Here is a 57,671-nt window from a genome sequence, read left to right as displayed (position 1 = left end):
GCGCTGGGCATGGGCTTCGACAAGCCGGACCTGGGTTTTGTGGTTCACCTTGGCGCGCCGTCATCCCCGGTGGCGTACTACCAGCAGGTGGGCCGTGCAGGCCGTGGCGCGGCGAACGCCGACGTGCTCCTGCTGCCCGGCTCGGAAGACCGCGACATCTGGCAGTACTTCGCGACGGCGTCCATGCCCTCGGAGGAGAAGGCCACGGCGGTGCTGACCGCTCTTGCCGAGGCTGGCACCGCCGTTTCCACGGTTGCTTTGGAGGCCAGGGTTGACCTCCGCCGCACGCCTCTGGAGTTGCTGCTGAAGGTGTTGGCCGTGGATGGCGCGGTGGAACGCGTCGGGGGCGGATGGCGTTCCACGGGCATGCCGTGGGTCTATGACGCTGAGCGCTACAGCCGGATCGCGGAGGCCCGGGTGGATGAGCAGGACTCCATGGTGATCTACCAGGACACCGCGGGGTGCCGGATGGAGTACATCACGTCGGTCCTTGACGACGAGACGGCGCACGCCTGCGGGCGGTGCGACAACTGCGCGGGCCGTTGGTTCCCGGCGGATATCGCCGCGGACGCCACGGCAGCAGCGGGCCAGACACTGAGCCGGGCCGGAGGCGTCCTGGAGGCGCGGCTGCAGTGGCCCAGCGGCATGGACCGCCTGGGCGTGCCAGTGAAGGGCAAGATCAAGGCGGACGAAGGACTGGCCAACGGCCGCATCCTGGCGAGGCTCACGGACCTGGGGTGGGGCGGTGCGCTGCGGGAACTTTTCGCAGCCGGGGCCACGGACCGTCCGGTGGATCCAGCCATGCTGCAGGCATGTGTCCAGGTCCTGCGCGAATGGGCAACGGGCGATGCCCGCAACCCGGGCTGGAGCGGTGCGGGCAGGCCGGCGGCGATTGTCAGCATGCCCTCCCGGAGTAAGCCCGAACTGGTCCGGTCCCTGGCGCAGGGGATCTCGGAAATCGGCCGGATGCCGTACCTGGGCGAGCTGTCCCTTGGCCACGGCGGACCTACGGGAAGCCGGGGCGGCAACAGTGCCTACCGGCTGGCAGGGGTCTGGGACCGTCTGGTGGTGGGACCCGAGCTGGAGGCGGCCATGGCGTCATTGCGTGGCCAGGGCGTGATGCTGATCGACGATCTGGTGGACAGCCGGTGGAGTGTCACCGTGGCCGGACGTGCCCTGCGGCAGGCGGGGGCGGGGGCTGTTCTCCCGCTAGTGCTTGGTCAGGCGGGCTGACAGCGGGACTGCTGATTTTCGGGCTGCTGACTTACCCGCCGGCGGGGCTGGTGGCTTCTGCGCCCGCGGGACGGCTGACTTCTGCGCCGGCGTGCCGGTGCAGGGATAAGCTGTCCGCGGTGCTGAAGAGCATAAGGACCGCCATGGTCAGGAACGCGCCACGGAACGGGCCGGCCGCATCCGCCTCAAAGACCGTCACACCGTCAAAGACACGGATCAGCAGCGCGCCGACGGCGATGCCCGAGCCGGCGGCCAGCTGAACCAGCGTCGCGGACACTGAGTTTGCCGACGTGAGCTGGGCGGGCACGATGTCCGCATACTGCACCGAGGCGTACGCAGAGAACCCGATGGAACGGAAAGCGCCGCTGCAGACCAGCAGGGCGAAGATCAGGGCCTGTGGGGTGTCCGGGGTGAGCAGGGCGCACAGTGCGAAAGTCATGGCGGACGCCAGGGAGCCCAGGACCAGCATGGCCCGGAAACCAAAGCGGCGAATCAGCGGCGTGGTGGCCGGTTTGATGCCGATATTGCCGATGAACACAGCGGCCACCATGATCCCGGCATGCAGTGGGGACCAGCCGAAGCCGGTCTGGAACATCAGCGGCAGCAGGAAAGGCACGGAACTGATGGTCAGGCGGTAAACAAACCCGCCGGTGGCCATCGCCCGAAAAGTCCGGGTACGAAATACCGACAGATCAAAGAGCGGGTGTTTGGCTCGTCGCATCCACAACACCGCGCACGCGAGGGCAGCCAGCCCGGCCACAGCGGAGATGGTGGCCCACGGCCCGTCGGGATGTGCCGTTGCCAGCTCCAAGCCAACCACCAGGGCTCCCACTCCCGCGGTGGTCAGGACCAGCCCCAGCCAGTCCAGTCTGCGGTGTGGATCGCCGGAAACGGCTGGCACAATCTTCAGCGCGGTGATGAAGGCGGCTGCCCCCAGCGGCAGGTTGATGAGGAAGATCCAGTGCCAGGACAGATAGGTGGTCAGGGCGCCGCCCACGAGCGGAGCGAGCACCGGAGCCAGCAGTGCAGGCCACACCAGGAAGGCTGTCGCCCGCAGCAGTTCCGATTTGGGTGTGCCTCGAAGCACCAGGAGCGTGCCCACCGGAACCATCATGGCCCCACCGGCGCCCTGCACGATCCGGCTGATGGTCAGGACGGTCAGGTCCGGGCTCAGCGCGCAGGCCAGGGACGCGAGGGTGAAGAGGGTGATCGCCAGGCAGAAGACCTTCCGGGCACCGACCCGTTCGGCTAGCCAACCGCTCAAAGGAATCCCCATCGCCACGGTCATGAGGTAAGCGGTCATGGTGATATTCACGTCCGCGGCTGGCACCCCAAAGTCGCTTGCGATGTTGGGGATGGCAGTGGTGAGGATGGTGCCGTCGAGGAATTCCATAAAGAACGTGGCGGCAACCAACAGCGCCAGCCGGGGATTCCACGCGGGGCTTGTGCCGGTCTCGGCGGTTGGGGTGCTGCTTAATGCCATCCCACCATCCTGCCATTGCCGGCCCCCACGTCGCCCATGTAGGTAGCAGCACATGTCGTGATGACGGCTCATAAGAGCATGTGCTGCTACCTACATGGGGAGAGGCGGCGAAGGCGCACGAGTCACGGTACGCAAAAGGCCCCGGTCAAGGACCGGGGCCAAACGCGGAGACGGGGGGATTTGAACCCCCGGTGGAGTTGTGCCCCACACTTCATTAGCAGTGAAGCCCATTCGGCCGCTCTGGCACGTCTCCAATTGCTATTCCTAGCCCACCAAGGATACGCAGAACCGGCCACCGAGCGCAAAACGACCAACGCGGGGTCACTCCACGCCAGTGAAAGGCTGGTTATTGGGCGGAATGTGACCCCGCGTTGCTGTGTGCCGTGAAGGGGCAGGGACTGGCCGGCGCACCGACACCCCGGACATCAGCCGCCGGCCAGGGCACGCCACAGGAAGTGCTGGCTCCGGGCCTGGAGCGCGGCGGCCTGCCGGTTATCCGACGCCCCGGCGTGGCCGCCCTCCAGCGCCTCGTGGAACCAGACGTTCCGGATGCCCATGGCTTCCATGCGGGCGGCCATCTTCCGGGCCTGGACGGGGCCTACCCTATCGTCGGACGTGGCAGTCCAGATGAACGTTTCGGGGTACTCCACGCCGTCCTTGAGCAAGTGGTACGGCGAAAATGTCCTGATGTACTCCCATTCCGACGGCACGTCCGGGTCACCGTATTCGGCGATCCACGAGTGCCCGGCGGAGAGCTTGGTGTAGCGCCGCATGTCCAACAGCGGAACGCCACAGGAAACGGCCCCGAACAGTTCGGGGTAACTCGTGAGCATGTTGCCCACCAGCAGCCCGCCGTTGGACCCACCCACACAGCCAAGCCGCTCCCGGGAGGTAACGCCGCGGGAAACGAGGTGGCGGGCTACGGCCGCGAAGTCCTCGAAGGCCCGGTGCCGGTTTTCCTTCAAGGCGGCCCGGTGCCAGCCCGGTCCGTATTCGCCGCCGCCGCGGATGTTGGCCACAACGTAGACACCGCCGCGGGAGTGCTGCATCTCGCCTGAGGAGCCGGTTGCGTTGGTCCGCCGCTCCAGCCACGCCCTGCCCACGGTCCCGCTGTAGGCCGGGGTGCGGGAGACTTCGAAGCCGCCGTAGCCGGAGAGCTGCGTGGGATTCTGGCCATCCAGCACCAGTCCGCGGGCGGCCACCTGGAAGTAGGGCACGCGCGTGCCGTCCGCGGACACGGCGAAGTGCTGCTGCACTTCGTAGCTGGCGTCATCAAAGAACGACGGCGACGCTTTCACTTCCGCGTGCCGGCTCGCCACGCCGGCGCTCACCACATCGGCGCCCACCACACCGGCGCCCGCCTCGCTGCCGCTCCCGGAAGCAGCCCGCTCCAGCGTTCCGCGCATCAGCGTGCTGGGGGTGGTGAAGCCGGTCGCGACCAGCCAAAAGTCGTCGCCCGCACCGCCGTCGGCCGGGCTTTCATCTTCATCGTCCACCGCGTAGGCGTTGACGTCGTGCAGAGGCGGACAGGCGTCCAGCAGCGAGGAAGCCCAGGCGCCGGACGTGGAACCGGCCGGCGCGGCAGGATCCAGCACCCGGATTTCGGACGAGACGTCGCGCAGGAGGTTCAGCAGCAGGAAATTGCGCGTCCAGCTCCAGGACTGCAGCGACGTGTGCGCGTCGGGCGTAAAGAGCACCAACAGGTCCCGCGACCCTGCGAGGTAGTCATCGAACCGGGCCGCCAGCAGGGAACCGGCGGGGTAAGTCGCACCGTCGAGGGCCCAGTCCTGCTGCGGCCTGAACAGGAGCCAATCGCGGTGGGCGCTGAGGTTCACGTCGGTCGGGGCATCGATCCGGATCCACGCGTCGCCGGACCGGACAAACGTGCTGCGGTTGTAGAAGTCGACGTAGTCCACGGCGAAGGTGCGCTCGAACCCGGGCGTGGAATCGTGCGCCACCACGGCCATCATGTGGTCTTCGGGTACCTCAAAGAGGCGCGGCGCAGTGCCGAGGGTTTCGCCGCGCCGCAGCGTGACGCCCGTCCGGGCGTAGGAGGACGCCGTTCGGGGCAGCCCCTCGGCGGTGGAGGCGACCAGCAGCGTGTCCGCGTCCAGCCACGAGACGTTGCCCTTCGCCGTCGGGAGGTCAAAACCGCCGGCAGCCGGGTCCACGAAGGTGCGGGTGTCGACGTCGAACTCGCGGTAGCGGTTGGCGTCGCCGCCGTCGGGGGACAGCGCCACCAGCGCCTGACGGTACGTTTCCCCGTCAGCCGGGCGCAGGAACGTTGCCCCGTGGAACACCCACTCCACCTCTTCCGCGGTGGCCAGCGCGTCCACATCCAGCAGGACATCCCACTCGGGGGAGTCGGTCAGATAGCTCTCCCACGTGGTGCGGCGCCACAGCCCCTTCGGGTTCGCCTGGTCCTTCCAGAAGTTGTAGTACCAGTCGCCCCGCTTGCCCACCATGGCGATCCGGTCCGTGGAGTCCAGCACTTCGAGGATGCTTCCCTCCAAGGCCGCGTAGTCAGCATCCTCCAGGAGGTCCTCCGTGCGGGCATTCTGCTCCCGGACCCAGGCCAGTGGCTCCTCGCCGTAGATTTCCTCCAGCCAGACGTTCTCATCAGGCGGCTCCGGGGCAACCGCCGGGGAGTCAGTCCCGGGGTGTCCGGGGTTGGAAGCGGACGATGAACCGGGCGCTTGATCAGCTGCAGTGGTGGTCATGCGCCCATCCAAACAACCCTTCGCCCAGCAATCAAGTCAAGGGCCCCGGGCTCAGGCGGATACTCTGGATGCCGTGGGTAAATCGACGAGCATCCGGGTAGCCATCATCGGCGCAGGTCCCCGGGGTACCAGCGTTCTGGAGCGCCTGCTCGCCCACGTTGCCACCAGGGCAGACTCCATGTCGGTCCACATCGACGTCATCGACCCCTACCCGGCAGGCCCGGGGCACGTCTGGCAGCCCGGACAGTCCCGGCTGTACCTCATGAACACCCAGTCCTTCTACCCGACCGTGATTCCCGAGGAACCCGGGCTCGCCGCGCCCCTGGCCGGCACCACGTTCGACCGCTGGCGTGTGCGCCAGCAGAAGGATCCGTCGCCCGCCCTGACGCCGGACGAGCTGGCGGAGCTGGCCACCCTCGGCTCCCGTGACTTTCCGAGCCGCGCACTGTACGGCCGCTACCTTCGCTGCACCGTGGAGGATCTCCTCGAAAGGCTGCCCGACGGCGTCAGCATCGGCTTCCACGAAACGGCGGCCGTGTCGGTGCGCCCCGCAGCGAACGCGAAGGGACCGGCGGGCGGGGTCACGGCAGACGCCGGACCGGCGGGCAGTGGCCCGTTCGACGTCGGACTCGCCGGCGGCGGTTCGCTCACCGTCGACTCCGTGGTCCTCGCCCTCGGGCATATCCCTTCAAGGCTCAACCCGGAGCAGCGCGAACTCCAGTCGTCCGCCGGGCAGCTGGGCCTGCGCTACTTCCCGCCGGCCGTGCCCGCCGATGTTGACTGGTCCGCGATCCCGGCCGGTGAACCCGTCCTGGTCCGCGGCATGGGCCTGAACTTCTTCGACGCCATGGGCCAGCTCACCGAAGGCAGGGGCGGTAAGTTCATCGACGCCGGCGCACGGCTTGAGTACCAGCCCTCGGGCCAGGAACCCCTCATCGTTGCCGCCTCCCGCAGGGGTACCCCCTACCGCGCCAAGGCTGCCTTGGACGGCTACTATCCGTCGTCCGTCACGTTGCGGTACCTCACGGCGGCTGCGCTGGAGCGGTTCACGGCCGCCGGAATCCGGCCGGGATTCGACCACGACCTGTGGCCGCTCCTGCACCGCGACACCCTCTGGGCCTATTACTCCACCCTGGTGCGCTCGCAGCCCGGCGCCGTCCCGGACGGGCCGGCGTTCCTGGCTGCCCTGGATGAGGCCATGCGCCCGCACGCCCACAGCTCAACCAACTGGGAAGACGCCGTGGAAAGCGTGCTGGCCGTCCACGTCGGGCCGCGGCACCGGCTGGACCTGCTGGGCCTTGCCTCCCCCCTGGCAGGCCGTTCGTTCGCATCCCGCGCGGAACTGGACGCCGCCGTCGTCGATTACCTCCTGGATGACGCCCGCCGCTCCGCGCTCGGTGAGCAGGACCCGGTCAAGATGGCCATTGGGGCGCTGCACCGCGGGCGTGCGGTGCTGAAGACGGCAGTGGCCGACGGCGGCATCACCGACGAGTCCTGGGTCGCCGGCCTTCGGGGCTGGTTTGAGTCGTTCGTCGAGGGCCTGGCCAGCGGGCCGCCTGCCCTGCGTGCCGGGCAGCTGGCCGCGCTGGCGCGCGCGGGAGTGGTCAGCTTTGTGGGCCCCGACCCCCGGTTCAGCGTGGACCGCCGGGCAGGCCGGTTCACCGCCGTCTCGCCGTGGGTGGGCGGTCCGCCGGTAGCGGCCACAACGATGGTCGAGGCGCTGGCGCCCGCAAACCGGGTTGCTGCCAACGACTCACCGCTCCTGCAGCAGCTCCTCGACGACGGCATGGTGCGTCCCCGGCTGATGATGACGGCGGAGGGTGCGCCCGTGGCGGCGACCGGCCTGGACGTCAGGCCGCATCCCTACCGTCCCGTTGCGGCCAACGGATCCGTAACTGACGGGCTGTACGTCCTGGGCCTGCAGCTTTCCGCCGCCCAGTGGGGCACGGCCATTGCCGCAGAAGCGGCGCAGCCCGGCGGACCCGCCTATGCCAGCGGGCAGCGGACCCTCCGCGATGCCGATGAAATCGCGCAGGCCATCCTGGACGGGTAGAACTTAAAACAACGCGGAAACCTTAAACCAAAGCGGGGTCACATTACGCCCGAATTCCTCCCCGGAATGGGCGCGATGTGACCCCGCGTTGGTTCTCAGTGCGAAAGGCTAGCCTTTCAAGCCTTTCAGGCAGTGGCGGTAGGCGGACATCGCCTGGCCATAGTTCGTCTGGCCTACGAGGTCGCCGGGCCGCTGGGGCTTGACCGGTGCCGTGCAGACCGGCTGGGCCGGGACGCTGGCAGCAACCCTGACATCAGTCCTGACCACGGTGCCGGATTCCACGGCGGTGAGCACCAGGGTGCCCGCTCCCGCGGCCGCGCCTGCCGGAACCTTCAGGTCCACGGTGGCCGCGCCGGAGGTCACCGGCACGCTGCCGAGCACTGTCACCGTTCCGGCGGCGTCGGTGAACTGGGCGCGCAGCGAGGTGTTGACCGGGCTGCCCAGCGACGTCAGGTCCAGTTTGGAGACCGTCAGGGAGATGGCGTCCCCGGACTTGACCTCGGCGGCGGTGGTGTTGACCACGGCTACGGAGCGGCGGGCGAAGTCCGGGGAAACCGGGCTGTGCGCCTGCAGGTACTTGATCCATGCGTCGCGGTCGATCAGGCCGGAGTCCTTGGTGTTGGCGCCTTCCTTGAAAATTCGGAAGTTGTCACCACCCTGGGCAAGGAAGCTGAACGTGCCCACGCGGTAGGACTTCGCGGGATCGACCAGGGCGTCGCCCACCCGGATCGAGGTGATCCGGTCACCGGCGGCGCGGGATGCGTCGTAGGTGTAGTTGACGTTCTTTGACAGGCCCAGCTGCAGGTAGGCGCGGCTGGGGACCGTGCCGTCGGCGTTGGTCTGCCACTGCTGCTCCAGCAGGTTTTTGAACTGCGCACCCGTCAGGGACGTGGTCCACAGGTTGTTCACGAACGGCAGTACTGCATTCGCCTCGGCATAGGTGAGGGTGCCGTCCGGGGCGTAGTAAAGCTCGTTGCGGAGGCCACCGGCGTTGACGACGCCGATTTCGGCGCCCCCGAGGTTCGTGTCCTTGAGGGCATCCACGAGCGAGTCCGCCACGAGGTTGCCGAGCGTGGATTCGCTGCCGCGGTCATCGCGCTTGGCCGGACCGCCCGCGGGATCGGGCGTGAAGGCCGTGGTGATGTCCTTGGTTACCGAACCGACCGGCTGGTTGCCGACCTCGGCTGCGGCCGACAGGGCCTTTTGCACGATCGCATCAACTGCCGCGACCCGCGGGTAGGCGGCAACAAGGGCGGCAGCGGCATCAGTGGTGCGCTTGACGTTGCCGGCCTTGTAGGCGGTGACGTGCTTGGTAGCGGTGTCCACTGTCAGCTGGATCTGGCCGACATTTTCGCCGTAGTTTCCGGTCTGGACGATCGGGCGGGTCTTGCCTGCCTGGCCCGGAACCGGGGCGTCCCAGACGTATTCCTTGTGGGTGTGGCCGGTGAAGATGGCATCCACATCCGCGGAGGTTTCGTTGACCAATTTGGCGAAGGGGCCGCCGGCAGCGACTTCCTGCGTCAAAGTGGCACCGTCCTGGGTACCGGAACCGGCGCCGTCGTGGTTTTCAACAATGATCACATCGGCGAGGTGCTCCGCCGTGATCTTGGCCGCTGCCCGGTTGATGGCCTCGACCGGGTCGCCAAAGTCCAGGGCGGCGATTCCCCCGGGGCTCACCAGGGTGGGGACCTCCTGGGTGACGGTGCCGATGACCGCAACCTTGACGCCGTCCATCTCCAGCACCGTGTACTCGGGCAGGACCGGCTCGGTGGTGCCCTTCTTGTAGACGTTCGCGCCCAGGGACGGGAACTTGGCGTTGGCGCCGCCCGCGATGACGCGGTCGCGCAGGTCTGCCCAGCCGCCGTCGAACTCGTGGTTGCCCACGGCGGAGGCTTTCAGCTCCAGGGCGTTGAGGACGTCGATAGTGGGCTGGTCCTTGGCAACTGCCGAGGCGAACAGCGAGGCGCCGATGTTGTCCCCGGCGGAGAGGAGGGCCGTTGCGCCAGGGGCGGCAGCGCGCAGCTTCTCGATGGTTCCCGCGAACTGCACGGTGTTCGAGTCGATGCGGCCGTGGAAGTCGTTGATGCCCAGGAAGTTCAGGTCAACGCTGGCCGGCGTGGTGGGCAGGTTCAGGCCCACCACTACGGGGTCGTGGTCGCTGGCACGGAACTGGTCCGGCGTGTAGTAGTTGGTGACGTTGTTGTTGAAGCGGCTGTACTCCAGCGCCACGGACTCAACCGAGTTGATGTTCCAGATGTCAGCGCCTGTGACGACGGCGTTGGCCGACGGTGAGGCGAGGATGTGGTCCAGGGAGCCCACCAGGCCGCCGAAGAGGTAGGAGTGCTTCGCCGAGCCGTCGGCATTTTTGGCTTTCTCGTCCTGGTTGACGTATCCGGCAGCCGTGAGGACGTTCATGGGGTCCTCCTTGGCGTAGGAGTTGAAGTCGCCGATCAGGAACACCTTGTCGGTGGCCTTGGACTTCTGCAGTTCGTCGGAGAATGCCACCAGGGACTGTGCCTGGGCGGTGCGGGCGAGGTTTGAAGCACCCTGGCCCTTGTCCGTGTCAGCCGGAGTTGCTGCCGAGCCTTTGGACTTGAAGTGGTTGGCGATGGCGATGAACTTCTTATCGTCGGCGGCACCGACGGGCTTGAAGACCTGGGCGAGCGGCTTGCGGGCGCTGGCGAAGGCGGTGGTGTCGTTCAGGATGATTGACTCGCCCACCGGCTCTGCGCTGGATTTCTTGAAGATGAAGGCGGTACGGATCATGTCTTCATCGGCCAGCGGGGGAGCGTTCGCGGGTGTGCGGACGTAGTCCCAGATGCCGKGTGTTTCAACGTTAAGGGCGTCCACCAGTTTGGCGAGGGCGTCATCACGGTTCTTGCCGAACTGCGCGGAGTTTTCAACCTCCATCAGCGTGACGACGTCGGCGCCGGACTTGGAGATGGCGGCGACAATTTTGTCCTGCTGGCGCTTGAGGTTCCCGGCGTTGGCCGCACCCCGGGCGTCGCAGCCGCTCTGGACGGTGATCGGATTGCCCGCGCGGTCGGTGTAGAACTTGCAGCCCGTGAGCGTATCCCCGGTGGTGGGGAAGTAGTTCAGGACGTTGAAGGACGCGATCTTCAGGTTGCCGCCCACGTTGGCCGGAGCCTCGGTGCGGGTGGCGCCGAAGCTGGCCGGCTGGACTACGTCCTTGTTGGCGTCCGTGAGGTGGGTCAGCGGCTGGAACTTCCAGGCGTTGTTGGTGTAGCTGAGCACCACGTTGGTCTTGAACGTCACCGGAGAACCAACCCGGACGGGGTCCGTGGCGGTCAGGTACGGGAGCACCTCGGCTTTGGTAGTGGCGTCCTTGAGGAAGTTGGTGCTGGATCCGTCGTCGAGCTTGATGCCGCGGGCGGCGTTGTCCGCCACGGCGGCATCGTACTCGGCCGAACCGTAAGGCGCGACGGCGGTGGGCTGGACCAGGGCGGTGGTCCCGCCGGCCAGGCCGATCTCGCCGTACTGGCTGAGGCTGTAGTTGTCCGCCACGGTCAGGGGGCCCTGCGGTGCCAGCAGCATTCCTTCGAGCGACTCCCGGAAGGTCTCGTTGGCCGGCAGCACGAAGGTAGTGGGCTTGACCTCGGGGGCGGCCTCGGTGAGCTTGGTGAGTCCTGCGGCGGCGGATACGTTGAGCTGTGTCATGCCGAAGTACTCACTGACGGTGCCGGTGACCTGGACGTAGTCTCCGGTCTGGACGGCGGCCGCAGTGGCGGGGGAGTACACAAAGATGCCGTCCGAGGCGGCGTGGTTGGTGGCCGTCAGGTCCCCGCCGGTGCCGGCGGTCTGGAGGTAGTAGCCGTTCAGGCCGCCGGTGGGGAAGACCGCCGTGACCTTGCCCGTGGTGGTGGCGGTGGCTCCGGTCAGCGGGCTTTCGGCGCCGGTGCCCTGGATCTCTGCGATGGTCTTCAGGCTGGGGGTGCCCGGGTCTACAGGAGGGTCCACCGGGGGATCGACGGGGGGAGTTGCCGGCCCGGAGCCCTGCGGGGTGATGGTGGCGCTGAGCGTGAAGTCCGCGGAGTTGTTGTTGCTGTCCGCGAAGTTGGTGCGGTTCAGGCTCTTGACGTCCGTGTTGCTCGACGGGGCGGTGGCCGGCTTGGTCTCGAAGGTGTTCGAGGCTCCATACCCGAGGAGGTCTGCAACGCCGGCCGTCTCGATGATGGATCCGGTGGCCAAGCCAGTAAGGGCGGTGGCCTGCTTAGCCAGGACAATCGTGCCGCTGGTGCCTGCGGGGTTGAAGTTGCTGGCATCGACGTCGGCGGCGGGCAGGTCAGCGGCCGTTGAGGTGCCGCTGTTGGTGCCGCCCTTGACCAGGAAGTGGCCTTTCGCCGGAATGGAGCCGGCCAGGGGAGATACTCCGCTGGGCGCCGCAGCGCTGGTGGCGGACCGGTACTGGACCGACCAGCCGTCCAGGGAAACGGGTGCGTCGGAGGTGTTGTACAGCTCGACGAACTTGTTTTTGAAGGCCGCGCCGTTACTTCCGCCGCTGAGATAGGCCTCGTTGATGATGATGGGCGAGGTGCCCGCTGCAGCAGGTGCTGCGTCGACGGCGAAGGCGGTGCCGGCTGACAGCGGGGCTGCGATGAGCCCTGCTGCCAGTGCTGTGCCGAGCGCCGCCCTGAGGGTGGAGTGATTCATTCGCTCTTACTTTCGTTGTGGTGCCCATGGGTGGCGGGCGTCTATTTGTACCGACGGTTTCCCCTCCGTCGGCGAGCAGGTCAAGGCAATTAGGCGTAACTGACCATCGAATAGCCAAACAGAAGCGGGTTAACGCAAGGTGGCCGACGGATAGGTTTCGAGCGTCGACTTCCAGCGCAGCACGCAAACAAAAAACCGGCCCCGCTTGCCAGCAAACGCTGACAGGCGGGACCGGTTCCGTTGACTACTTAAGGTCAGCGCTGCATGAGTTTGAACATGGCACCGGTGGGATCCGTCAGGGTGGCCAGGCGGCCGTAGGGGGTGTCCTGCGGAGGGTCGATCACGGCGGCTCCCATGGCCACGGCCTTTTCGACGGCGGCATCGGTATTTTCCACAGCGAAGTACGTGTGCCAGCTGGAGGGCACCTCTTCGGGCAGGTAGCCGGAGGCGTCCATGATGCCCGCCTTGGCGGCGTCACCCGCACCCAGGGTGGTGTAGCGGAACTCCGGCGTATCGCTCATGACATCCGTTTCCCACTTGAAGACGTCTTGGTAGAACTTCACGGCGGCGTCGTAGTTCTTGGTGTGCAGTTCGTGCCATGCGGCCGCGCCCGGCTCGTCCACGAGTTCAAATCCGCGCATTTCGCGGGGCTGCCAGATTCCGATTGCAGCTCCGGACGGGTCGCCGAATATGGCCATGAAACCCTGTTCTGGGACATCCATGGGCGGCATGTAAACCTGGCCGCCGTTGGCCGTGACTGCGGCTGCAGTGGCTTCGGCGTCATCTGAGCGGAGGTAGGTGGACCAGACGTCGGGCATGCCGGCCTGGGATTCATCCTTTTGCATCAGCCCGGCCACGGTCTTGCCGTTTTTCAGCGCGGTGGTGTAGCCGCCGTACTTCTCCTCGTCTCCGGTCTGGTACTCCCAGCCGAAGAGCTCGCCGTAGAACTGGCGGGCTTTGGCGATGTCTGAGGTCATCAGGTCAATCCAGCAAGGTGCGCCGGGGGTGGTTTCGGGTGCAGGCATAGTGGACTCTTTCGTTGAAGGGGTGGCAACAGAAATGACCCTATGCCGGGGCACTGACAGTTTCAATGGGTGGGCGCTGCCATGGCGGAGATCCCGGAAACGACGGAACCCCGGTCCGCCATCGCTGGCAGACCGGGGTTCCTTTCGCGGAAGGTAAGAGATTCGAACTCTTGGTACGGGGTTACCGCACACTAGTTTTCAAGACTAGCTCCTTCGGCCGCTCGGACAACCTTCCCTAACGAGTAGTGTTTCATAGGCAGTTGGCTGCAACAAAACAGAGTCTGCCGCGCGTCCGGTGCAGACTGGTTCCGGGGCACGAATCAGCTAGAAAACGGGAGTGGCCATGAAAGCCGTCTACATTGCAGAACCTGGTGGTCCGGAGGTGCTGGAAGTCCGCGAAGTGGACGATCCGGTCCCGGGGCAAGGCGAAGTGCTGATCGACGTCGTCGCTGCGGGCTTGAACCGGGCAGACGTGCAGCAGCGCAGGGGCTTTTATCCGCCGCCCCCCGGCGCGTCCGAGATCCCGGGGCTCGAAGTTTCCGGCAGGATCGCGGGTTTCGGCCCGGGCGTCACCAAGGCATTCTCGGTGGGGGACAAGGTGGTGGCCCTGCTGGCAGGCGGGGGTTACGCGGAAAAGGTTGCCGTGCCTGCGGAGCAGGTACTGCGGATTCCCGACGGCGTCGATCTGGTCACTGCTGCCTCCCTGCCGGAGACCGCAGCCACGGTGTACTCAAACCTGATCATGACGGCACAGCTGCAGGCGGGCGAGACCGTCCTGATCCACGGCGCAACCGGGGGGATTGGCACCATGGCCATCCAGCTGGCCAAGGCCTTCGGCGCCAAGGTGGCCACCACCGCAGGCACGGACGAGAAAGTGGGCACGGCCAAGGCCTTCCTGGGCGCGGACATCGCCATCAATTACACCGAGGAAGAGTTTCCGGACAGCCTGCGCCGCCAGAACGGCGGCAAGGGGGCCGATGTCATCCTCGACGTGGTGGGGGCCAAGTACCTGGCGCAAAACGTTGATGCGCTCGCTGACTACGGCCGGCTCGTCGTCATTGGACTGCAGGGCGGGGTGAAGGGGGAGCTCGATCTCGGCCAGCTCCTGCGGAAGCGTGCTGCTGTTGTGGCGACCGCGTTGCGGCCGCGCCCGGTCGAGGAGAAGGGCGCCATCATGAATGCAGTGCGCGAGTCCGTGTGGCCGCTGATCGCCGATGGCAGGATTCGCCCGCTGGTGGCCAAGACCTTTGCCCTGGACCAGGTCAGCGAGGCGCACCGGTACTTCGATAGCGGCGAGCACGTGGGCAAGATCCTGCTGGTGATGTAGCAACCCGGGTCTCGAGGGTGTAAATACTGAGTATTGCCTTTGGGTGTACGTCCGGCTAGGCTCAAGCCATACGCGGTATGCACGGCGCTTGGGGGTCTGTGCCTGCCGATGCTGATGACCCCGCCAGGAGAAACATGTCCATCCGCCACAGCCTCCTCGCCCTGCTGCAGGACCAGCCGCGTTATGGCTACCAGCTCAGGGTTGAGTTCGAGAACCGCACCGGCGCCACCTGGCCGCTGAACATCGGGCAGGTTTACACCACGTTGGATCGCCTGGAACGTGACGGCCTGGTCAGCAATGACGGCGGCGACGGCGAAGGGCACGTGGTCTACAGCATCACCGATGCCGGAAAGGCCGAGGTGCAGGGCTGGTTCGCCGCCCCCGTGGAGCGCGCCAATCCACCGCGCAACGAACTCGCCATCAAACTCGCGCTCGCGGTGACTCTTCCCGGCGTCGATGTGCAGGCAGTCATCCAAGCCCAGCGGGTGGCCTCCATCCGGGCGCTGCAGGACTACACCAAGTCCAGGCGGGACACCGCCGCCACCCAGCGGGCGGCGGACACCGCCTGGCTACTGGTCCTCGATTCGCTCATCTTTCAAACGGAAGCGGAGGTTCGCTGGCTGGACCTGTGCGAAGCCCGGATGGTGCAGCAGGCGCAGGCCGCAGCCCACGGTGCCTCCGGCCAGGGAAGTTCACGCAAATCGTCCAACGGGGTCACCACGGAAGAGGCTGCCCCGCTCACCGCGGAGACGCGGCGATGAGCGTCCGGGGGCCGCAGCAGGTCCTGGAACTGGCCAAGGTCAGCAGGACATTCGGGGAAGGTGCGACGGCGGTCGCCGCGTTGCGCGAGGTGGACCTCACCATCGGCGCGGGGGAGTTCGTCGCCGTCATGGGACCGTCCGGTTCCGGAAAATCCTCCCTCCTGGCGCTGGCCGGGGGACTGGACCGGCCGACGTCGGGCGGCGTCTTTGTCGAGTCCACGCCCCTGGGCGGGTTGGGACTTAACGAACTCGCGCGGCTGCGCCGCCGTGCCGTCGGGTACGTTTTCCAGGACTTCAACCTGGTGCCCACCCTGACCGCGGCGGAAAACGTGGCATTGCCGCTGGAGCTGGACGGGACTGCCGCCCGGAAGGCGCAACGCCAGGCACTGGACGCGCTGCGGCAGGTGGGCATTCCGGAACTTGCAGACCGGTTTATGGACCAGATGTCCGGCGGCCAACAGCAGCGGGTGGCTATCGCCCGGGCGATCGTGGGCGACCGCCGGCTGATCCTGGCCGATGAACCCACCGGAGCCCTGGATTCCACCACCGGTCACGGCGTGATGGAGGTGCTCCGCGGACGCGCGGATGCCGGGGCGGCCGTGATGCTGGTGACCCATGAGGCCCGGCACGCAGCCTGGGCCGACCGGGTGGTTTTCCTCAGGGATGGCCGGATCGTGGACCAGGCAGCTGCCATGCACGATCCCGCCATGTTGCTCGCGCAGGCCGGTTCCTGACGTGGCGCTCAGTCTCACCCCGGCGCCCGGCGGGCGCCGGCAGGCTTTCCGTGTCGCGGTGCGGATGGCGCGGCGCGATATCCGCCGTCACAAAGGGCGCTCACTGCTGATCATCCTGCTCATCATGCTGCCCGTTGCCGCCATGACCGGCGCGCTGACACTGGTCCAGAGCACTCAGGAGACTGCCGCTGAACGTGTGCAGTACCAGCTCGGTAGCACCCAGGCGCGGTACCGAGCCATGCCCATGCCCATGCCTAACGGCTCCATGGTCCAGGATCCTGTTGACGAGACCCGGATGAACGCGGCGAACTGGGACAGTGACCCTGACTTCACGCCCAGTGATCCTCAGGAGGCGCTTCCGGCCGGATATGAGGTGCTCACCGAAGCCACTCTCGACCTCACCGCCGGGCACGGTGCGGCGGACTTGCACGTGATGGGCCGGGCGGTGGACGCCCTGGCGCCGGCTTTCGAAGGAAAGTACACCCTTCTGCAGGGCAGGGCGCCCGGGAACGATGCCGAGATGCTCGTCTCGCCGGGGCTGCTGGACCGCTTCGGGCTCGAACTGGGAGAGGAGCTGCAGACGTCGGCCGGGACGTTCGCTGCGGTCGGAACGCTGCGGGATGCCGGGTATTCGGACAACAACCCCATCGTCTACCTCAAGCCCGGCCAGGGCCGTGCGGCCATCCAGGGCCGGTCAGGCCCCACGAATCCGCGACAGGCTGTCCCGGCTGCTGATTCCACGATGTATTACCTGGTGGGTTCGGAACCGGTGACCTGGAACCAGGTCCTGGCGGCCAACGCCGTGGGTGTCACTGTGCTGTCCCGGTCCGTCGTGGTGAACCCACCGCCCCAGGACCAGCTCCCACCGGAGAGCCAGGGTGCGCAGTCCAGCACGTCCATCCCGCTGGCCGCCTATGGCGGCGGGGCCCTCCTGGGTGCGCTGGCGCTGCTGGAGGTGGGATTACTGGCCGGTGCGGCCTTCGCCGTCGGCGCCAAGGGGCAGGTCCGGGAGTTGGCGCTCCTGGCAGCGACGGGCGCCGAAACCCCTACCATTCGCTCGGTGGTGATGGCTGCCGGCCTGTGGCTTGGCGGCCTCGGTGTGGCGGCCGGCGCTGCCGTGGGACTGGCTGCGGCCGCCGTGGTGGTCGGTGTGGCGCGCCTTAACGGGTTGGTCCGCTTCCCGGGCTTCCATCCTGACGCGCTGCTGACCGGACTGGTCATGGCCATGGGCTTCGCCGCCTGCCTGCTGGCCGCGTTGGCTCCGGCGCGGCAGGTGGCACGCCAGGCTGTCCTGGGCGCGCTGAAATCCGGCCGGGCCCCGGCCCCGGCGGGCAAAGGATCCACGGTAGCAGGCGTTGTCCTGCTAGGCGTGGCCGCTGCGGCGCTCGCGGGCGGCACGTGGCTTGCCGTGACCAGTGAAGACCCTGACGTTTTCGCTTCAAGGACGCCGCTCATCGCCTGGCTCCTGGTGGGAGGCGCCTTACTGGCGGTAACGTCCCTGGCCCTGCTGACCGGCAAGCTGGTGGTCCTTCTGGCGGGGAGGGCCGGACGGCTCCCGCTGGCTGCGCGCATGGCGGCCCGGGACTCATCGCGTAACCGCAGCCGGACGGCGCCGGCGGTTGCCGCCGTCCTCGCGGCAGCCACCCTCGCCAGCGCCGGAATGGTCCTGGCAGCCAGCCAGCAAGCGAACGACGAGCAGAACCACCAGTGGTCCGCCTTGAAGAACCAGGCGGTCCTGCCGCTGTCCGTGTGGCGGCCTCCTTTGGCTGACGGAACCGAGCAGGATTCCGGTCGGATTGACCCGGCCGCCGTGGTGTCCGCCCTGGACAACGCAGTGGACACCGTCGAATGGACCCGGGTGCTGCGCACCGCTGCAATGCGGAACTGCGACATGCGTCCCGAAGTGGCTGACGCGGGACCTGCCCAGACGCCGACGTCGAGCTGCCTGCAGTACTCACTGGCCACTCCTGAAGGCAATCAGTGCCCCGTGACCGCCGGCCAGCGCGTCCTCGATCCGGATGACTGGCGCTGCCATGGACCGATGCGCCCGTACGAGTACCAGGGAAGCATGGACTCCATCGTTGTCGGAACGGCGGAGGACGTGGAAAGGCTGTTCGGCACGTCGCCCACCGCAGAAGCCCGCGATGTGCTGGCAGCCGGTGGGATGGTGGTGAGCAACCCGGTGTTCGTCCGCGACGGGCGCGCGTCCGTGGTGGCGCAGGATGTGCGCAAGCCCGTGCCCGGCAACCCCGCTACCGGAGCCTTCCAGGGCTATCAGGAGACAGGACGGACGGAGGTGGCTGCGGCGGTGCTGGCACCTGAGGTCAATGTTCCGTACTACGGGGTACTGTCTCCGGAAGCCGCTGCTGCGGCCGGCATGCGGGTCGACGACGGCGCCCTGCTGGTCCAGCTCAGCGCCTACCCTGATGCTGCCCGGACCGATAAGGCCTCCGCGGCTATCGCAGGCGTCTATGCGGACAGGTTCGGGTCGATGAATGTCGAGCGCGGCGCCGAACGGGACGCCTCGCTGGTCCTCTGGTCCATCGTGGGCCTGGGGGCGCTGATCACCCTCAGCGCCGCAGGCATCACCACAGGGCTGTCCATGGCCGACTCGCGGAAAGACCATGTGACGCTGGCCGGCGTGGGTGCAGCCCCCCGGTTGCGGAAGGCCCTCGCGGGTTCCCAGGCGCTCATGACCGCAGGGCTCGGAACCGTGCTGGGAAGCCTTGCCGGGACCATCCCGGCCCTCCTGCTGGTGACTGCCACGGGGATGGCGCGTACCGCCGTCGTGCCTTGGCTTCAACTGGCGGCACTGCTGGTGGCGGTGCCGCTGACCGGCGCCGCCCTGGCTTGGCTGTTTACCCGCGCGAAGCTGCCCACGTCGCGCCGGGAAACGCGGACCTGACTGGTTGAGTCGAGAGGCGGCAGCCGCGTTCCGTTACAGAGTTGGGTCTTTTCCAAAGGCAGGGGCAGGCCTACGGTAAGAGGCAAGCGAGCTGTCACTGAGCGCCTCCAGCCTGCCGTTCACCGCACGGACACACGGCGCCGGCATGGGGCCGCCTTCGCGGTGATGCCGCGTTGGTAGGGTGCCTTGGAGCAACCGACTGAAGCAGGAATTTTCAAGGAGGAGACATGGCCAACAGGCCTGAGGAACCGGAAGGTTCAGCACAACGGGGCGGCCCGCTGACCGCCAGTCCGGACCTGCCGCCCACTGCGGTGGATGAGGATGTCCGGGAGGCCGAAGACAACAAATGGACGCCGGCCAAGATTGCACTCTGGGCAGCCATTGCACTGCTCGGTGGTGTGGCCTGGTTCATGGTGGCGATCATCCGTGGCGAGACCGTCAACGCCATCTGGTTCGTCTTCGCCTCGGTCTGCACCTATCTGATCGGTTACCGCTTCTACTCCAAGGTCATCGAGCGGTACATCACCAAACCCGATGACCGCCGCGCCACACCGGCTGAGTACAAAGCCGACGGAAAAGACTATGTCCGGACGGACCGCAACGTCCTGTTCGGCCACCACTTTGCCGCCATTGCAGGTGCCGGACCCCTGGTCGGGCCTATCCTCGCCGCCCAGATGGGCTACCTGCCGGGAACCATCTGGATCATCATCGGCGTTGTCCTGGCCGGTGCGGTGCAGGACTATGTCGTCCTGTTCTTCTCCATGCGCCGCGGCGGCCGTTCCCTGGGCCAGATGGCCCGCGAAGAGCTCGGCGTCATCGGCGGCACGGCGGCGCTGATAGCCACACTGCTGATCATGGTCATCATCGTCGCGATCCTGGCCCTTGTGGTGGTCAATGCGCTGGCAGAAAGCCCCTGGGGTGTCTTCTCGGTGGGCATGACCATCCCGATCGCCCTTTTTATGGGCGTTTACCTCCGATTCCTGCGCCCCGGCAAGATCATGGAAGTATCCCTGATCGGCTTCGTGCTGCTGATGGCTGCCATCATTGGAGGTGGCCTGGTGGCCAATACCGAATGGGGTGCCGCGTTCTTCACCCTGGACAAGGTCACCATTGCCTGGGGCCTCATCGTTTACGGTTTCATCGCCGCCATCCTTCCGGTCTGGCTGCTGCTGGCACCGCGTGACTACCTGTCCACGTTCATGAAGATCGGCGTGATCGTGATGCTCGCGCTGGCCATCATTGTGGTCCGCCCGGAGATCACTGTTCCGGCCTTCAGCGAGTTCGCAAGCAGGGACAACGGGCCCGTCTTCCCTGGCGCGTTGTTCCCCTTCCTGTTTGTCACCATCGCCTGCGGTGCCCTGTCCGGTTTCCATGCCCTGATCTCCTCCGGCACCACGCCGAAGTTGGTGGAGAAGGAACGCCAGACGCGCTACATCGGCTACGGCGGCATGCTCATGGAATCCTTTGTGGCCATCATGGCGCTGGTTGCGGCCATCTCCATTGACCGCGGGCTCTACTTCGCGATGAACTCCCCGGCTGCCCTCACCGGCGGAACGGTGGAAACCGCGGCCGCGTGGGTCAACAGCCTGGGATTGTCCGGCGTTAACATCGGCCCGGATTTGCTGGCCGAGACGGCACGGAACGTCGGCGAAGAAAGCATCGTATCCCGCACCGGTGGCGCACCCACCCTCGCGGTGGGGCTCGCCCACATCATGCAGCAGTTCGTCGGCGGTACGGCCATGATGGCGTTCTGGTACCACTTCGCCATCATGTTCGAGGCGCTGTTCATTCTGACCGCAGTGGACGCCGGAACGCGCGTGGCGCGCTTTATGCTGCAGGATTCCATCGGTAACTTTGCCCCGAAGTTCAAGGAACATTCGTGGCGTCCCGGCGCGTGGCTGTGCACCGCCATCATGGTGGCCGCCTGGGGGCTGGTGCTCCTGATGGGCGTGACGGACCCACTCGGTGGAATCAATACGCTCTTCCCGCTGTTCGGCATCGCCAACCAGTTGCTGGCGGCCATTGCGCTGTCCGTGTGCCTGGCCATTGTGGCCAAGCGCGGATCGTTCAAGTACCTGTGGATCGTTGCGGTTCCGCTGGCGTTTACGGCCGTGGTGACCATCACCGCGAGCTACCAGAAGATCTTCTCGTCCACGCCCGCCGTCGGCTATTTTGCCAACAACGCGGCGTTCAGCAAGGCACTCGCTGACGGCAAGACCGAGTTCGGCACAGCGAAGAGCGTCGCCGCCATGGAAGCCGTGGTTCGCAACACCGCTATCCAGGGCTGGCTGTCAGTGATCTTTGTGGTGCTGAGCATCATCGTGATCGCCATGGCTGTTGTGTCAACCATCCAGGCCTTCCGGAACCAGCAGGCCGGCATCCCCAACGAGGACAACGAGGACCAGGCCCGTCCGTCCCGTGTCTTCGCTCCCGCCGGCGTGATTCCCACGCCGGCCGAGAAGGAACTGGTCGCCGAATGGAACAAGTTGCCGGCCGAGCTCCGGTTTGAGCGGGCGGGTCACAACTGATGAACGCCGGCCTGGCCGCAGTCGCCACCGGGTTCCGGGGCTTTGCCCGGTACCTGGGTGGCGTGCTCGGGGCGGATGCATACGCCAAATACCTCGAGCATTATCAGGTCGCCGGACACCAGGAGCCGCCCCTGACGGAGCGGGAGTTTTGGCGGGACCACACGGACCGGCAGGACGCCAACCCGCAGGGTCGGTGCTGCTGAACGCCCTGCGGCGTCATCGACTGGACCCGGCGTCGCCAGCGCGTGAGAGTATGAACGCATGAGCGATCCGAACGACACTCAGCCTGACGACATCCCGGTTGAGGGCACCACCCTCGACAACGGCGGCCCGGCGGGGCCAGGCGCTGCCGGGCCGGTCCCAACCGGTCCGGCTGCTGCCGGCGCGAAGGCTGGTACAGCCAAGGGCAGTAACCTGCAGGACCTGGTGGACGAGCCTGCGAAAGTCATGCGGATCGGCACCATGATCCGGCAACTCCTGGAAGAGGTTAAGTCAGCCCCGCTGGACGACGCCGCCCGGGGACGTCTGGCGGAGATCCACGAGCGGTCCATCAAGGAACTGGAGGACGGCCTGGCCCCGGAGCTGGTGGCGGAACTGGAACGGATCAACCTCCCCTTCCCGGACAATGCCACGCCGTCGGACGCCGAGCTCCGGATCGCCCAGGCGCAGCTGGTGGGGTGGCTGGAGGGCCTCTTCCATGGCATTCAGACAGCCATCGCTGCCCAGCACGCCGCGCGTGAGCATGCCGTCGCGCAGATGCAGCTCAAGCAGTTGCCGCCCGGCACCATGATTGCCCCGGGTGTAGTCATCGGGGAGAACGGGGAGCCGCAGCGGGCCGCGGCAGGGCATCGCCCCGGCGCAGCCACGCCAGGCCAGCCGGAGGACCCGGACCACGGCCCCGGACAGTACCTCTAGGTCTCTTTGTGGGATTCTTTACTGCCGCCCGCCAAGGGCGCAAGGATGACGCCGAGCTCGGCAAGGGCCTGTGGCGCCGCGCTCACGACCGGTTCCACCGGGGCCTGGACCGTTATCACCAGGTGCTTGAGGGTGTGGAAGACGATCAGCTTTACGCCGAACTCGTGGAGATCGCCAATGAGCTGACCGGGCTCCTGGAGCGTGTCCGCCTGGTGTGTGTGGAGGCCCAGCGGCGGTCGCCCAGCGACGGGCTCGATATTCCGGGGGCGTTGGCCGGTGTGCACCGGTCGCTGTCCAAAGCCGGCAACTCGCTGGCCACCACTGCCGAAGCTGCTGCCATGCTGCGGCTGGCAGTCGGGCCGGTTCCGGTAGGGGCAGCTTCGGTGCGCCGCCGCGCTGAATCCGTTTTTGAGCAGGTGTCCGACGCCGAGCGCCGCCTCGCCGAGGACGCCGCCGGTGGCCGGCCGGAGACTCTTTCCGGCTGAAGCGGTCAGGGAACCCTCAAGCGGCGATGCGCGCCTGCTCAACGCCGATTTCGTCGATGACTGCCCAGGCTTCCTCGCCGGGGCACTGCCGGCTGGCGAAACGTTCGGCTTCCATCCGGGAGTCGAAGCTTTCATTGCGGATCCGGCCACAGCCGGCGTCGAAGTACGTGACGTGGAATTCGTGAGCGAGTTTGTTTTCCATAAATCCAGTGTGCAACCGGGGTCTGACAATCACCGGTCATCAGTCCCGCGTGTTGCCCAGCCTGAGGACCCGCTCCTGCGCGAGCACGGCTGAGCGCTGCGCTTTTTCATCTGCCCTTACCGCCTGCTTTGCTTCGGCTGCTGCCGTGGACAGCCCCCTCCGTGCGCTGTCCAGTTGTTCCTCGGCGGTCTTCAGCCGTGCCCGCAGGTCCCGGGTTTCGCGAGTCAGCCCGGCTACTTCTTCCTCTGCCTCCGCCAGCTGCTCCCGCCGTTCCGTCGCCAGCCTGGCAGCCTCCTTCTCCGCTGACTTGGCGTCGGCTAAAACCTCCTTGGCCTTCTCCAAAGCGGACGGCGATGCCCGCCGCGGAGTCTCCCGGACAGCCTTGAGGAGCGGCTGGTCCGCGGGCGGACGGGCGGTACCGGCCGCCGTCGGGCGCTGTTTTTGTTCCTGCTCCGGGGCCGCGGCCGGTGTAGGGGAGCTGCGCGGTACTGTCACGGCGCCGGGAACTGCTACGGCACTGGGAACCGCTACGGCACCGTCGAGGTCCACGGTGTCCACGCCGTCGGAGGACAGTGTCTGGATCAGTAACCCGCTTTGGACGGCGGCCGCCGCACCTTCGTCCGTGATCAACGCACCAAGGGTCCGCTCGACGTCGGTTGCGATAGTGGCGCTGATGGCCCGTCCGTGGCGGTCCGCGACGGAACGGGCAGTATCGACGGCGGCACTGAGCAGGGCGCGGCGCTCCCGCGCCAGTTCCCGGAGGGTGCCGGCATCAAAAGATGACTGGGCGGCGCGCATCCGCCGGCCGAGGTCGGCGAGCTGCGCGAGTACTGCGGACTCGTGCACCGCCATCATGTTGACGGCCCAAGCCGCCACTGAGGGTTTCGGCAGCGCCTTGACGGCGGCGGGGAGTTCCTTCCCGGAACCCGTGGCGGCCTTGGCTGCGGCTGTCCTGGCTGCCATGAACTCATCAAACGGAAGCGCGTACAGCTCCAGCGCGATGGCCGTGAGCGCCTTGTCATCCATGCACGCCATCATAGGTGGAACATGCGGCGCTCCCGGGTATGCGCACCGCCTAGACTGACCGCATGAGAAGAGTGTGGGGGCTCCTTATCCGGCCGGCGGTCCTGTTGTTGGGGGTTTGTCTTCCGGTGGCCAGTTGCTCAAACGCCTGTCCGGCGATCGGGTGGGTCAACTCCGTCACCGTCGAACTGGCAGGGGGCGTCTCGCGTGTGGGCAGTGTGCAGCTGTGCGCCGACGGGGCGTGTTCAGAGCTGCGCCCGGTGCCCGGGACGGCCACGCCCCGTGTTGTCTCCACCCTTCCATTGGACCCCACAGCTCCTGTTACGGCTGAAGCACCGCCGTCCATGGCACCGTTCTACGCTGAACAGGTCGACGCCGATACTTGGCGGTTCACCGTCACCATGAGTTCCCCGGACCACGTGACGGCCAGGGTCCTGTCGACTACGGGAGAGGTGCTGATCGAGAAGGAATCCGACCTTGAGTGGAAGCGCGTGGGCGGCTCGGCGCAATGCGGCGGCCCGTCGGAGACCCCGCCGTTAGAGCTGGTGGTCCCTGGCGGCTAAGGCTCTCTGGGAAGCGTGGGCGGGTCCTCTGGTTCCGGACCGCATGGTCAGGTTCTGCCGGTAGTTTTGAGCCAGTGGTTGAGGGATGTGTTGAACAGCTCGGACTGGGCCAAAGACATCCCGTGACCCACACCCTTGTGGATCTGGAGGGAGCTGTTCCGGAATTTCGACTGGAAGTACTCCATCCCGCGAAGGAGCGGCGTCGCTTCCATGTTTCCCGCCATGAGCAATACCGGCCGTGTGGAATCCAGCACTCGGTCAGGCACCGCGAACGAGAAATTGGCCTGAATCAAGCGCCGTAGCGTTGGGATGGAGATGGACCTGGAAAGGGCGTAATAGTCCTCAAACCTTGCAGCGGGGACTGAGAGCTGAGCCGCCTGGGCGCGTGCGAAGCGGCGGTTTCGGGACAATGGAGCGGCGGCTGCCGCGATGAGGCCAAGGGCGCCTGCTCCGGGCCAAGGCCGCAGGAGGGAACTGACCACCACCAGTCGTTCCACCCGGTCAGGATAGGACGCTGCCAACTGGATCGCCGTCTGTCCGCCCAGCGAAAAGCCAATCACCGTCACAGGACCGAGCTCCGGGAGGCCGACCTCGTGCGCAACGGCCTCCGCTGCCTCGGCGTGCGAGGTAAAGGAGCTTCGGCCGTGCAGGTGATGCCCGGGAAGGGTAGGGGTAAAGACGGTGTAATCATGCGAGAAGTAGGCTGTCTGCGCATCCCACATCGAGGGTCCCACTCCGCCGCCGTGGATGAAGACGAGGCTGGAGCGTTCCCCGGGAGACGCTGGGTTCATACCGCCACTCTTCCACAGGCGCCGGCGCCTACTTGTGCCTGACCATCGCTTTTGTGCCTGACCAGCGCTCCGCTTCAGGGGCGCGCCGGTACCCGCCGAGACCTTCGTCGGCGTACTTTCAGCATCCCCGGGCTTCTGGGCGCGCTCCTCCTGCCGGCGCCATGGGCGCTCCTGCGTGGGGCCCTCAGCCCTGACCGGCGTTCAGCACGGCCGAGCAGGCTAAGCATGCTCCAAATAATGACCACCCAGAGCACTGCCGCAGCGAGGACGACACAGATCAATGCCAGAGGATGCATGTGGCGCCCTTAAGGAGTAGCTCGAAACCGTGCCCGGTTGGTTCTCCGCTGCGACAGCGCCGGCCCCGCGCGGCGGTTCGTCGCCGGGTTACGCAACGTATTTCTGCAGCAGGTCCGTGGTCTGTCGGCCGCATTTGGTGATCCGTGCGATGTTGGCGGCCGCCAATTGTGGCAGGAGCCTGGCGGGCTCTGCGTGACGCGTGTCAACGCGGAGGGAGTGCTCCAGATCGGTCGCAAACTCTGCAAGGCGTTCCGCGCCAACCATCTGGCTCGAAGACTTCAGGCTGAGGACCGCATCCAGCGCACCTCTCAAATCCCCCGTGGTCAGTGTGAGGCGCACTTTCTCAGCCCTGTCGGGCAGCAGCGCAATAAAGTTCAGGACGAAGACCTTGCAGACATCTTCGTCGTCGAGCCCGTCCCGCAGCTTTTGCAGGACTCCCCGATCCAGTAGCGGTAAAGCATTGGCGTCCATAATTTCCCCCGAGCGTCGACACACCTATCAACGTCCCCCAGGACTTGTAATGGACGCTACTGGCTGACAAGGGTGAACACACGAGTAGGTGGTACTCGATTTTCGCCATGGGGACACCCGAATGCTTCATCGTTCGGCAGCGGTGTCGCCATGGTGCAGTGCCAGTCCCGTTCTGCCAAATTCCCGTCGTCGCGTATTCGCCATCACCGGCGCGGCCGTTGCCCTGGCCGGCGGAGCCACTTGGTGGACGATAGCCGCAAACGGGGCCTCGACCGCCCCCGCAGGGTCCGTTCTGGGCACCAGCACCCGGAAGAGGTTCTCACCATCGCTGAGGATCCGGACGGCGCCCGGGACAGCCCCGGCCAGGCGGGCCTCTACCACTCTGCGTTCCTCTACGAGGACAGGGCCTCACTCGCCGCCGTCCTCGCCAAGGTCGCTCACGCCGCGCCGGGCAGCTTCCAGGGGAGCGCGGACCATGCCGTCAGCCTGGCCTTCTACCTGGGCGACCCGGACGGGAACGGCATTGAAGTCTACATCGACCGGCCCGCCCGTGAGTGGACGTGGAAGGACGGCAAGGTCACCATGGGCTCAGCACCATTGGACCCGAACGCATTCATCCGCGAACACCTTGGCGCAGGAACAGCTTCGGACCCAAAGGTGGGACACGTGCATCTGCGCGTCGGCGACCTCGACCGGGCGCGGGCCTTCTACTCGGATACCCTGGGATTCGCCGTCACCGCCGAAACGAACGGGGCGGTGTTCTTCGCCGCAGGCGGCTACCATCACCACATCGGCACCAACACGTGGACGAGTAAGGACGCCGGGCCGCGCACCAACGAACTCGGCCTTGGATCCTTCACGGTGCGGGTTGGCAGCACGGAAGAACTCGCTGCCGTCGAATCCCGCCTGGACGCGGCCGGGATCGACCATCAGCGGGTTGAGGGAAGTACCGTCACCGAGGACCCGTGGGGAAACGCCGTCACCCTGGCAGTCCGATAGGTGGGTGCCGGTCACCCCTGTTATCGACGCATAATCTGCGCGCTAACCACCACCCCGGGCCGGGCCGCCCCGTCAGGAATGCCTCCCGCAGGGGGGTAATGATGCGCACCACGGTTCTGCGGGCCTCGTTCCGTCCTACTGGAACATGATGGTGACGCGGATGGGGAGGTTATCCCCCCAGTCCACATGACCCCTGACCAGAACGCGGTCATTTTCCGGAACGACGTTCTGAATTATCATGGTCGCATCGCCAAGCTTCGGGTTGGCATTCTCGTCGAGCTCGGTGACGGAAGCGACCACGTTGTTGTCGGGCGTTATTCCAGGTGCATCAATTGCGACCAGGAACCGACCGTAAGCTTCCAGGTTGACGCGGCGTGACCCTGTGGCTGCTGCAGTTACTGGCATTGCTGCTCGTTTCAACGTAGGCCCGGTTACTGGCCTGTTTCGTTCTTGAGCGGTTGCCCAAGGGTTGAAGCAGACCAGCTGACACGTTACGGGGCCGTTACTGCCCGGACCTTATCCCCATGACTTCCTGGGCGCCGTGCTCGAAGTCCTCGGGTCCTCAGGCCTCACCGGGATGTTGCGCCGACTGAAAGCCGGGTAGCGCAGGCAGGAGTGTCGCCCAGGATAGTGCTGAAAAGTGTCAGACACGTTGGGAATTAAAGGAAAAAGCGGGGAATGCCTAAGATTCCCCGCTTGTCCATAAGCCAGCGAAAAACCCCCTAAAAACCGTGGTTTCTAGGGGGTTTGTCCCGAGCTTCCTATCAGAATCGAACTGATGACCTTTTCATTACGAGTGAAACGCTCTACCGACTGAGCTAAGGAAGCACCGCATGGAATCTCCCGGCGTAACCGGGCGGTTCATGCAAGAGTCAACTGTAATAGAGTCGCGCCGTCCGGGTCAAAATGGGACCCGGCGCGCGGCTCAGCAGACCGTGTTGTCGGCAGGAACCTTGCCCTCCACGAGGTAGCTGTCCACCGCATTCTCAAGGCAGCTGTTCGCCCGCCCGTACGCAGTATGGCCCTCACCCCGCCACGTCATCAGCGAAGCGTTGCCCAGCTGTTTGCGGAGGGATGCCGCCCATTCCACCGGGGTTGCCGGGTCTCCGGTGGTCCCGATGACAACGATGGGGGACCCGCCGGTGTATTCGACCTGGGCGGGGGTCCGCACGTTCTTGTATGGCCAGTCCGCGCAGTTGGTGCCGCCATAGGCGAAGAAATAGCCGAGGGTCGGTGAAGCCTGCCGCAGCCGCTGGTCTTCGGCACGCATGGACGCCGTGTCGGAGACCATGGGGTAGTCCAGGCAGTTGATGGCGCTGAAGGCGAAGGTGGAGTTGGAGGTGTATTTCCCGTTGGAGCCGCGGTCTGCGCCAAGATCCGCCAGCCGCAGCATCAGGCTCACGTCACCCGTCGCAGCGGCTGCCAGCGCCTGGGTCAAGGCGGGCCAGCTCTGGTCGTTGTAGAGAGGCGTGATCAGGCCACTGACGAACATTGTGGCGTTGACGGTGCGGCCGTCCTTCGCCTGCCGCGGACTCTCCTGGACAGAGTTGATAAGGCCGCGGATCTGCTGGACACCGCTGTCCACGCCGCCGCTGAGGGGGCAGCCGTCTTTGCGGAGGCAATCGGCCACGTAGGACCTGATGGCCTTCTCGAAGGCAACGGCCTGGCCCATCGTCAGTTCCTCATTGCTGATGGACGGATCCAGGGCTCCGTCCAGAACCATCCGGCCCACGTTGTTCGGGAACAGCGACGCGTAGGTGGAGCCGAGGAAGGTGCCGTAGGAGTAGCCGAGGTAATTAAGCTTGGTGTCGTTCACCACAGCCCGGAGGATGTCCAGGTCCTTGGCCGCGCTGATGGTGTCGATGTGGCCGAGGGAGGGTCCGGTTTGTGCGGCGCACTGCTCGGCGATGGCTTTGTTGTCCGCCAGCACAGTGGCCAGTCCGGCGTCTGTTTCCAGGTCATAAATCTTGGCCCTCTCCGCGTCCCGCTCTTCATCCGTCATGCACGTCACGGGGGAGGAGCGTTTGACGCCCCGCGGATCGAAGCCAACGAGGTCGTAGTTCGCCCGAACGGACTGGGAAAAGTGCGTCCCGGCGGCGTCTTTGACGAAGTCGTAGCCGGAGCCGCCCGGGCCGCCCGGATTGACCAGTAGGCTGCCGGTCTTCTTGCCGGTGCTGGGAGCCCGCAGGGCAGCGAGCTGGATCTTGTCTCCGCCGGGATTCGCGTAGTCCATCGGCACGGATACCTTGGCGCACTGGAAGCCGTTTTCACACGGTTCCCACACGACTTCCTGCGAATAGAAGGAATCGAGCCCGGCGGGGGCGGAAGCCACAATGGCGGGATCCGCCTTGCCCGTGGCGGGCGCTTCCTCGGCCTTGTTACCGCCGATGAGGCTGCACGATGCCAGTGTCAGGGCCAGAACCAGGGCGCCGGCAGCCCGCAGTCCACTCCCCAGGGATCGGGAGCGTGCGGGCAGGGGGCGAGCAGTCATTCGAGAGGTCTCCTTGGAAGGGCTAGATCAGGCTGGCTGCCATGGACTCAATGGTCAACAGCGGAGCAACGTTGGTGGTGGTGATGCGTTGGCGGGCTTTGTTGATGGCGTCCATGCGGGCAAGCGTGGTCTCCGGAGCGGACCTGCCGGCGAATTCTTCCAGTTCGCTCCTGAGTTCAACGTTCACCAGCTCCACACTGTTCCCCAGTTGAATAATCAGCACGTCCCGGTAAAAGGAAAGCAGGTCCGTGAGGGTCCGGTCCAGTGAATCGGTGATGGACCGCTTGGCCCTGCGTTTTTGGTCCTCTTCCAACTGCCTGATCTGGCTCCGCATGGCCGGGGGCATCGTCCCGGACTCCGGGGCACCCAAGGTGGCAAGCAGCGCAGCCTTCTCGGCGGCGTCGCGCTCCTCATTGGAACTGTTGGCTTCGGCGGTGGCGATCTTCACGAGCTTGTCCGCCATCATGACCGCCGCGGTGACGCCGCGCAGCCCCAGCGGAAACCTTACGGTTTCCAGCCTGCGTTCCCGCGCCTCGGGATCCCGTGCCAGGCGGCGGGCAATCCCCACATGGCTTTGCGCGGCGCGGGCCGCGCGTTCGGCGAGGGCCGGTTCCACGCCGTCGCGCTTCACCAGCAAAGCCGCGACGTCGGCGGCCGGCGGTAAGCGCAAGGCCACGGCACGGCAGCGGGACCGGATGGTCACCAGCACGTCGGCGGGCGATGGCGCGCACAGCATCCAGATGGTCCGCGGAGTGGGTTCCTCGATGGCCTTCAGCAGGACGTTGGTGGTGCGTTCGGCCATCCGGTCCGCGTCTTCGACCACGATGATCCGCCAACGCCCTGAGGACGGACGGTTGCCCGCCGTGGACACCAGATCGCGCGCCTCGTCGATGGTGATGGTGACCTTCTCAGTCCGGACGAACGTCACGTCCGAATGCGTCTCGCCGAGGATGGTCTGGCAGGCGTGGCACTCGCCACAGCCGCGCCGGGTCACATCCTCCTGGTCGCAGTTGAGGGCCGCGGCGAACGCCTTAGCGGCGTTGGAACGCCCGGAACCGGGCGGGCCGGTAAACAGCCAGGCATGGGTCAGGCCCTCGCCCAGGGTCGCCTGCCGCAACTGTTCGACGACGGCGGGCTGGCCCTGGAGATCGTCCCATACCGTCACGCGGCACCCCGCGAAGTCGCGAGCAGCGAGTCGATGCTGGCCAGGATCTGCGCCGCGAGGTCGGGGACGGGCAGGTGGGCAGGCAGGACAAGGTACGTGTCCGGGCGGCTGGCGGCCAGCTCGAGGAAGGCGTCACGGATGGTGGAGTGGAACTCATCAGCTTCGGATTCCAGCCGGTCTTCCGCGGCGGCGCCGGCAGTCCGCCTGCGCCGGCCAACAGCCGGATCCACGTCCAACAACACCGTGAGATCAGGCTGCAGCCCCGAGGTGGCCCATTCATTGAGCGAACGGACTGCATCAGCACCCAGATCCCGCCCGGCTCCCTGATAGGCCACGGACGAGTCGATGTAGCGGTCAGTCAGGACAACTTCACCGCGCTTCAGTGCCGGCCGAATCACCTGGCTGGCGTGGGCGGCACGTGAGGCTGCAAAAATGAGGGCCTCGGTGTGGGCATCAATATGGCCATGGCCGTGGTCCAGGACCAAGGAACGCAGCTTTTCGCCGATGGGTGTCCCGCCCGGTTCCCGGGTCCGCAGGACGGTCAGGCCGCGGGATTCCAGGGCCTCGGCGAGCAAAGCCGCCTGCGTTGACTTCCCGGCGCCGTCACCGCCCTCAAAGGCGATGAAAAGTCCGGGGCTGTTGGTGGTGGTCACTGCTCCAGCCTACCGACTTCAGCGGTCCGCGCGCGTCAAAGTACGCTTTGACCATGAGCCTCACGGAACAGTACGCAGCGTCCCTCTCCGCCGAAACCGTGGTGGTCGCCGCCGGCCGGCCGCCGCGTGAGCACGACGAACCGGTCAACGCACCCATCGTGCTGTCCTCGACGTATTTCGGCACGGGATCGCTGGGCGCCGGCGACCGCGGCTACGGGCGCTACGCCAACCCCACCTGGGATCCCTTCGAACAGGCTCTTGGCCAGCTGGAAGGCTCCGCACTGCCCGGCCTGCTCTACGCATCGGGTCTGGCAGCCGTGAGTTCCGCCCTGTCGCTGCTGCCGGCCGGCGGGGTTCTGGTGATGCCCTCGCACAGCTACGCGGGTTCCCTGGTGATGGCCAGCGAGTTGGCGCAAAAAGGGTTCCTTGAGCTCCGGACCGTGGACATCGCGGACACGGACGCGGTCAAAGAACAGCTGGCCCCGCAGGGACCGGGCGCCAAAGCCGCGAGGATGCTGTGGCTGGAAAGCCCCACCAACCCGATGCTGGGAATCGCCGATATCCGCGAACTGACCGCCGCAGCCCACGCGGCTGGTGCCATTGTGGTTACGGACAACACCTTCTCCACCCCCTTGGTCCAGCAGCCACTGGCCCTCGGCTCTGACGTGGTGTTGCATTCGGTGACCAAATACCTGGCCGGCCATTCCGACGTCGTGCTCGGCGCCCTGGTGACCTCAAACCCGGACATCCGGGCGGCGCTGCTGCATAACCGCACCATCCACGGCGGGATCGCCGGCCCCTTCGAGGCCTGGCTGGCGCTGCGCGGACTCCGGACCCTGGCACTGCGCGTGGAACGGTCCCAGGCGTCAGCGGCAGTCCTGGCCGAACGCCTCAACGAGCATCCCTTGGTCGAATGCATCCGGTTCCCCGGGCTTTCCGCCGACCCCGGGCACGAACGTGCGAAGTCCCAGATGAAGGGCTTCGGATCGGTCGTGTGCGTGCAGATCGCGCCGGTTGGCGGCCTGGACGGAGCCGGCGCTGCGGACAAGCTGGTGCGGGCCCTGCAGCTCTGGCTGCCTGCGACCTCCTTGGGCGGCGTCGAGTCACTGATCGAGCGGCGCCGCCGGCACGCCGCGGAGCCGCTCAGCGTTCCGGAGAACCTGGTGCGCCTGAGCGTGGGCATCGAGAATGTTGAGGACCTCTGGGCTGATTTGAAGCAGGCGCTGGACTCGCTGGACCGTTAGGCTTGGACGGTGGACGGTGAACTGATTATTCGGCCTGTAGAGCAGGCAGTGTTTTTTATCCTTGCCCTGGTGGCACTGGGACTTGAGGCGTGGGCGCTGCTGGACTGTGTTCGCCACAAGTCCGCCGCCTTTGAAGCCACCGGCAAACGGACCAAGACGTTTTGGCTGGCTCTGACCGGCGGGGCCACTCTCATCGGAGTCATCTCCCTCCTCAGCAGCGGCGGCATCTTCGGCACCCTCGGCCTGTTCGGGCTGGCTGCCGTGGTGGCCGCTTCCGTCTACCTCGCCGACGTCCGCCCCGCCGTCAAGGACGCGGGCCGCGGCGGCAGCCGCAACACCGGACCCTACGGCTGGTGAGTGGCTGGCGCCACTGCTTCCCAGTCCACGGTCAGTTCACCCAGGCGCCACCGCGACGGGCCGTCCTGAACCGGCCACCCGCCGTCGCGCAGTGCCTTGCACATCGCCTGCCAGCGCTGCCTGTTGCCGAACGAGGCCAGCGGCGCTGATTCCAGCCAAGCACGGTCCATGGCCTGCATCAGCCGGTGCACCGGTTCGCCGGGGACGTTGCGGTGGATGAGGGCCTTCGGCAGGCGCTCGGCAATGTCCGAGGGCAGGTCGAAGCTGCCGAACCGCACGGACATGCTCAGGGACAGCGGCCGTTTAGCGTCGAGGGCAATCCAGGTCACCCGGCGGCCGATCTCATCGCACGTACCGTCAACAAATAGGCCGCCGGGGGAGAGCCTGCCCTGGACCAGCCGCCAGATTCCCGCAACGTCAGCCTCTTCGTACTGCCGCAGGACGTTGAAGGCACGGACCAGGACAGGCTGCCCGGGCACGGGCAGTTCAAAGCCGCCCACCTGGAAGCTAAGTCCCGGCCGTTCCAGCGCCTTGGCTGCACGGACCCGTTCCGGTTCGATCTCGATCCCGCAGACCCGCACGTCCGGCCGGGCGGCGCGGAGCCGGTCAAAAAGTTCGACGGCGGTGGCTGGCGTTGCGCCGTAGCCCAGGTCGATCACCAAAGGGTCTTCGGCGGCGCGCAGCCGCCAGGCCTGAGGTCCCGTGAGCCAGCGGTCCACCCGGCGCATCCGATTCGGGTTGGTGGTGCCGCGGGTGACGTTTCCCACCGGCTTGCCGCCCCGGTTTGGGGAACCGCTCACCCGTTCAGCTTTTTGCACCACGGCCCAACCCTATCTTCGTAACGCAAAACCGGCTGCAGCGCGCCTCGGCTAGGATGAAAATCATGACTTACAAGCTGATTCTGCTGCGCCACGGCCACAGCGAATGGAACGCCAAGAACCTGTTCACCGGCTGGGTGGACGTTGACCTTAACGACCAGGGGCGCGAGGAAGCGGCCCGCGGCGGTGAGCTCCTGGTGGAGAACAACATCCTCCCCGACGTCCTCTACACGTCGCTGCTCAAGCGCGCCATCAACACGGCGAACATCACGTTGGACAAGGCGGACCGCGGGTGGATCCCCGTCAAGCGCGACTGGCGCCTGAACGAACGCCACTACGGCGCACTGCAGGGCAAGGACAAGGCCCAGACCCTGGCCGAGTTCGGCGAAGAGCAGTTCATGGAATGGCGCCGCAGCTATGACACTCCGCCGCCGCCCCTGTCGGATGACAGCGAGTTTTCCCAGGCCCACGATCCGCGCTACGCGGACCTCGGCGACGCCCTGCCGCGCACCGAGTGCCTCAAGGACGTCCTGGTCCGCCTCCTGCCGTACTGGGAATCTGACATCAAGGAAGACCTCAAAGCCGGCAAGACTGTCCTGGTCACCGCCCACGGCAACTCCCTGCGCGCCCTGGTCAAGCACCTGGACGGCATCAGCGACGACGCCATTGCCAGCCTGAACATCCCCACCGGGATCCCGCTGGTCTACGACCTCGACGAGAACTTCCAGCCCATCAAGCCGGGCGGCACGTACCTGGATCCCGACGCCGCGGCCGAGGCCATCCTGGCCGTGGCGAACCAGGGCAAGAAATAAGGCAAAAGCAGCTATCACGACGGGGTGAAGTTTGGGCTACAGGCCCTGTGGCTGCCATTCGCCGGTCACCAGGTAGGTGACCTTGCGGGCCACGGAGACGCCGTGGTCGGCGAACCGTTCGAAGTAGCGGCTTGCGAGGGCAACGTCCACAGTGGTGGCGGGGGACTCAGCCCAATCCGGGGAAGCGATGGCCTTGAAGACGCTCAGGTGAAGGTCGTCGATGGTGGTGTTGGCCTTCAGGATGTCGCGCGCCACTTCGAGGTCCCGGGTTTCCAGGAGTACGGTGAGCTTGTCCACGATCAGCTGGTCCAGTTCGGCCATCTTCTTGAACGTTTCCGCCATGGATGCGGGGATGACGGTGGACGGGAAGCGCAGCCGGGCCAGCTGGGCGACGTGCCGGGCAAGGTCGCCCATCCGCTCCAGCGAGGCGCTCATCCGAAGCGAGCCGACGATCATGCGGAGGTCGCTGGCTACCGGACCCTGCAAGGCGAGAATGTCGATGGCGCGTTCGTCCAGGCTGTTCTGCAGGAAATCGATGCGGGCGTCAGCCGCGATGACGTCTTCCGCCAGGTCAACGTCTGCAACCTCGAAAGACGTGGTGGCCTTCTCCATTGCCTCACTGACCAACTTGGAAATCTCAACCAGCTGCTCACCGACCTGGGTCAGCTCTTCCTGAAAAACCTTACGCACGGGGGCGTCCTTTCTCTGGAATCCCGCCCCAATGGCAGACGGAATTCATGTCGCCGTTCGGCACTCTAACCCGTAACTCTGCCAGCGTGCGGTGAACGAACAGTCTCTTGTAAATGAACGTTAGCTGAACCGTCTGTGCAACGGCCCCGGACGCACCGGCAAGCCACTGATCTCAGCATAAGCTGGAGCTGTGGATCCTATGCTTATCGGTGTCATCGCGGGCCTCGTCGGCCTGGCGCTCGGCACCTTTGGCGTGCTCGCATTCAGGGTCAGTGAAAAGCAGCGCCAATTTGTCGACGTCGACATGGACGAGCCTTCCCTGCCGAAAGGCGCAGCGGAGGTACTGGCTGTGGTTGGCCGGGCGTTTGTAGTGGTGGACGCCGTTGACGGAGTAGTACGAGCCAGCCCCGCGGCGTACGCCTATGGCCTGGTACGCGGCCACACGGTGGTCCACAAGGAGTTGCTGGACATGACAGCCGGGGTTCGCCGCGACGGCGTGATTCTGGAGAAAAAGCTCGAGCTCCCGCGGGGCCCGCTGGGCCAAGGCACTATCATTGTGCAGGTACGTGCGGCCATGCTCGGGGAGGAGTACATCCTCCTGCTGGCCGACGACCGCACAGAGATCACCCGCACGGAGGAGATCCGCAACGACTTCGTTGCCAACGTATCCCATGAGCTGAAGACCCCGGTGGGGGCGATTTCCCTGCTGGCCGAGGCGTTGGAATCCTCGGCGGATGACGAACAGGCCGTCCGCCGGTTCGCCAAGCGGATGCACAAGGAATCAGCCCGGCTGGCCGCCCTGGTCCAGGACATCATCGAGCTCTCCCGGCTCCAAGGCGCGAGCGTGTCCCAAGGGGGCAGCGCCGTGGACATTAACGCTGTCATCGCCGAAGCCGTGGACCGTTCCCAGCTGCCGGCTGAGAGCAAGAAAATCCAGATCGTTGTCGGCGACCACGTAGACGCCACAGTGTTTGGTGACCGGGACCTGCTGGTTACTGCGCTGCGGAACCTGATCGATAACGCCATTCGCTATTCGCCGGAAAACACCAAGGTGGGCGTGGGTGTCCGGTCAAAGGACGGACTCATCGCCGTCTCCGTCACGGACCAGGGTGAGGGGATGACCCCGGAGGACCAGGAGCGGGTCTTTGAGCGCTTCTACCGTGTGGACGCAGCACGGTCCCGCCACACTGGCGGCACCGGCCTGGGCCTGAGCATCGTCAAGCACGTTGCATCGAACCATGGCGGTGAGGTGACGTTGTGGTCCCGGCCCGGCCAGGGTTCCACCTTCACCCTGAGGCTTCCCGAGATGGAGAGCCAGGACGAACCCGATACTCCAGTTGTCAAAGATCGAGCCGTACCCGAGCGTGTCAAAGAGCGAGGCGTACATGAGCAAGGAGCCAGCGCTTGAGCAGGATTTTGATTGTCGAGGACGAAGAGTCGTTCAGCGACCCGTTGTCCTATTTGCTGGGCAAGGAAGGTTTCGAAGTCGAGGTGGTGGATAACGGCCTCGACGCGATCACCGAGTTCGACCGGAACGGGGCGGACCTGGTCCTCCTGGACCTGCAGCTGCCCGGCCTGTCCGGAACGGAAGTCTGCCGCCAGTTGCGCCAGCGTTCCGGTGTTCCGGTCATCATGCTGACGGCCAAGGACTCGGAGATTGACAAGGTGGTGGGCCTCGAACTGGGGGCCGATGACTATGTCACCAAGCCATATTCTTCCCGGGAGCTGGTGGCCCGGGTGCGGGCCGTCCTCCGCCGGCAGGGGGAGCCGGAGGAGCTGATCTCTGCCACGGTCCAGGCAGGACCCGTCCGCATGGACATTGAACGGCACGTGGTCAGCGTGGACGGGGAGCAGGTCCTCCTGCCGTTGAAGGAATTCGAGCTGCTGGAAATGCTGCTGCGAAATTCCGGCAGGGTGCTGACCCGCGGCCAGTTGATCGACAGGGTCTGGGGATCCGACTATGTGGGGGACACCAAGACCCTGGATGTGCACGTCAAGCGGCTGCGCGGCAAGATCGAGCCGGACCCGTCAGCGCCGCGCTACCTGGTGACGGTCCGGGGCCTCGGCTACAAGTTCGAGCCGTAGGCCTGGCGCGGCCGGCAAACGCCAAAACCGGCCGGCAAACGCCAAAGGAGGGTCTCCCCCGGGGGAGACCCTCCTTTGGCGTTTGCTGTTGTCGCTTTGCTGCGGTTGCCTAGTGCGCTGCCGCTGAGGCGCTTGCCGACACCGACGGCGACGGCGTGGGTGAAGCGGATCCGGTCGGCTCGCTGCCGGCCGGGAGGTAGTCCTTGTACTCGGGCAGCGTGGCGTCCAGGACCGGCATCTTCAAGGTTTCAGTGACGTTGGTGCCGTCCTCGGCAACCTTGATGTCCACGAGGGAACCTGGGATTCCGCCGCTCGTGCTGAGGATGGCCGCGTCCGTGGAGCTGTTAAGCAGGGTGTAGGAGTTGGCCTTCACCGGTACCTGGGTCTGTGAACCCTTGGCGCCGTTGACCGTGAGCTTCACATCCTTCGAGGAAGAGTTGTAGACGGCACCGATCAGCCGGCCCGGCTTGTCCTCGCCGGCAGAGACGATCAGCATGTTCCGCAGCTGCAACGGCCCCAGATCGGCGCGGATGCCGTCTGAGGAGGAGTACTGGTGAGTGGTCTGCTGGGGGGTGATGTAGCCGCAGCCAGTCATCGTCGCCAAGCCCAGGGCCAGAACTCCTGCCGCCAGTGCCAGTTTGCCGCTCTGGGCCCGGTTCATCGCAGTGAAACGCACGTCACGTACTCCTCGAGAGTGTGGAAACATTAATCAGCCATAGCCTAGCGGCAAACAGGCCCAAACGAGGATTCCGTCCGGTCATATTGTCCTTGGCAGCAGGCCCCTCATGCACTATTATCTGCATCCGTCAAGGGGTCGCAGGGGGTCGATTCCGGTCATTTTCCGCGTATTTACGGGGTTCCTGGCCCAGTTCCGGGCCAGTCATATGCCTTAATCGTGATAAACTGGATGCCGGGAAAGGGGAATGTTTACATGGTATTTGAGGTCGGCGAGACAGTAGTTTACCCTCACCACGGTGCTGCAAAAATTGAAGAAATCAAGATGCGCACTGTCAAGGGCGAAGAGAAGATGTATCTCAAGCTCAAGGTGGCTCAGGGTGATCTGACCATTGAAGTTCCAGCAGAGAACGTTGACCTTGTTGGGGTCCGTGACGTAGTGGGCAAGGAAGGACTGGAGCACGTATTCGACGTGCTCCGTGCCGAGTTCACTGAAGAACCCACCAACTGGTCACGCAGATACAAGGCAAATCTGGAGAAGCTTGCTTCCGGTGACGTCATCAAGGTAGCAGAGGTCGTCCGTGACCTCTGGCGCCGGGATCACGATCGGGGCCTTTCCGCAGGTGAGAAGCGCATGCTGGCCAAGGCACGGCAGATTCTGATTTCAGAACTTGCTCTGGCTGAAAAGACTGATGAAGAGAAGGCGGCAAGCGTTCTCGACGAGGTCCTGGCTTCCTAAGAATTGAGCCCCGGGGGTGCGCAAGCACCTCCGGGGTTTCTTTTTGCCCATTTCCGGCCGGTCCCGCCGGCCGCAACCGATCCCGCCGCGAGGCTGCTCCGTACGGGCCGGGTGGGACGTAGGCTAGACGCCATGAACAACGGACTGCGCCGCCCCGTCACCGCCGTCATCCTTGTGGCCGCCGGTTCCGGCGAACGGCTTGGCTACGGAATGCCGAAAGCCGCTGTGCCTCTTGGCGGCGAGCCCATCCTGATGCATGCGCTCCGCGGCGTCGTGGCCTCCGGCGTGTGCAGCCAGATATGCGTGGTGTTGCCGGCAGACGCTGACGGCCTCCACGCGCCTTTGGCGGAATTCCGCCAGGAACTGGCCGACGGCGGACCCCTCCTCACCCTCGTGGACGGCGGTGCCACGCGAGCGGACTCAGTGCGGGCAGGTCTCGGCGGCCTGATCGAGGGGATTGAAGCGGTGCTGGTCCATGACGCCGCCCGCGCGTTGACTCCCCAATCTGTCTTCCACCGGGTGGTCGACGCCTTGGCCGCCGGTGCCGTTGCAGTCATTCCGGCAGTTCCGGTCGTGGATACGGTCAAGACCGTCACCCGGACGACCGGCGATGACAGCGCCATCGCGCCGGAGCTTGTCACCGGAACCGCCCCGCGGGAGGAACTGCGCGCTGTCCAGACGCCCCAGGGATTCCGCCTGTCCACGTTGCTCCAGGCTCATCAGGCGGCCGCCCGGTTTGATGCAGCGCAGGCCGCCGCAGTCACCGACGACGCCATGCTGGTGGAACTTCTGGGAGTCCCCGTCCATGCCGTCCACGGCTCCACCCAGTCACTGAAAATCACCACACCCCTTGACCTGATCATTGCCGAGGGCCTGCTCGAAGGCCCGCTCGGCATCCGTTGGGTGGAAGGTTGAGCATGGAGGAAGCACAGATGATCCTGCCGCGCACCGGCATCGGTTTGGACGTCCACGCTTACGCCTCAGCGGAGAAACCCCGTCCGCTGTGGCTGGGCGGGCTGCTGTGGGAAGGCGAGCGCGGGCTTGCCGGGCACTCCGACGGTGACCCTGTGGCGCACGCCGCCGCCGACGCACTGTTCTCGGCCGCCGGCATCGGGGACCTGGGTACCCATTTCGGCACGGACCGCCCGGAGTTCGCCGGGGCGTCGGGAGTCACGCTCCTGGCGGAGGCGGCCAGGATTGTCCGGGCGGCAGGCTTTGAAATCGGCAACGTGGCGGTGCAGTTCGTGGCCAACCGGCCCAAGTTCGGGCCACGGCGGCAGGAGTCGCAGGACGTCCTGAGCGCGGCGGCGCAAGCCCCTGTCAGCGTCACCGCCACCACCAGTGACGGACTCGGTTTCACGGGCCGGGGCGAGGGGATTTCCGCCATTGCCACCGCTTTGGTGTATCCCAACCAACCGGACCGGATCGGCTAATCTGGAGCGGTGACCCTCCGTTTTTACGACACCGCATCCGCCGAAGTCCGCGACTTCGTTCCCCTCGTCCCGGGAAAGGTGAGCCTCTATTATTGCGGCGCCACGGTGCAGGGCATGCCGCACGTGGGCCACATCCGCTCAGCCATCGCCTTCGACCAGCTCACCCGCTGGCTCGAGTACCGCGGCCTGCGCGTTACGGCCGTCCGCAACGTCACGGACATCGACGACAAGATCCTCACCAAGTCCGCTGAGTCCTTCGAACCCGGCTTCGAGTGGGGGCCGGACACTGTCCGTGAGGAAGAATGGTGGGCGCTGGCCTACCGCTACGAGCAGGAATTCCTGAAGGCATACGACACGCTGGGCGTGTCCCGGCCCACCTACGAACCCCGTGCCACCGGCCATATTCCGGAGATGCATGCGCTGGTCCAGCAGCTGATCGACCGGGGGCACGCTTATCCAGCGCTGGATGATTCCGGCGACGTCTACTTCGACGTACGGTCCTGGGACAAATACGGGTCACTCACCCGCCAAAACATTGACGACATGCAGGGCACCCAGGACGCGGATCCCCGCGGCAAAAAAGACCCCCGCGACTTCGCCTTGTGGAAGGGCTCCAAAGCGGGAGAGCCGACGACGGCGAGCTGGGCTTCGCCTTGGGGTGCCGGTCGCCCGGGCTGGCACCTGGAATGCTCCGCCATGGTCACCAAATACCTCGGCACCGAGTTTGATATCCACGGCGGCGGACTGGATTTGCGATTCCCGCACCACGAAAACGAGATGGCGCAGTCGCAGGCGGCGGGGCACGGCTTCGCAAACTTCTGGCTGCACAACGGCATGGTCACCTACCAGGGTGAAAAAATGTCCAAGTCCATCGGCAACACCATCAGCCCCGCTGAAATGCTGGAGCTGGCCTCTCCGCGAGTGGTGCGGTATTACCTCGGCCAAGCGCACTACCGCTCAGTGCTGGACTACCGTCCCACGTCCCTCGAGGAAGCTGCCGCCGCCGTCGAACGCATTGACGGCTTCATCAGCCGGGCCGTCCGGGCACTGTCCCCGGGCGCACAATCCGCCGGGGGAAACTACACCTTCTCGACCTATGGCAAAGTGCCGGAGCCGTTCGAGCGTGCAATGGATGACGACCTCAACGTCCCGCAGGCCCTCGCAGTGCTCCATGAAACCGTCCGCGCCGGCAATACCGCTCTAACGGAGGAGCGAGGGGAGGACGCCCGGCAAGCGCTGCACGAGGTCCACGACATGCTGCGTGTCCTGGGCCTGAACGCGGTGGCAACCGGCACGGCAGCGGACACCCGGGAATCGGCTGCCCTCGCCGTGCTCGTCGAAGCCCAGCTCGCTGCCCGCGCGCAGGCCAGGGCCAGCAAGGACTGGGCCGCCTCGGACACTATCCGGGACACGCTCAAGGCGGCGGGAGTCGCCGTCCAGGACGGCCCCGACGGCGCCACCTGGAGCCTGCAGCGGGACTGACGCCAGAATTTTCGCCAAGGTCAGGCGATTTTACTTGATTCAGTAGACTGGTAAGCAGACTCAGTCAAACAATCAAGGGTGGAACTCTCATGGCCAACAACGGTCGCCGGTCGGTCAAAGCAAAGAAGGGGCCAACCATCGGAACCGGTGGCCACGGCCGCAAGGCCCTGGAAGGCAAAGGCCCCACGCCCAAGGCGGAGGACCGCCCTTACCACAAGGCGCACAAGAGCAAGCAGCTCGCGGAACGCTCTGCCGCCAAGCGCGGCACCGGTGCCCGCAGCGCCGGCGCAGCCCGCTCCGGTCCCAAGGGACGCGCCACCGAAGAAGTGGTCACCGGCCGCAACTCCGTGGTTGAAGCACTCCGTGCCGGCATCCCCGCAAAGGCCCTGCACATCGCCATCCGGATCGAGATGGATGACCGCGTCAAGGAGTCGCTGAAGATCGCCGCCGAGCGCGGCATCCCGCTGCTCGAGACCGGCAAGCCCGAACTGGACCGCATGACCGACGACGCCGTCCACCAGGGCCTCGTCCTGCAGATCCCGCCGTACGAATACCAGGACGCCTACGACCTGGCCGAGGAAACGGTGGACCGCTGGAAGAAGGGCCACGTTTCGAACGCGCCGCTGTTCGTGGCGCTGGACGGCATCACGGACCCCCGCAACCTGGGCGCGATCATCCGCTCCGTCTCCGCTTTCAGCGGCCACGGCGTCATCGTGCCGGAACGCCGTTCCGTGGGCGTCACTGCCTCGGCCTGGAAGACTTCCGCCGGTGCGGCGGTGCGCGTACCGGTAGCCCGTGCGGGCAACCTCAACAGCGCGCTGAAGCAGTTCAAGAACATGGGCATCTTTGTCCTGGGACTCGACGGCGACGGCGACGTCTCGCTGCCCGCCCTCACCCTCGGCACGGAACCCGTGTGCATCGTGGTCGGCTCCGAGGGCAAGGGCCTGAGCCGCCTGGTCCGCGAAAACTGCGACCAGATCGTCTCCATCCCCATTGACTCCGCCATGGAATCACTCAACGCCTCCATGGCCGTAGGCATCTCGCTGTACGAAATCTCCAGGCAGCGCTCCGCCAAGTAAATCGCTGGTGGGGTGGCGGCTCAGCCGCCGTCCTCCGCGTGCTGCTCCTTCGTCGCTCTGACGCACGCTTCCGGACACCGGCCTTCGCCCCCCGGTTAGAAGGTGCGGCGGTTGGCCAGCACCGGGAGCTTTTCGCGGGCTTCCTTAACCACGGCGGCGTCCAGGTCTGCGAACAGCAGTCCGGGGGCGCCGTCGAGCTCGTCCAGAACGTCCCCGAAAGGCGACACAACAGCCGAATGCCCCACGCCGGTGGGCGCGCCGTTCCTTGCCTCGACGCCCTGCGTGGTGGGGTCGCCCTGGCCGCAGGCGAGGACGTACGTGGTGGAATCCAGCGCCCGGGCCCGCGCCAAGAGCCGCCATTGGTCGACCTTGCCCGGACCGGAGGCCCAGGACGCGCAGATGATGTTGGCGTCCGCACCCCTTTCGGCGTTGGCCATGAAGAGGGCCGGAAAACGTATGTCATAGCAGGTGGCAAGGCCAAAGGTCAGGCCGCCCGCAGCGAATGTCACCGGTTCGGTGCCCGGGTCCACGGTGTCCGACTCCAGGAATCCGAACGCATCGAAAAGATGGACCTTGTCGTAGCTGGTTTCCACCCCGGGCCCGGTTGCGAGCAGGGTGTTGCGCACCTTTCCAGCGGAGCCGGGCGTGAACATGCCTGCCACCACCACGATCTCCAACGAGGCCGCCACGCTGCGCACACGGGAGGCCCACGGTCCGTCCAAGGGTTCGGCAATATTCAGCAGCGAGTTTCCGAACGCCCGCATGGACGCCTCCGGGAACACCACCATGTCCGCGCCGCCAGCCTTGGCCCTGTGCGCCTCCCGTTCCAGGATGGACAGGTTAGCGGCCAGGTCCCGGCCGCTGATGATCTGAGCCAGCGCAACCCGCACTATGCACCTCCATGTCGACGTTTCCCTCCAGTATGCAACCCTGCGTCGGCTCCTGACCCACCGGCAGTGGGCGGACGCCCGGCGTCACAAACGCCGGAGTGCGGCTGAACAGGCACTGACGGCTACCATTGACCGTGATGGTTATGCCGCTATTTGACACCGCCTCCACCATGGATGCCTCTTCCGCGCATCCCCTCGGTGTTACCGTGCCGCGCCTCGCGTCCGGCCATGAGAGTGTCCTGCCGTCCTCCGCCAACGTCGCTGTTTACGCGCCGGGCGTGGAAAACCTCGAGATCGCCTACAAAGCCCCCGGCGGTGTGTGGCGCAGGCAGCTCCTGCCCAACGTCACGCGCGGCGTTCACCACGGTATTGTGCAGGATTTCCCGTACGGCTCGCGCTACGGCTTCCGCGCGGCACCCACCTCCGAGGCTTTGCCGCTGTCCTTCCCTATGCTGGACCTGGATGGCGACGCCGGGCAGCCCCTGCTGCTCGATCCGTACGGCCGCGCTGTGGACGAAAGTGAAGGATTCCTGACCAGCGTGCGAATGGCCGGAGATTTTGACTGGGGAACCGATCAGCGGCCGAGGCTGCATTGGCGGAACACCATCATCTACGAAGCACATGTACGCGGCCAGAGCATGCTTCACCCGGATGTTCCGGAGGAACTGCGGGGGACCTACGCAGGCATGGCGCACCCGGCCATCATCGAGCATTTCAAAAGCCTCGGTATCACCTCCATTCAACTGCTCCCGGTGCACTTCCACCTCGATGAGCTGCACCTGCAGGAATTGGGCCTGACCAACTACTGGGGCTACAACACCGCGGCCTTCTTCGCGCCGCATCCCGGCTATGCCACCACGGCCGCGCAGGACGCCGGCCCTCAGGCTGTCCAGGATGAATTCAAGGGAATGGTTAAGCTGCTCCACGCGGCCGGACTGGAAGTGATCCTTGACGTGGTGTACAACCACACTGCTGAGGGCGGCCCCGATGGCCCCACTACCAGCTTCCGCGGCCTCGGTGAGGAAACGTACTACCGAACCGACGGCCACGGGAAATATGTGGACACTACCGGCTGCGGGAACAGCCTGAACTTCAGCCAGCCCCGGGTGGTCCAGCTTGTCCTGGATTCCCTCCGCTACTGGGTAGACGAATTCCACGTGGATGGATTCCGCTTCGACCTGGCCGTGACGCTCTGCCGGAATGCTGACAACCAATTTGATCCCCAGCACCCGTTCCTGGTTGCCGTGGCGGCCGACCCCGTCCTGTCGGACGTGAAGCTGATCTCCGAACCGTGGGATGTTGGGTACGGCGGCTGGCAGACCGGCCGGTTCCCGGGCGGTTGGGTTGACTGGAATGACCACTTCCGCGACGGCGTCCGTTCGTTCTGGCTCGCCGACCGCGCGGCCATGGAATCCGGCGGCCAGGGCGCCTCCGTGGCCCGGCTGGCCGACGCCCTGTCCGGGTCGGCGGGGCTGTTTGAAGCGTCGGGCCGTTCCAGGCTGGCGTCGCTCAACTTCGTCACGTCCCACGACGGCTTCACCCTCCACGACCTCGTTTCCTACGACCGCAAGCACAACGAGGACAACGGCGAGCAGAACCGGGACGGCCACGGAGACAACCGCAGCTACAACCACGGTTTCGAAGGCCCCACCGAGGACGAAGGCATCCTGGCCCAGCGGGCCCAGAGCCGGCGCAACCTGATGGCGTCGATGATGATTTCCTTTGGCGTTCCGATGATCACCGCCGGCGACGAACTGGCCCGCACGCAACAGGGAAACAACAACGCCTACTGCCAGGACAACGCCCTCACCTGGATTGACTGGACGCGCAGCCCGGAATCCCACGAGATGCTCCGCAGTACCAAGCGTTTCATCCGGCTGCGCAAGGAGTTCCTGGCCGGTCAGCCGCACGACTTTCCTGCGCGGGACGAGCAGTCCTACCTCTACTGGTTCGACCACACCGGGCAGCCGATGTCCATGGACCGGTGGAATGATCCGCGGCACCGGGTCATGCAGCTTCTGCTCGGCTCCGATGACGGCACCCTGGCAGGACTCGTGGTGGTCAATGGGAGCGCTTCCGACGTGAAAATCACCCTCCCCGAACTCACCAACGACGACGGCACCCCGCGTCGGATGTTCGAACTGCGGCTGACCACGTCGCCGCTTCACGATATCCGTCAGGGCGGACGCGTGGCATCCGGCGAGACTGACCTGGTTGAGGCAAACTCGATCAACATCTACCGCACGTAGCTGCGGAGGGGACAAGAATGCGCAACCGCTCTGCCGTTGCCCTGCTGCTGACCGGACTGCTGGCCTTTGCGCTGTTCGCTTCCGGCGGCGCGGGGCTCTTTGAGTCGTTGACGGGAAGCCCGACGCCGGCAGCAAGTCCCAGCGCGGCCCCGGTTCCGGAGGCTCCCGTCCCCGGTCCGGCGGACGTTTCAGGATCCTCAGCGGTTCCCGCCAACCCTTCCGGCCTGCCGGCGATCAACGAGTCCGCACTCCCGGCCGAAGCCCGCAGGACCCTCGCACTCATCCGTAAAGGTGGGCCCTACTCTTACAGCCAGGATGACCAGACCTTCGGCAACTTTGAACGTCTCCTCCCGCGAAAGGCCTCAGGCTACTACCGCGAGTACACGGTGCCCACGCCCGGAGCATCGGACCGTGGCGCCCGCCGGATCATTGCCGGCGCCGGGGGAGAAAAGTACTACACCCAAGACCATTACGACTCGTTCAAATTCATCGCAGAAGGCAGCTGAACCCCGGTATGAAAATCTACTCCGCCGATACGTGGACCATGGAAGAACTGAACGAGCAGGTGGCCGACGCCGGCCGCCGCAGCCTGCGGGTGCCAGCCGCAGACAGCAAACGAGCGGTCCTCGAAACGTTCGGCGAGGTTCTGGGCTTCCCCGAGCACTACGGCGTGAACCTGGACGCCCTGAACGATTCCCTCCACGATTTCGCGGACAGCATCAGCGAAAACGGGAATGCCCCGGTGACCATCCTCTGGCAGGTCGCCGCGGCATTCCGCGGCGACCGTTCCTTCGGGATCATCTGCGAGATCCTGCAGGACGCCGAGAGCTACGCAGGCAGCGACCTGAGGGTCGCCGCCATACTCCTCTAGTCAGGCGTTGACGATCAGCCCCAGTTCCGCCTTGGACGCCAATGCCTCGTGCCGGGGCAGGACACGGACGGTGTAGCCAAACGGGCCGGAGCGGTCAATCACCAGGGAGCCGCTGAACAGGTAGCGCCCGCCGCCCAGGTCCTCCTTGGCCTGCAGGTCCATCATGGTCACGTCAGCCAGGGTGTCGCTCTCCTCGGCGCGGCCGTAGGCGACCTCCACGGAGACATCCTCCGGTGTCAGGGTGGTCAACGCGACGTAGGCGTTCACCTGCAGGGTGTCGCCGATCTGCGGATCCTCGGAAACGCCCACGGAGTCAACGTGCTCCACGTGCAGCAGCGGCCAGGCTGCCCGCACCTGCGCAGTCCACGCTGCCAGCGACCGTGCCTGCGAGTAGGAGTCCGCCACCGCCCTGCGTCCGGCCTCCGCGGCGGGTCGGTAGAGAATGTTGACGTAGTCATGCAACATACGGTCCGCGGAAACGGCCGGCCCGAGGTGCGACAACGTGTGCTTGATCATGGACACCCAGTGCGTCGGTACTTTCTCGGCCCCGGTGCTGGACGGGCCTGCAGCGCCGGCACTATCGGACACGGTGTTGCCGTAGAAGCGCGGTGCCACCTGGGTTTCCAGAAGCTCGTACAGCGCTGCAGCCTCAATGTCGTCGCGTTCTTCGGGTGACGCGTCATTGTTGGCCGTGGGGATCGCCCAGCCGTTTTCGCCGTCGTACATCTCATCCCACCAGCCATCCATCACCGAGAGGTTCAATGAACCGTTGATGGCGGCCTTCATGCCGGAGGTGCCGCAGGCTTCCAGGGGGCGCAACGGGTTATTCAGCCAGACGTCGCAGCCCGGGAACAGCGTCCTGGCCATGGCGATGTCGTAGTTCGGGAGGAACGCAATCCGGTGACGGACTTCGGGGTCGTCAGTGAACCGGACCAGGTCTTGGATCATCTTCTTGCCGGCGTCGTCCGCGGGGTGGGACTTTCCGGCGATCACCAGCTGGATGGGGTGCTCCGGGTGCAGCAGCAGTGCCTTGAGACGGTCCGGCTCCCGCAGCATCAGGGTAAGCCGCTTGTAGGTCGGGACGCGGCGGGCGAAGCCGATGGTCAGCACGTCCGGGTCCAGCACACTGTCTGTCCAGCGGAGTTCAGCGTCGGCCGCGCCGCGCTTCTTCCAGGCGGCCCGGAGCCGGCGGCGGACGTCGTCCACCAGGGCCGAGCGCATTTCGCGGCGCAGCGCCCAAACATCGGCGTCGCTGACGTTGTAGGCCAAGTCCCAGCGGCCCTGGGTTTCGGCCTCGGGGCCGAACTGTTTCCGGGCGAGCTGGGAGATGCGGCTGTCAACCCAGGTTGGCACGTGGACGCCGTTAGTGACGGAGGTGATGGGCACCTCGGAGTGGTCAAAGCCTGGCCACAGTGCCGAGAACATCCCGCGGGACACCTCGCCGTGCAGTTTGGCCACGCCGTTGGCCCGCTGGGCCAGGCGGAGTCCCATGACCGCCATGTTGAAGACTGACGGGTTGCCGTCGGCGTAATTTTCGCGGCCAAGCTCCAAGATCCTGTCCACAGGCACGGCAGGCGCCAGTCCGGCCTGGAAGAAGTGCTGGATCTGCGCAATCTCAAACCGGTCGATCCCGGCGGGCACGGGGGTGTGGGTGGTGAACACCGTGGACGCCCGGCCGGCGGCCAGTGCCTCGTCGAATGTCAAGGCTGCGTCGCCGGACATCAGCTCTTGGATCCGCTCGATGCCCAGGAAGCCGGCATGGCCCTCATTGGTGTGGAATACCTCCGGTGCTGGTGTTCCCGTGAGCCGTTGGTAAGCGCGCAGCGCCTTCACGCCGCCCATGCCCAGCAGGAGCTCCTGCTGCAGCCGGTGGTCTCCGCCACCGCCATAGAGCCGATCGGTGACGCCCCGGGCCGCGTCGTCGTTGCCCGGAACGTTGGAATCCAGGAGCAGCAACGGAACACGCCCGACGTCGGCACGCCAGATGTGTGCCAGGAGCCGCCTGCCATTGGGGAGCGGCAGGGTGATCTGCAAAGGCCGGCCGTTGTTGTCTGGAGACGGTTCGCGGAGCAGGGTCAGGGGCAGGCCATCCGGATCGAGGACAGGATACGTCTCCTGCTGCCAGGCGTCGCGGGACAGTGACTGCTTGAAGTAGCCGGCCTGGTACAGGAGTCCAACACCGATGAGGGGAACGCCAAGGTCGGACGCCGCCTTCAGGTGGTCTCCGGCCAGGATGCCCAGGCCGCCGGAGTACTGCGGCAGTACCTCGGTGATGCCAAATTCGGGTGAGAAATAGGCGATGGCGGCGGGGGCGTCGGCGCCCAGGCCCTGGTACCAGCGGGGCTGGTCGAGGTAGCGGTCAAGGTCCTCAGCAGCGGCCCGGACGCGTTCCACTACGGACTGGTTCGCGGCCAGGGCCTGGAACTCCTCGCGGCTGACCCGGCCCAGGAAGCTGACGGGATCCTGTTCGCTTTCCTCCCATTTCCGCGGGTTCAGGCTGGCAAAAAGTTCGCGGGTGGGCCGGTGCCAGGACCAGCGCAGGTTGGTCGCTAACCGGACCAACGGCCTGATTGGCTCGGGGAGGACTGTTCTGACGGTAAATCTGCGGATTGCCTTCACCTGCGCCACACTAACCGACAACCTCAACAGCGGGAACTGCTTTGGCTTTCTTTTAGGTAAATGACAGTTGACGCTGTGGATAAGACGAATCGCCGCGACAAAAAACCTCGCAGGCTTAGCTATCTGGATCATTTCTCGCTAACGTCGAGCATGTGACGACTAACTCAGGAACCACCGCCGCCTCCAAGAAAAAGCCGAAAGGCAAAATCACCGACGGTCTCAGGTTTGGCCGTTTTCCAATCACCGCCGTGCAACCTGTGGTCGAGGGTGGAAGCTACCCCGCCAAGGCATTGCCGGGCGAGGGAATTGTGGTCGGTGCCACTGCTTTCCGGGAGGGCCATGACCAGCTCGGCGTCAGCGCCGTCCTCCTGGATCCACGCGGGAAGGAACGCCAGCGCGTCCGGCTGGCGCCGCCCAGGGGGGAACGCGGCCTCGGCACCGATCGCTGGGAGGGCGTCCTCACGCCGTCGGCCGTTGGAAATTGGACGTTCTTCATTGAGGCCTGGCACGACCGCTATGGAACCTGGCATCACAATGCCGAGGTCAAGGTGGCTGCGGGCATCGATGTGGAGCTGATGCTCGCCGAAGGCGAGGCGCTTCTCGCTGACGCGTCCGATGACGTCTCCCGCAACGCGTCGGACCGGCGCACCCTGCGAATGGCTGCTTCGATCCTGGGCAACACCTCCCTCACCGAGGAGGAGCGACTCGCCGGTGGCTTCAGTGCGGATGTGGCCGCTGTGGTGGACCGCCAGCCGATCCGTGAACTGGTTACCGTGTCCGAGCAGTTCCCGCTGCTGGTGGAGCGGGACCTTGCCGGCCGCGGAGCCTGGTATGAATTCTTCCCCCGGTCCGAAGGCGCCGTGCGGGATGACTCCACCGGGGCATGGACCTCGGGTAACTTCCGGACTGCGGCCAAGCGTCTTGACGCTGTGGCCGCCATGGGCTTCGACGTCATCTACATGCCGCCGATCCACCCGATCGGTGTCCAGCACCGCAAGGGTCCGAACAACACGCTCATCGCCGGCCCGCACGATCCCGGCTCGCCGTGGGCGATTGGCGCCAAGGAAGGCGGCCACGACGCCATCCACCCGGACCTGGGCACGTTCGAGGACTTCGACGCTTTTGTGGCGCGCGCCACGGAACTGGGCCTGGAGGTCGCCCTCGACCTGGCGTTGCAGGCAGCACCGGACCACCCGTGGGTTGAATCCAACCCGGAATGGTTCACCACCCGCGTGGACGGCAGCATCGCCTACGCGGAAAATCCGCCCAAGAAGTACCAGGACATTTTCCCGCTGAACTTCGACAATGATCCTGAAGGGCTCGCCAAGGAGATCCTGCGGGTAGTGCTGTTGTGGGTCAGCCACGGCGTGAGGATCTTCCGGGTGGATAACCCGCACACCAAGCCCGTGTGGTTCTGGGAGTGGCTCATCGCCCAGGTCAACAAAAAGGCACCCGGCGTGGTGTTCCTTGCAGAAGCGTTTACCCGCCCCGCCATGATGCACGCCCTGGGCCGGGCCGGTTTCCAACAGTCCTACACCTACTTCACGTGGCGGAACACGAAGAAGGAACTGGAGACCTATTTTACCGAGGTCAGCCACGAGTCCTCTGCGTTCTTCCGCCCCAACTTCTTTGTCAACACCCCGGATATCCTCACCGAATACCTTCAGTTCGGAGGTCCGGCGGCGTTCAAGATCCGTGCGGCGCTGGCCTCCACCGCCAGCCCGCTCTGGGGGGTGTACGCCGGCTACGAACTCTATGAGCACGTTGCGCGCCCGGGTGCGGAGGAATACATCGACAATGAAAAGTTTGAGTACAAGGCCCGCGATTGGGACGCCGCTGCGGAATCGGGCCGCACCCTTGCGCCGTACCTGACCAGGCTCAACAGCATCAGGCACGCCCACCCGGCGCTCCAGGACCTGCAGAACCTGACGGTTCACCACAGCACCGATGACGCCACGGTGGTGTACTCCAAGCACAAGACGCTGCCGGATGGCACCAAGGACACCATCATTGTGGTGGTCAACGTGGATCCGCACGGCACCAGGGAGAGCACCGTTTCGCTGGATCTCGGCGCTTTGGAACTCGGCCCCGAGGACCTCTCGCCCAACGGCGGGTTCCGGGTGGAGGACCTCATTACCGGCGAAACCTGGGAATGGGGCGAATACAACTACGTCCGCCTGGACGCGCACGTCGAACCCGCACACATTCTTAGCGTGAGGAGATCGCATCAGTGAGTTTTAATCCGCAGAGTTCCAGCCAGCATTTCACCCCCAAAAGCACGTTTGAACTAAACGCCCCGGGCCTGGCCCACGACCCTCTGTGGTATCGGAAGGCCGTTTTTTACGAAGTGCTTGTCAGGGCGTTTGCGGATGCCAACGGGGACGGTTCGGGTGATTTTTCCGGCCTGATCGACCGGCTGGACTACCTGCAGTGGCTCGGTGTGGACTGCCTGTGGCTTCCGCCGTTCTTCCAGTCGCCGCTGCGGGACGGTGGCTACGACATCTCGGACTACAACTCCGTGCTGGACGAGTTCGGGACCATCAGCGACTTCAAACGGCTTGTTGCCGAGGCCCACGCCCGCGGCGTCCGGGTGATCATCGACCTGCCGCTGAACCACACTTCGGACCAGCACCCCTGGTTCCAGGAATCGCGCAAGGACCCTGAGGGCCCGTTTGGCGACTTCTATGTGTGGAGCGATACCGACGAGAAGTACCAGGATGCCCGCATTATTTTTGTGGACACGGAGGAGTCCAACTGGACCTTCGATCCCATCCGCCGCCAGTTCTTCTGGCACCGGTTCTTCGGCCACCAGCCCGACCTGAACTTCGAGAACCCCAAGGTGATCGACGCCCTCTTTGACGTCGTGCGGTTCTGGCTGGACCAGGGCATCGACGGATTCAGGGCTGACGCGATCCCCTACCTCTTCGAGGAGGAAGGGACGAACTGCGAAAACCTGCCGGCAACCCACGATTTCCTGCGCAAGCTGCGGGCCATGGTGGACGAAAGCTACCCGGGCCGTGTCATCATCGCCGAAGCCAACCAGCCGCCCAACGAGGTTGTGGAGTACTTCGGGACTTCCGAAGAACCTGAATGCCACATGGCCTTCCACTTTCCCATCATGCCGCGGCTCTACTACGCCCTGCGTGACCAGAAGGCCGCGCCCATCATCGAGACGATGCATGACACCCCCGAGATTCCCGAGGGGGCCCAATGGGGGACGTTCCTGCGGAACCACGATGAACTGACCCTGGAGATGGTCACCGCCGACGAACGCGCGGCCATGCTGGGCTGGTACGCCCCGGATCCGCGGATGCGGGCCAACATTGGTATCCGCCGCCGCCTGGCTCCGCTGCTGGACAATTCCCGGGCCGAGATTGAACTGATCAATGCCCTGCTTTTGTCGCTGCCGGGCAGCCCGTTCCTGTACTACGGTGACGAGATCGGCATGGGAGACAACATCTGGCTTGAGGACCGCGATGCCGTTCGCACGCCGATGCAGTGGAATCCTGACCGTAACGCCGGCTTCTCCAACGCCGATCCCGGGAAGCTGTACCTGCCCGTCATCCAGTCGCTGGTGTACAACTACAACATGGCGAATGTGGAAGCCGAAGCCGCCCACTCCGGGTCCTTGCTCCGCTGGACCCGCCAGATCCTCAGCGTCCGCAGAAACCATCCAGCCTTCGGGCTGGGCACTTTCAAGCACGTCGAGGCCGACCATGACGCCGTGGTGTCCTACCTTCGGGAACTCTCGGACGACAACGCCGCCGGGGAGGCCGGGGAGGTTATTCTGTGCGCGTTCAACCTTTCCCAGCACCCGGTCGCGGCCAAACTGCGGATTCCGCAGTACGCCGGCCGCGGACTCCGCGACGTTTTCGGCGGCCAGCCCTTCCCCGGGATCGATGAAGAGGGATCCTTGACCCTGACACTGGGAAGCCACGACTTCTTCTGGCTGCGGGTCCGCTCGGCAGCGTCGAATCCCTCTTCGCCGCAGACGCAAGCGCTCCCCATTCTGTCCATTGAGAACTGATATGACCGAGCCAACTCTCACAGCCGCGCTGACCGAGGTCCTGCTGGAATGGCTCCCGCGCCAGCGCTGGTTCCCGATAAAATCAGGCGAATTTACGCTGAGGCAGGCAGGCGGCCTGGGCCTTGAGGATCCAGCCGGGCAGGTTCGCCTGGAGGTCTTCCTGCTGGCCGTTTCTTCCCGGACAGCCGACGGCGGACAGCGGACGGACGTGGTCCAGGTTCCCCTGAGCTTTCGCGACGCCCCGCTGACAGGCGGTGACAACGCGTTGGTGGGCCGGGCTCCGGACGCCGGGATGCCTTGGATTTATGACGCCGTGCATGATCCGTCCTTTGTGTCCGCCTGGTTGGAACTGATCCGCTCGGAGTCGGCCTCGCGTGCAGGCGTGGCGACAGGCCACCGGACGTCCTCGAACCACCGCCTGCCCACGGCCCACGGCATGGTCAAAGTCCTTTCCGGTGAGCAGTCCAACAGTTCCGTGATCGTTGACGACGGCGACTCCGCGGCAATCGTGAAGTTCTTCCGTGTGCTTTCCGAAGGCACCAACCCGGAGGTCGAGGTGGGTGCAGCCCTCACGGCCGAAGGTACCTCCGAAGTCCCTGCAACCCTGGGCTGGGTGCGGGGGGAGTGGCAAACGAGTGCATCGCTACCGGCGGGGGAGCCCGCGCCAGGTCCCCGGCAGGCGCAGGGTGAACTGGCTGTTGCGCATGAATTCCTTGCCGGTGGCCGTGACGCCTGGCGCCTCGCCGTGGATGCAGCCCGTACCGGATCCGACTTCACGGCGGAAGCACGGTCCCTGGGCGCGGCTACCGCCACCGTCCACGGCAGGCTGGCCGCTGCCTTTGGAACCTCTGTTGAGGCGGTCCCCGGCCAGGTGATCGCGCCCGGCGTGGCCCAGCGTGTGCGGCAGGCATGGGCGGAAGCCGCCACCGCCGTCGGGCCCTACGACGAGGCGCTGCAGGCGCTGCTCGGAGAGCTCGACGGCGTGGAAGCAGGTCCTCTGCAGCGGATCCACGGCGACCTCCACCTCGGGCAGATCCTGCAGGTCCCCGGCCCCGGCAGCGAACCGGGCCGCTGGGCCATCCTCGATTTTGAAGGCGAGCCCCTCCGGCCCATTTCGGAACGTAATTTCCCCGACGTCCCGCTCCGCGACGTGGTGGGGATGCTGCGCTCCTTCGACTACGCGGCCGGCGCGGCTGAACGGGAATACCAAGGGGCCCGCGTTCCGGCATCCTGGGTCGATGACTGTGCGGACGCGTTCCTTGCCGGCTACGCCTCCGTCACGCCCGGCACCGTCAACCGTGCTTCGCCGCTCTTTGTGGCATTGTGGCTGGACAAGGCGCTCTACGAAGTTGTTTATGAATTGCGGAACAGACCTGACTGGCTGGCCATTCCAGCGAATGCGTCCAGGCGGCTCCTCAGCGTTAAAGGCTCCGGCGATCATGCCAGGGCAGCATCGGAAGGTATCAACATGACAGGTTCAGCACCCACAGACAGGCCGAGTGTGCCGCTTCACGTGGACCCGGATACTTTGGGCCAGGTGGCAAACGGCGAGCACCATGCCCCGCACTCCGTGCTCGGTGCCCACTTGGACAGCCATGGTCACGTCACGGTCAGGACGGTCAAGCACCTGGCGGAGTCCGTGAGTGTGGTGACCGCCGCCGGTTCGGTTCCCATGACCCATGAGGGCCACGGGGTCTGGGTGGCAGTGGTGGAACCGCTGGAGGCTGGCCACGTGCCTGATTACCGGCTGGAAGTCACCTACCCCGGTGCGGAACCTGTGACAGTGGACGAGCCGTACCGGTACCTGCCCACGGTGGGCGAAGTGGACCTGCACCTGATAGGCGAGGGGCGGCACGAGAAGCTTTGGGAAGTCCTTGGCGCCCACGTCCAGCACTACAAATCCTCGCTGGGCGACGTGGACGGCGTTTCCTTTGCCGTCTGGGCCCCGAACGCCCAGGCAGTCCGGGTCAAGGGGGACTTCAACGCGTGGGACGGCCGCGAAAACTCGCTCCGCTCGCTGGGCTCCTCAGGCGTTTGGGAAGTCTTCATCCCTGGCGTTTTGGCAGGGGCGTGCTACAAGTTCGAGATTAGGACCAAGTACGGCAACTGGGTAGAAAAGGCCGATCCTCTGGCGTTCGGCACCGAGGTCCCGCCGCTGACAGCTTCCAGGGTGGTTGAGCCTTCCTATGCGTTCAAGGACGCCGAATGGATGGAAGCACGCGCCAAGCGGGACCCGCACAATTCCCCCATGAGCGTGTATGAAGTCCACCTTGGCTCGTGGCGCCTTGGCCTGGGCTATCGCGAGCTCGCCAAGGAACTGGTGGACTACGTCAAGTGGCTCGGCTTCACGCACGTGGAGTTCATGCCTGTGGCCGAACACCCCTTCGGCGGTTCCTGGGGTTACCAAGTGACGTCCTACTTTGCGCCGACCTCGCGCTTTGGACACCCGGACGACTTCCGGTTCCTGGTGGACTCCCTGCACCAGGCCGGCATCGGGGTGCTCCTGGACTGGGTCCCGGCGCACTTCCCGAAGGACGCATGGGCGCTGGCCCAGTTTGACGGGCAGCCGCTGTACGAGCACGCCGATCCGAACCTGGGCGAACACCCCGACTGGGGAACACTGATCTTCGACTTCGGCCGGACCGAGGTGAGGAACTTCCTAGTGGCCAACGCGCTGTACTGGCTCGACGAGTTCCATATCGACGGGCTCCGTGTGGATGCTGTGGCGTCCATGCTGTACCTGGACTACTCGCGGGAGGACGGGCAATGGTCGCCCAACCGTTTCGGCGGCCGGGAAAACCTCGAAGCCATGTCCTTCCTGCAGGAAGTCAACGCCACTGTCTACAAAACCCACCCCGGCGCGGTGATGATCGCCGAGGAGTCCACAGCTTTCCCCGGCGTGACTGCCCCGACGAGCCATGGTGGCCTGGGCTTCGGCCTGAAGTGGAACATGGGCTGGATGCATGACTCCCTCAAGTACGCCTCCGAGGACCCGGTCAACCGCAAATGGCACCACGGGACGGTGACGTTCTCCATGGTGTACGCGTTCACTGAAAACTTCCTGCTCCCCATCAGCCATGACGAAGTGGTGCACGGCAAGGGTTCCATGCTCCGAAAGATGCCGGGTGACCGCTGGCAGCAGCTGGCCAACCTGCGCGCCTTCACGGCGTACCAGTGGGCACATCCAGGCAAGCAGCTCATCTTCATGGGCACCGAGTTCGGCCAAGAGGCCGAGTGGTCCGAACAGCACGGTCTCGACTGGTACCTCGCCGAGATTCCGGCGCACCGTGGAATGCAGCTCCTCACCAAGGATCTGAACGAGCTCTACAGCGCGACGCCGGCCCTTTACGAGCGGGACAACGAACCCGGCGGTTTCCAGTGGATCAATGGGGGTGACGCCGACCGCAACGTCCTGACCTTTATCCGCTGGGACAAGGACGGCAATCCGCTGGTCTGTGCCATCAACTTCTCCGGCGGCCCCCACGTGGGATACGCGCTCGGCGTTCCCGCAGCCGGTGCCTGGGTTGAAGTGCTCAACACCGACGCAGAGGCCTATGGCGGATCGGGTGTCCTCAATGCCGGTCCGCTGACTGCAACTGACAAGGGACTCGATGGTCAGCCGGCAACGCTGACCGTGACGTTGCCGCCGCTGGGCGCAGCGTACTTCAAGTCCAGTGGACAGCCCGTCGTGGGACAGCCCTCCGCTGCGCAGGAAGTTGTGAAGCCGGTCTCTTAAGACCCGCAGAAAAGCCCGGAATCCCTTGAGATTCCGGGCTTTTTCGTTGGATGATTGTGGCGTAGTACGAGGCTGGTCCGGGGTCGGGTGGCCAACCCTGAAAAGTGGTGGTAGAGTTTATTTCCGCGCTGCTCCACGGAGTCAGACCGAAAAAACCGACACGAAAGCCCTAGGGCGTTGAGAGTCGCGGACGCCGGTTTGACAAGAGTGAGACCAGCCGGTAAGTTTGAAAAGTTGCTCCGGAGCGATCCACGGCTGTTTAGTGCTGGTGGTGGTGCCGGGTGTGTCTGTTGTTTGAGAACTCAATAGTGTGCCAAGTTTGTTGATACCAATTGTTTTATTGATTGGTTGAATTGACTGGATCGTGCGC

The 57,671-nt window shown here is 65.5% G+C and carries 46 protein-coding genes and 3 tRNA genes (1 of these 49 running past the window's edge); 28 read left to right on the top strand and 21 right to left on the bottom strand.

The annotated features are described in order from the left end of the window. On the top strand, positions 1 to 1,233 hold the 3' portion of the coding sequence (locus AC1DIM_RS00245; RefSeq protein WP_477708494.1) for a RecQ family ATP-dependent DNA helicase. The gene continues 948 nt to the left of window position 1, outside the view; 1,233 of the gene's 2,181 nt are visible here — the last part of the coding sequence; its start codon lies off the left edge, out of view; its stop codon occupies positions 1,231 to 1,233. 31 nt (positions 1,234 to 1,264) lie between these two features. On the opposite strand, the gene AC1DIM_RS00240 is transcribed toward AC1DIM_RS00245, so the two are convergent. The 3 genes from AC1DIM_RS00240 to AC1DIM_RS00230 all read right to left on the bottom strand — a co-directional run bounded on the left by AC1DIM_RS00240 (position 1,265) and on the right by AC1DIM_RS00230 (position 5,436). Continuing rightward, positions 1,265 to 2,716 carry an MFS transporter gene (locus AC1DIM_RS00240; protein ID WP_477708493.1) on the bottom strand — a complete coding sequence of 484 codons (1,452 nt, stop codon included), beginning with the start codon at positions 2,714 to 2,716 and terminating at the stop codon, positions 1,265 to 1,267. 165 nt (positions 2,717 to 2,881) lie between these two features. Further along, positions 2,882 to 2,969, bottom strand: a tRNA-Ser gene (locus AC1DIM_RS00235). 172 nt (positions 2,970 to 3,141) lie between these two features. Further along, complete coding sequence (locus AC1DIM_RS00230) at positions 3,142 to 5,436, bottom strand: prolyl oligopeptidase family serine peptidase (RefSeq protein ID WP_477708492.1); 2,295 nt, start codon at positions 5,434 to 5,436, stop codon at positions 3,142 to 3,144. Positions 5,437 to 5,509: 73 nt separating this feature from the next. Between AC1DIM_RS00230 and AC1DIM_RS00225 the strand changes: the two genes are divergently transcribed. Further along, positions 5,510 to 7,489 (top strand): FAD/NAD(P)-binding protein, encoded by a 1,980-nt coding sequence (locus AC1DIM_RS00225; protein ID WP_477708491.1) that lies wholly within the window; start codon positions 5,510 to 5,512, stop codon positions 7,487 to 7,489. A 108-nt stretch (positions 7,490 to 7,597) separates the two neighbouring features. Here AC1DIM_RS00225 and AC1DIM_RS00220 read toward each other — a convergent pair whose 3' ends face one another. The 3 genes from AC1DIM_RS00220 to AC1DIM_RS00210 all read right to left on the bottom strand — a co-directional run bounded on the left by AC1DIM_RS00220 (position 7,598) and on the right by AC1DIM_RS00210 (position 13,420). Further along, positions 7,598 to 12,160 (bottom strand): ExeM/NucH family extracellular endonuclease, encoded by a 4,563-nt coding sequence (locus tag AC1DIM_RS00220; RefSeq protein WP_477708490.1) that lies wholly within the window; start codon positions 12,158 to 12,160, stop codon positions 7,598 to 7,600. A gap of 254 nt (positions 12,161 to 12,414) precedes the next feature. Further along, the gene (locus AC1DIM_RS00215) at positions 12,415 to 13,185 is read right to left on the bottom strand and encodes a VOC family protein (RefSeq protein ID WP_477708489.1); all 771 of its coding nucleotides are present in this window, start codon (positions 13,183 to 13,185) and stop codon (positions 12,415 to 12,417) included. Between the two features lie 147 nt (positions 13,186 to 13,332). Then, positions 13,333 to 13,420 (bottom strand) — tRNA-Ser (locus tag AC1DIM_RS00210). 108 nt (positions 13,421 to 13,528) lie between these two features. On the opposite strand from AC1DIM_RS00210, the gene AC1DIM_RS00205 reads away from it, so the two are divergent. The 8 genes from AC1DIM_RS00205 (at position 13,529) to AC1DIM_RS00170 (ending at position 22,840) form a co-directional block, all read left to right on the top strand. Beyond that, positions 13,529 to 14,512, top strand: coding sequence for an NAD(P)H-quinone oxidoreductase (locus tag AC1DIM_RS00205; protein ID WP_477708734.1), 984 nt, complete (start codon positions 13,529 to 13,531; stop codon positions 14,510 to 14,512). A 134-nt stretch (positions 14,513 to 14,646) separates the two neighbouring features. Next, positions 14,647 to 15,273, top strand: coding sequence for a PadR family transcriptional regulator (locus AC1DIM_RS00200; RefSeq protein WP_477708488.1), 627 nt, complete (start codon positions 14,647 to 14,649; stop codon positions 15,271 to 15,273). After that, positions 15,270 to 16,007: an ABC transporter ATP-binding protein gene (locus AC1DIM_RS00195; RefSeq protein ID WP_477708487.1), complete on the top strand. Its 738-nt coding sequence runs from the start codon at positions 15,270 to 15,272 to the stop codon at positions 16,005 to 16,007. Before AC1DIM_RS00200 ends, AC1DIM_RS00195 begins: the two co-directional genes overlap by 4 nt. 1 nt (position 16,008) lies before the next feature. Further along, positions 16,009 to 18,912: an FtsX-like permease family protein gene (locus AC1DIM_RS00190; RefSeq protein WP_477708486.1), complete on the top strand. Its 2,904-nt coding sequence runs from the start codon at positions 16,009 to 16,011 to the stop codon at positions 18,910 to 18,912. 227 nt (positions 18,913 to 19,139) lie between these two features. Continuing rightward, complete coding sequence (locus AC1DIM_RS00185) at positions 19,140 to 21,440, top strand: carbon starvation CstA family protein (RefSeq protein ID WP_477708485.1); 2,301 nt, start codon at positions 19,140 to 19,142, stop codon at positions 21,438 to 21,440. Next, the gene (locus AC1DIM_RS00180; protein WP_477708484.1) at positions 21,440 to 21,643 is read left to right on the top strand and encodes a YbdD/YjiX family protein; all 204 of its coding nucleotides are present in this window, start codon (positions 21,440 to 21,442) and stop codon (positions 21,641 to 21,643) included. The genes AC1DIM_RS00185 and AC1DIM_RS00180 overlap by 1 nt, the downstream gene beginning before the upstream one ends. A gap of 58 nt (positions 21,644 to 21,701) precedes the next feature. After that, the gene (locus AC1DIM_RS00175; protein WP_477708483.1) at positions 21,702 to 22,355 is read left to right on the top strand and encodes a bacterial proteasome activator family protein; all 654 of its coding nucleotides are present in this window, start codon (positions 21,702 to 21,704) and stop codon (positions 22,353 to 22,355) included. An 8-nt stretch (positions 22,356 to 22,363) separates the two neighbouring features. Then, positions 22,364 to 22,840: a hypothetical protein gene (locus AC1DIM_RS00170; RefSeq protein WP_477708482.1), complete on the top strand. Its 477-nt coding sequence runs from the start codon at positions 22,364 to 22,366 to the stop codon at positions 22,838 to 22,840. A 16-nt stretch (positions 22,841 to 22,856) separates the two neighbouring features. Here the strand turns inward: AC1DIM_RS00170 and AC1DIM_RS00165 are convergent, their stop codons facing one another. After that, on the bottom strand, positions 22,857 to 23,042 hold the full coding sequence (locus AC1DIM_RS00165) for a hypothetical protein (RefSeq protein WP_477708481.1): 186 nt from the start codon (positions 23,040 to 23,042) through the stop codon (positions 22,857 to 22,859). A gap of 39 nt (positions 23,043 to 23,081) precedes the next feature. Next, the gene (locus AC1DIM_RS00160) at positions 23,082 to 24,068 is read right to left on the bottom strand and encodes a hypothetical protein (RefSeq protein WP_477708480.1); all 987 of its coding nucleotides are present in this window, start codon (positions 24,066 to 24,068) and stop codon (positions 23,082 to 23,084) included. A gap of 62 nt (positions 24,069 to 24,130) precedes the next feature. On the opposite strand from AC1DIM_RS00160, the gene AC1DIM_RS00155 reads away from it, so the two are divergent. Continuing rightward, complete coding sequence (locus AC1DIM_RS00155) at positions 24,131 to 24,628, top strand: hypothetical protein (RefSeq protein WP_477708479.1); 498 nt, start codon at positions 24,131 to 24,133, stop codon at positions 24,626 to 24,628. A gap of 47 nt (positions 24,629 to 24,675) precedes the next feature. Here AC1DIM_RS00155 and AC1DIM_RS00150 read toward each other — a convergent pair whose 3' ends face one another. Together AC1DIM_RS00150 and AC1DIM_RS00145 are read right to left on the bottom strand one after the other, a co-directional pair. Further along, positions 24,676 to 25,419, bottom strand: a complete 744-nt coding sequence (locus tag AC1DIM_RS00150; protein WP_477708478.1) for an alpha/beta fold hydrolase — start codon at positions 25,417 to 25,419, stop codon at positions 24,676 to 24,678. A gap of 384 nt (positions 25,420 to 25,803) precedes the next feature. After that, positions 25,804 to 26,187 carry an Hpt domain-containing protein gene (locus AC1DIM_RS00145; protein ID WP_477708477.1) on the bottom strand — a complete coding sequence of 128 codons (384 nt, stop codon included), beginning with the start codon at positions 26,185 to 26,187 and terminating at the stop codon, positions 25,804 to 25,806. Positions 26,188 to 26,430: 243 nt separating this feature from the next. Between AC1DIM_RS00145 and AC1DIM_RS00140 the strand changes: the two genes are divergently transcribed. Beyond that, on the top strand, positions 26,431 to 27,186 hold the full coding sequence (locus AC1DIM_RS00140; RefSeq protein WP_477708476.1) for a VOC family protein: 756 nt from the start codon (positions 26,431 to 26,433) through the stop codon (positions 27,184 to 27,186). Positions 27,187 to 27,321: 135 nt separating this feature from the next. Here the strand turns inward: AC1DIM_RS00140 and AC1DIM_RS00135 are convergent, their stop codons facing one another. From AC1DIM_RS00135 to tmk, 5 genes are all read right to left on the bottom strand, one after another. Next, positions 27,322 to 27,591, bottom strand: coding sequence for a hypothetical protein (locus AC1DIM_RS00135; RefSeq protein ID WP_477708475.1), 270 nt, complete (start codon positions 27,589 to 27,591; stop codon positions 27,322 to 27,324). A gap of 350 nt (positions 27,592 to 27,941) precedes the next feature. Continuing rightward, positions 27,942 to 28,014, bottom strand: a tRNA-Thr gene (locus AC1DIM_RS00130). 97 nt (positions 28,015 to 28,111) lie between these two features. After that, a complete protein-coding gene (locus tag AC1DIM_RS00125) occupies positions 28,112 to 29,677 on the bottom strand; it encodes an alpha/beta hydrolase (RefSeq protein ID WP_477708474.1) in 1,566 nt (521 codons plus the stop codon). A 22-nt stretch (positions 29,678 to 29,699) separates the two neighbouring features. Beyond that, positions 29,700 to 30,842, bottom strand: a complete 1,143-nt coding sequence (locus AC1DIM_RS00120; RefSeq protein ID WP_477708473.1) for a DNA polymerase III subunit delta' — start codon at positions 30,840 to 30,842, stop codon at positions 29,700 to 29,702. After that, positions 30,839 to 31,495 carry a dTMP kinase gene (gene tmk / locus AC1DIM_RS00115; RefSeq protein ID WP_477708472.1) on the bottom strand — a complete coding sequence of 219 codons (657 nt, stop codon included), beginning with the start codon at positions 31,493 to 31,495 and terminating at the stop codon, positions 30,839 to 30,841. Before tmk ends, AC1DIM_RS00120 begins: the two co-directional genes overlap by 4 nt. 53 nt (positions 31,496 to 31,548) lie before the next feature. On the opposite strand from tmk, the gene AC1DIM_RS00110 reads away from it, so the two are divergent. Together AC1DIM_RS00110 and AC1DIM_RS00105 are read left to right on the top strand one after the other, a co-directional pair. Further along, positions 31,549 to 32,739 (top strand): trans-sulfuration enzyme family protein, encoded by a 1,191-nt coding sequence (locus AC1DIM_RS00110; protein ID WP_477708471.1) that lies wholly within the window; start codon positions 31,549 to 31,551, stop codon positions 32,737 to 32,739. A 9-nt stretch (positions 32,740 to 32,748) separates the two neighbouring features. Further along, positions 32,749 to 33,096: a DUF2516 family protein gene (locus AC1DIM_RS00105; RefSeq protein ID WP_477708470.1), complete on the top strand. Its 348-nt coding sequence runs from the start codon at positions 32,749 to 32,751 to the stop codon at positions 33,094 to 33,096. On the opposite strand, the gene AC1DIM_RS00100 is transcribed toward AC1DIM_RS00105, so the two are convergent. Beyond that, positions 33,084 to 33,917: a class I SAM-dependent methyltransferase gene (locus AC1DIM_RS00100; RefSeq protein ID WP_477708469.1), complete on the bottom strand. Its 834-nt coding sequence runs from the start codon at positions 33,915 to 33,917 to the stop codon at positions 33,084 to 33,086. The genes AC1DIM_RS00105 and AC1DIM_RS00100 overlap by 13 nt on opposite strands. Positions 33,918 to 33,979: 62 nt before the next feature. Between AC1DIM_RS00100 and AC1DIM_RS00095 the strand changes: the two genes are divergently transcribed. Then, positions 33,980 to 34,726, top strand: a complete 747-nt coding sequence (locus AC1DIM_RS00095) for a phosphoglyceromutase (protein ID WP_477708468.1) — start codon at positions 33,980 to 33,982, stop codon at positions 34,724 to 34,726. Positions 34,727 to 34,762: 36 nt separating this feature from the next. Here AC1DIM_RS00095 and phoU read toward each other — a convergent pair whose 3' ends face one another. Next, positions 34,763 to 35,416, bottom strand: a complete 654-nt coding sequence (gene phoU, locus AC1DIM_RS00090) for a phosphate signaling complex protein PhoU (protein WP_477708467.1) — start codon at positions 35,414 to 35,416, stop codon at positions 34,763 to 34,765. Positions 35,417 to 35,615: 199 nt separating this feature from the next. On the opposite strand from phoU, the gene AC1DIM_RS00085 reads away from it, so the two are divergent. Beyond that, entirely contained in the window at positions 35,616 to 36,824 is a 1,209-nt protein-coding gene (locus tag AC1DIM_RS00085) for a sensor histidine kinase (RefSeq protein ID WP_477708733.1), read from the top strand. Continuing rightward, on the top strand, positions 36,821 to 37,501 hold the full coding sequence (locus tag AC1DIM_RS00080; RefSeq protein ID WP_190990219.1) for a response regulator transcription factor: 681 nt from the start codon (positions 36,821 to 36,823) through the stop codon (positions 37,499 to 37,501). The genes AC1DIM_RS00085 and AC1DIM_RS00080 overlap by 4 nt, the downstream gene beginning before the upstream one ends. Before the next feature lie 109 nt (positions 37,502 to 37,610). Here AC1DIM_RS00080 and AC1DIM_RS00075 read toward each other — a convergent pair whose 3' ends face one another. Then, positions 37,611 to 38,162, bottom strand: coding sequence for a hypothetical protein (locus tag AC1DIM_RS00075; RefSeq protein ID WP_477708732.1), 552 nt, complete (start codon positions 38,160 to 38,162; stop codon positions 37,611 to 37,613). 270 nt (positions 38,163 to 38,432) lie between these two features. On the opposite strand from AC1DIM_RS00075, the gene AC1DIM_RS00070 reads away from it, so the two are divergent. From AC1DIM_RS00070 to rlmB, 5 genes are all read left to right on the top strand, one after another. Then, positions 38,433 to 38,915: a CarD family transcriptional regulator gene (locus tag AC1DIM_RS00070; protein WP_026266570.1), complete on the top strand. Its 483-nt coding sequence runs from the start codon at positions 38,433 to 38,435 to the stop codon at positions 38,913 to 38,915. 132 nt (positions 38,916 to 39,047) lie between these two features. Beyond that, the gene (ispD, locus tag AC1DIM_RS00065) at positions 39,048 to 39,830 is read left to right on the top strand and encodes a 2-C-methyl-D-erythritol 4-phosphate cytidylyltransferase (RefSeq protein WP_477708466.1); all 783 of its coding nucleotides are present in this window, start codon (positions 39,048 to 39,050) and stop codon (positions 39,828 to 39,830) included. A gap of 2 nt (positions 39,831 to 39,832) precedes the next feature. After that, positions 39,833 to 40,348, top strand: a complete 516-nt coding sequence (gene ispF / locus AC1DIM_RS00060) for a 2-C-methyl-D-erythritol 2,4-cyclodiphosphate synthase (RefSeq protein ID WP_477708465.1) — start codon at positions 39,833 to 39,835, stop codon at positions 40,346 to 40,348. A gap of 9 nt (positions 40,349 to 40,357) precedes the next feature. Further along, positions 40,358 to 41,830: a cysteine--tRNA ligase gene (gene cysS, locus AC1DIM_RS00055; RefSeq protein WP_477708464.1), complete on the top strand. Its 1,473-nt coding sequence runs from the start codon at positions 40,358 to 40,360 to the stop codon at positions 41,828 to 41,830. Between the two features lie 89 nt (positions 41,831 to 41,919). Further along, a complete protein-coding gene (gene rlmB / locus AC1DIM_RS00050) occupies positions 41,920 to 42,909 on the top strand; it encodes a 23S rRNA (guanosine(2251)-2'-O)-methyltransferase RlmB (protein WP_190990216.1) in 990 nt (329 codons plus the stop codon). 95 nt (positions 42,910 to 43,004) lie between these two features. Here rlmB and AC1DIM_RS00045 read toward each other — a convergent pair whose 3' ends face one another. Continuing rightward, positions 43,005 to 43,799, bottom strand: a complete 795-nt coding sequence (locus AC1DIM_RS00045; RefSeq protein WP_477708463.1) for a carbon-nitrogen hydrolase family protein — start codon at positions 43,797 to 43,799, stop codon at positions 43,005 to 43,007. Between the two features lie 137 nt (positions 43,800 to 43,936). Between AC1DIM_RS00045 and glgX the strand changes: the two genes are divergently transcribed. Genes glgX through AC1DIM_RS00030 form a run of 3 tightly spaced genes read left to right on the top strand, consistent with a single transcriptional unit; the run spans position 43,937 to position 46,919 of the window. Continuing rightward, a complete protein-coding gene (gene glgX, locus AC1DIM_RS00040; protein ID WP_477708462.1) occupies positions 43,937 to 46,048 on the top strand; it encodes a glycogen debranching protein GlgX in 2,112 nt (703 codons plus the stop codon). A gap of 17 nt (positions 46,049 to 46,065) precedes the next feature. After that, entirely contained in the window at positions 46,066 to 46,554 is a 489-nt protein-coding gene (locus tag AC1DIM_RS00035; protein ID WP_477708461.1) for a guanyl-specific ribonuclease, read from the top strand. Between the two features lie 8 nt (positions 46,555 to 46,562). Then, positions 46,563 to 46,919 (top strand): barstar family protein, encoded by a 357-nt coding sequence (locus AC1DIM_RS00030; RefSeq protein WP_477708460.1) that lies wholly within the window; start codon positions 46,563 to 46,565, stop codon positions 46,917 to 46,919. On the opposite strand, the gene glgP is transcribed toward AC1DIM_RS00030, so the two are convergent. Next, the gene (gene glgP / locus AC1DIM_RS00025) at positions 46,920 to 49,538 is read right to left on the bottom strand and encodes an alpha-glucan family phosphorylase (protein ID WP_477708459.1); all 2,619 of its coding nucleotides are present in this window, start codon (positions 49,536 to 49,538) and stop codon (positions 46,920 to 46,922) included. A 152-nt stretch (positions 49,539 to 49,690) separates the two neighbouring features. Here glgP and AC1DIM_RS00020 point away from each other — a divergent pair, with 152 nt between their 5' ends. Genes AC1DIM_RS00020 through AC1DIM_RS00010 form a run of 3 tightly spaced genes read left to right on the top strand, consistent with a single transcriptional unit; the run spans position 49,691 to position 57,301 of the window. Then, positions 49,691 to 51,772 carry an alpha-1,4-glucan--maltose-1-phosphate maltosyltransferase gene (locus AC1DIM_RS00020; RefSeq protein ID WP_477708458.1) on the top strand — a complete coding sequence of 694 codons (2,082 nt, stop codon included), beginning with the start codon at positions 49,691 to 49,693 and terminating at the stop codon, positions 51,770 to 51,772. Then, positions 51,769 to 53,565 (top strand): maltose alpha-D-glucosyltransferase, encoded by a 1,797-nt coding sequence (treS, locus tag AC1DIM_RS00015; RefSeq protein ID WP_477708457.1) that lies wholly within the window; start codon positions 51,769 to 51,771, stop codon positions 53,563 to 53,565. Before AC1DIM_RS00020 ends, treS begins: the two co-directional genes overlap by 4 nt. Position 53,566: 1 nt before the next feature. Further along, positions 53,567 to 57,301, top strand: a complete 3,735-nt coding sequence (locus AC1DIM_RS00010; RefSeq protein WP_477708456.1) for a 1,4-alpha-glucan branching enzyme — start codon at positions 53,567 to 53,569, stop codon at positions 57,299 to 57,301. Positions 57,302 to 57,442: 141 nt separating this feature from the next. On the opposite strand, the gene AC1DIM_RS00005 is transcribed toward AC1DIM_RS00010, so the two are convergent. Next, positions 57,443 to 57,671: hypothetical protein (locus AC1DIM_RS00005; RefSeq protein ID WP_477708455.1), on the bottom strand; the 229-nt coding region annotated here is incomplete at its 5' end.

The organism is Pseudarthrobacter sp. 01T43 (assembly GCF_056398665.1).
The sequence above is the reverse complement of the archived record's forward strand: the minus strand, read 5'-3'. Positions and strand labels throughout refer to the sequence as shown.

Bases quoted from the DNA above. Each gene is read 5' to 3' on its own strand.
- AC1DIM_RS00240 (WP_477708493.1), bottom strand. From the start codon at position 2,716: ATGGCATTAAGCAGCACCCCAACCGCCGAGACCGGCACAAGCCCCGCG.
- AC1DIM_RS00230 (WP_477708492.1), bottom strand. From the start codon at position 5,436: ATGACCACCACTGCAGCTGATCAAGCGCCCGGTTCATCGTCCGCTTCC.
- AC1DIM_RS00215 (WP_477708489.1), bottom strand. From the start codon at position 13,185: ATGCCTGCACCCGAAACCACCCCCGGCGCACCTTGCTGGATTGACCTG.
- AC1DIM_RS00205 (WP_477708734.1), top strand. From the start codon at position 13,529: ATGAAAGCCGTCTACATTGCAGAACCTGGTGGTCCGGAGGTGCTGGAA.
- AC1DIM_RS00200 (WP_477708488.1), top strand. From the start codon at position 14,647: ATGTCCATCCGCCACAGCCTCCTCGCCCTGCTGCAGGACCAGCCGCGT.
- AC1DIM_RS00195 (WP_477708487.1), top strand. From the start codon at position 15,270: ATGAGCGTCCGGGGGCCGCAGCAGGTCCTGGAACTGGCCAAGGTCAGC.
- AC1DIM_RS00185 (WP_477708485.1), top strand. From the start codon at position 19,140: ATGGCCAACAGGCCTGAGGAACCGGAAGGTTCAGCACAACGGGGCGGC.
- AC1DIM_RS00180 (WP_477708484.1), top strand. From the start codon at position 21,440: ATGAACGCCGGCCTGGCCGCAGTCGCCACCGGGTTCCGGGGCTTTGCC.
- AC1DIM_RS00175 (WP_477708483.1), top strand. From the start codon at position 21,702: ATGAGCGATCCGAACGACACTCAGCCTGACGACATCCCGGTTGAGGGC.
- AC1DIM_RS00165 (WP_477708481.1), bottom strand. From the start codon at position 23,042: ATGGAAAACAAACTCGCTCACGAATTCCACGTCACGTACTTCGACGCC.
- AC1DIM_RS00160 (WP_477708480.1), bottom strand. From the start codon at position 24,068: ATGGATGACAAGGCGCTCACGGCCATCGCGCTGGAGCTGTACGCGCTT.
- AC1DIM_RS00155 (WP_477708479.1), top strand. From the start codon at position 24,131: ATGAGAAGAGTGTGGGGGCTCCTTATCCGGCCGGCGGTCCTGTTGTTG.
- AC1DIM_RS00150 (WP_477708478.1), bottom strand. From the start codon at position 25,419: ATGAACCCAGCGTCTCCCGGGGAACGCTCCAGCCTCGTCTTCATCCAC.
- AC1DIM_RS00145 (WP_477708477.1), bottom strand. From the start codon at position 26,187: ATGGACGCCAATGCTTTACCGCTACTGGATCGGGGAGTCCTGCAAAAG.
- AC1DIM_RS00135 (WP_477708475.1), bottom strand. From the start codon at position 27,591: ATGCCAGTAACTGCAGCAGCCACAGGGTCACGCCGCGTCAACCTGGAA.
- AC1DIM_RS00125 (WP_477708474.1), bottom strand. From the start codon at position 29,677: ATGACTGCTCGCCCCCTGCCCGCACGCTCCCGATCCCTGGGGAGTGGA.
- AC1DIM_RS00110 (WP_477708471.1), top strand. From the start codon at position 31,549: ATGAGCCTCACGGAACAGTACGCAGCGTCCCTCTCCGCCGAAACCGTG.
- AC1DIM_RS00095 (WP_477708468.1), top strand. From the start codon at position 33,980: ATGACTTACAAGCTGATTCTGCTGCGCCACGGCCACAGCGAATGGAAC.
- AC1DIM_RS00085 (WP_477708733.1), top strand. From the start codon at position 35,616: ATGCTTATCGGTGTCATCGCGGGCCTCGTCGGCCTGGCGCTCGGCACC.
- AC1DIM_RS00075 (WP_477708732.1), bottom strand. From the start codon at position 38,162: ATGAACCGGGCCCAGAGCGGCAAACTGGCACTGGCGGCAGGAGTTCTG.
- AC1DIM_RS00070 (WP_026266570.1), top strand. From the start codon at position 38,433: ATGGTATTTGAGGTCGGCGAGACAGTAGTTTACCCTCACCACGGTGCT.
- ispD (WP_477708466.1), top strand. From the start codon at position 39,048: ATGAACAACGGACTGCGCCGCCCCGTCACCGCCGTCATCCTTGTGGCC.
- ispF (WP_477708465.1), top strand. From the start codon at position 39,833: ATGGAGGAAGCACAGATGATCCTGCCGCGCACCGGCATCGGTTTGGAC.
- rlmB (WP_190990216.1), top strand. From the start codon at position 41,920: ATGGCCAACAACGGTCGCCGGTCGGTCAAAGCAAAGAAGGGGCCAACC.
- glgX (WP_477708462.1), top strand. From the start codon at position 43,937: ATGGTTATGCCGCTATTTGACACCGCCTCCACCATGGATGCCTCTTCC.
- AC1DIM_RS00035 (WP_477708461.1), top strand. From the start codon at position 46,066: ATGCGCAACCGCTCTGCCGTTGCCCTGCTGCTGACCGGACTGCTGGCC.
- AC1DIM_RS00030 (WP_477708460.1), top strand. From the start codon at position 46,563: ATGAAAATCTACTCCGCCGATACGTGGACCATGGAAGAACTGAACGAG.
- AC1DIM_RS00010 (WP_477708456.1), top strand. From the start codon at position 53,567: ATGACCGAGCCAACTCTCACAGCCGCGCTGACCGAGGTCCTGCTGGAA.